Source organism: Nostoc sp. NMS2, from assembly GCF_017115105.1.
GTDB lineage: Bacteria > Cyanobacteriota > Cyanobacteriia > Cyanobacteriales > Nostocaceae > Nostoc.
Window position 1 is genome coordinate 1 of record NZ_JABXKH010000108.1, and the last position, 51,944, is coordinate 51,944.

Consider the following 51,944-nt stretch of genomic DNA (forward strand, 5'->3'; position numbering starts at 1 on the left):
CACCCGTCCCATATTCAGGGCGGGCAGGATGCCCACCCCACAAGATGGAATAATTTATTTCTTGTCAGTCCCTTAAACGTCCCTTGCGCGTCTAGTAGAGAGCATTATTACGAATTACGAATTACGAACTTGTACTGAGCGTAGCCGAAGTATTACGAATTACGAATTCCCTTAAACCGTTCTTGCGCCGCCTGAAACGCCTCTTGCATCACTAACTGAATTCTTTGGGGATCGGGTTTCTTACCTCCCATTAAATCACCAAAGTAAACGCAGGCTGCTTCCCCTAGCGCCCAGGTGTAGGCAGCTGCCCAAGACGCTGCGATCGCACTCCCAAAACCTGGTATAAATTTAATTAATTCCCGTGCAATTGCCTGTGCTAAAAAACCACCTGCGATCGCACTCACAACACCCCCTGCCTGTGATGGTGTAACTGTCTGTCCATATAATTTACCCAATATACCCACCATCGATACTTGCAAGGCAGTTAGTACAGGCATTGTGGCAAAAGGCAGAGGTACAGCCGCGAGGGTGGCAGACATAATCGCAAATGGCAAAATATAACGGCGGGCGGCATCTCGGTAAAGGTTGCCAAGTTGCTTTCCAGCTTCTTCTCGATCCAATAGCTGATAAATCGCCTGCGCTTCTGCTTGTGGGAGTAGTTCTGCCAAAGAATCTCGCAGTGCCTCTAAGCCATAAAATACCGGATCGTAGCCATCTTCTTCTAAGGTAAAGTCAATTAGTACAGAGCGGTCAGTTATCCCGGCAAAGGCTTGCTGCATTGCCACAAATGCGCGGTTGACTTCCTCATAATCTGGCGGATAGGCAGGATGATTGACGGTATCGGCAGGATAAACTTCATGCAAGCAGGTAACTACCAGCAGACAGGGAATATTTGGATACTGCTGGCGTAACTTTTGAGCAATTTGTCGGAGTGTATCAGTTGCAAAATCATTGATTTTGACCGTCAAAAGGAGGATTCTGGCGGAACCAGTTTCCTTTTCTAAATCGCCAACTAACTCCTGAATGATTGTTTGGGTATCTTGGTTGACATCACCTAGTCCCACCGTATCAGTAAAAACTAGTAACGGTAGGTCATTGGAAGGATAGGCATAGCGCTGCGTGTGTTGCGTGTGCGGACGAAAACCCTGACCGATAATCTCAGCCGAAACTCCTGTCAATCCCCGCACAATTGAACTTTTTCCGGCTTGTGGTTTCCCAATTAGCAATGCTTCTGTGGTTGGCAGTTCGGCTCGAATTTTCTCTAAAATCTCTGCAACCTGAGTTTCACTGACGCTAAACCATTCAACAACCGTTTGTGCCAGTTGTTCTACGGGTAGGAGTTTGGTTAAACGTGTTGTTGCTTTGTTCCAGACACCACCAATGCGGTTTGTCCAGGAATCATCAACCGACTTGGTGGTTGTTGCATCGGTCGGTTCACTCAATTGCTGAGAATCATCTTGCTCAGTCATTTTCATCAAAACGGTAGATACCTGTCTTTAATTCAGCACACTTTATGGTGTTTAAGATTGAAGTTGTTGATCTAGAAGAATATTTTAATAATCTTATAGCGATTCTCAAAGGGATAACCAGTACCGTTAGTAGTGGATAAATCTGAGCGATCGCGTTTTTTGATTACATTTACCGTTTTGGCTTGTCGCGATATTTTAAATTACACACTGACTTAAAAGTATTTTTTATCACATTCCATCAACTATGAGTAAGATGTTATCCTAATGTTCGGCTTGCTTTTCGTAATTAACATAGCGAGAGAATTGCAGAGAATGTGGCGATGTTGTTAAAACAAAGTTAATGCATCCATTTTTTAGCTGAGGTACAAGTTATGAATATCACACTCAAGTCAGAAATAGAGCAATTTATTCAAGCACAAATTGCAAGTGGTAGATTTGCTAATGCAGAGGATGTGATCAATGAAGCTTTTAAGTTGCTTCAAGAAAGAGAACGGCGAGTTGAAGAATTACGCCAAAAAATTGCGGTGGGAACTAAACAAATTGCTAACGGGCAATTAACTGATGGTGAAGTTGTTTTTGCTAGATTTCAAGAAAAAATTAGAATTTCGCCCACGAACGCGAGTGAGTCTTGTAGAGAGGTGCGAGGTTTTAAACTATTTAAACTACATCTGTCGTAGGGGCAATTCATGAATTGCCCCTACCGCGTGGTCTAATTACCTAAAAATGGCTGTAAACTCTCACGAATGGCTTGGCTCAATCAAATTGACGATCGCTTTCACCAATACATCTGGATCTACTGGTTTGGAAATATGCATTTGAAATCCGGCTGCTAGTGCTTGCTGCTGATTCATTTCGCCTGCATAAGCTGTGAGAGCGATCGCTGGTACACGTCCTCCTTCTTGAGGCGATCGCGATCGCACTTCCCGCATCAGCATATAACCGTCTGTCTTTGGCATTCCAATATCACTAATTAAAACATCTGGTATCGACTCAGACAACGCCTGTAACGCCTCCTGCGCTGAGGATACAGAGGTTACTTGTACACCATAGTCTTGCAAAATGAAGCTCACTAAGTCGCGGATATCGGGTTCATCGTCCACCACCAAAACTTGAGTGGCTGAAAGGAGTGATGATTCAGGCTGACAATCTAAAGACTCATTCTCTTCATGCCGAACCTGTTCACTTCTCACCAAAAGCGGTAACTCAACAGTGAAGGTTGCACCCGATCCTTCTCCAGGACTTTCAGCTTGAACTTTCCCCCCGTGCATTTCTACAACCTTACGCACGATCGCTAATCCTAAACCTAGTCCGCCAAATGTCCGTGTAGTTGTACCATCAGCTTGGCGAAAGTAGTCAAACACATAAGGCAAAAAGTTTCGGTTAATTCCCTTACCTGTATCGCTGACTTGAATTTTAATCTGATTACCAGCTTCCATGAGTCGAACTTCTACCCGTCCTCCTGCTGGGGTAAATTTTACCGCATTAGAAAGCAGGTTCCACACAACTTGCTGGAGCCGATTTGTATCGCCCATCACTTGTCCTAAACTGACATCAAACATGGTCTGAATTTTGATCGACTTAGCTTGTGCTGCTAATTCTACTGTCTCTAGTGCAGCTTCAACTACCATTACCAAGTTCACTGGACAGATATTTAAGTTTAATTTTCCTTGCAGGATGCGAGAGACATCCAACAAATCTTCAATTAGTTGGGTTTGTAACTTGGCGTTGCGTTCAATAGTTTCTAAGGCGCGGTTAGTAGTTTGTTCATCAAACTTACGATTCCGCAACATTTTTGACCATCCTAAGATGGGGTTGAGTGGGGTTCGCAGTTCATGAGAGAGAACCGCCAGAAACTCATCTTTAATTTGGTTGGCCATCTCTGCTTGTTGGCGTGCTGTCCTTTCGCATTCAAGGAGGCGATCGCATTCTTTTTCGGCTAATTTGCGATCGGTAATATCTAGTACAAAAGCAACACCATGTTCTTGGGAGTCATTCAGGAAGGCTACTCCCAAAACAATTGGGACTCGCTTTCCGTTGCGTTGAATGTACTCTTTCTCGTAAATTTTGGAAACTCCAGTCGTTTGCACCTCTAAAATGGCGCGATCGTCTAAATACTTATACTCAGTAGGAGTAAGTTCTCGCCAATTAATTCTACCTAAAATGGCAAATTCCTCACGAGTGTAGCCAGCTAGTTGAAGAAAGGCATCATTAGCATCAATAACAAAGCCATCCACATTCCAAAAAGCAACCCCGATCAGGTTAGACTCAAACAAACGCCGAAATCGAGCTTCACTTTCGCGTAATATTTTTTCTGCCCGTTTGTGTTCGGTAATATCACGAGAAACAGTAATTACGCCTTCAATACTTTGGTTTAAATTCCGTAATGGTGTCAGGATGTATTCATAATAATGCACCCCATCAGCAGTTACATATTTACACTCATCCTTGATGGGCTTCCCAGTTTTGATTACAGCTTTTAGTTGATTATCTACCTGTTCTACAAGGTCTGTGGGTAAATCCAGTTCTTGCAAAGTCTTTCCGACAAGATCCTGGGGTTTAAAACCTAATATAGTAGCTCCATCGCGACTAACATACTGATAGCAACCTCTGCGATTAAAGATATAAATGTGATCGACTGAGGCGGTGAGAATGGCATTTAAAATATTTGCCTGTTCTCTGACTTGTGTGGTTAGTTCACGAGTACTTTCTTGAGCCTGTTTGCACACAGTAGTTTCCATACAAACGCCGATCATTCGCACCGCTTGTCCCTGCTCGTCATAGATAAATTTTCCCTTGGCAGAAATCCAATGTACACTTTGGTCTGAGCGAACTATCCGAAATTCATCGTTGTATTCAGTCTTTTGTGCCAAAGCATGACCGATCCCTTGCATTACAGATTGCTTATCTTCGGGATAAACGCACTTCTGAAACGTTTCATAAGGGCCATCAAAACTACTTGGAAGTAGACCAAAAAGCAGTTCATAATTTTCAGACCAAATGACTTGATTGGTTAAAATATTCCAATCCCACAAGCCCATCTGAGAAACATCCAGAGCTAGCCTCAGCCGTTCTTCACTATCTCTCAGGGCTACTTCTAGCTGCTGTCGCTGTGCAATTTCTTGTTGAAGTTGCTGTAAAGTCACTGCTACATCTGTTGTCACATTAAAGCCTGTAAATTTTTCTTGTTCAACGTGGCACTCAATGTCATATTCAAAAACCGAAATATGCGAACTTTGTGCCGATATTGCCAGTTTAGTTAATTGCTCTTCTAGTGCTGCTTGCTTTTGCCGATAAAATATTTCTGATTGCTCTAACTCAGCTATACGCTGCCGTAAAACTGCTAATTCATCAGTAAGTTTATAATTAATTTTATCAACATTTTGCATTTTAATAAACCGCTTATGAATAAAAATAACACTGACTTGAAGAGTAGGCATACCCTAGTTTTAGCAGTATGAATTTTTAAGCTAAAAAATGCAATCCATCAAAAGGCACATAAAAGGTTGTTTGAAAAGTATTTGGCTGTATCTTTAGCACTTATTGATCCCCCCTAACCCCCCTTAAAAAGGGGGGAACCGGATCAAAGTCCCCCAATTTATCGGGGAGCCACTGCGGTCTTGGGGTCTCCCCAAATGAAGCAAGTGGCGTGGATTTAGGGGGATCTAAAAAGATTTGATACATTACTAAGAACTTTTCAAACATCCTTTAAGAGTTTTAGCCAAAAGACATCTTTTGATATTTAAGAGCTATATCTAAAGACAAGTCAAATCAATTATCTCTTCAATCGCATGAAAGCCGCACCAATACATAATCCCACAACCTGCCCCCAGAAGACAACACCCGATTGATTTACGCCAATGGGGGGAATATTTAAACTCCCGATACCATAAAATAATTGTTGCACAAACCACCAAAGTATATAGAGAAAGGCGGGAAGTTCGATAGGAATATACACAATAATTAACGGCAAAATGGTGTGAATTTTAGCTTTAGGAAATTTCATAATATATGCCCCTAAAATAGCTGCGATCGCGCCATTGCTCCCAATTAATGGTACTGTCAAACTCGGTGCAGCTAGAATTTGTACAACCCCTGTTAAAATGCCAGCCGCCAGATAAAATATAAGATAGCGTCTGTGTCCCAAAATATTTTCTACAGTCTTACCAAAAACCCACAGAAATAGCATATTTCCCAATATTTGACTAAAACTGCCGTGCAGAAATATGCCAAAAAGTAGTGAAAATATCCGCCAAATTACAATTATCCAAGCAGCAGAGTTGAAAAAGAGAGCATTTGTAATTGCCCCACTAATCTGAGCCGGAATCACACCCCAACTATTGACAAAATAGCCCAATGTATCACTAAATTCTAATTTGAGTTCCCATAAAAACACGGCAATATTAATGCCAATCAGCCAATAATTAATAATCGGCTTATTCCAATAACGAATGTTATCACTAATAGGAATCATACTAATTCGTAATTCGTAATACTTCGACTTCGCTCAGTACAAGTTCGTAATTCGTAATTCATAAACACAAAATATTCCTATCTGCTTCCCATTCCCCATTCCCCACTCCCTACTCCCTACTCCCCCTATACCCCTTAACGTGTGGCAAGATTGAAATCAGATCGCATCGCACTTAAGTAGGCAAACGAGATGCTAGGAAACACACTTGTTGGAAGATACCAAATTATTAGTAACTTGGGAGGAGGGGGTTTTGGTGAAACCTTTGTTGCTTATGATACTCAATTACCCGGTTCACCTCAATGTGTCGTCAAGAAACTCAAACCCCAGGCAAATGATCCGGTAACTTTAGAGACGGCTAGGCGTTTATTTGATACAGAAGCACAAGTTCTGTATAAATTGGGAACTCACGATCGCATTCCCCAACTTTTAGCTTATTTTGAGGAAAATGCCGAATTTTACTTGGTGCAGGAATTGATTGAAGGTCACGATCTGAGTCAAGAATTAATACCAGGTAAAACCCTTAGCCAAGAGCAAGTAATTTCACTTTTACAAGAACTTTTGACAATTCTAGAATTTGTCCATCAACAGAATGTAATTCATCGTGATGTCAACCCCCGAAATATCCTCAGACGACACCCGGATGGCAAATTAATCTTAATTGATTTTGGTGCGGTTAAACAAATTACTACCCAAGTAATTACTCCCGAAGGTTCAACTAAAGGTACTGTTGCCATAGGTACGCCTGGATATATCCCTGGAGAACAAGCTCATGGTACGCCAAAATTAAGCAGTGATATTTATGCTGCGGGAATCATTGCTATTCAAGCTCTCACTGGATTATCACCAGAGGAAATAGTAAAAGATGCTGAAACTAATGAGATTATCTGGCGCGATAAAGCCACAGTAACGCCAGAGTTTGCTCAATTTTTAGATAAAATGGTGTGCTACGACTTTCGACAGCGTTATCCTTCGGCTACAGTAGCATTACAAGCGCTGAAAGAGTTAACACTACCACCAGTTGAAACAATAGCGTTAACTCCTATTTCTCTACCCAAAAATATAACTAAACCACAACCGAAAAAAGGTGTTTTAGGTAAAGTTTTACTAACAATATTTTTAGTGGGGATAAGTGGAATTGCATCAATATTTATTTTAAATCACATTAATTCTAATAACGCTATAGAATTATCCAAGCAAGGAAATACACTTTTTGATTTGCAACGCTATCAAGACGCATTAGAAGTATATGAAAAAGCCGTTAATATTAGACCAGATTATGCTCAAGCCTGGAATGGTCAAGGCAAAACACTGTATAAGTTAAAAAAATCTAAACAAGCATTAGCTGCCTATGATAGAGCAATTCAAATTAAGCCAGATTATTTTGAAGCTTGGAGTGGACGCGGCTTTGTCTTGGCAAGTCTACAGCGATATCAAGAAGCGATCGCATCTTTTGACAAAGCCTTACAATTAAATAATGAAAGCTCAGAAGTCTGGAATGCTAAGGGTGAAGCTTTTAGTAACTTAAACCAATATGACCAAGCAATTAAAGCTTATGAAAAAGCGATTGAATTCAAATCAGATAATTACGAAGCTTGGTACAAAAAAGGATTAGCTTTAAAGAATTCTAACCGATATGAAGAAGCGATCGCAGCCTACCAAAAAGTCGTTGATTTAAAACCAGACTACGAGCAAGCTTGGTATAATTTAGGGAATGCATTAGTTAATTTGCAACGCTACCAAGATGCGTTTAACGCTTATGAGAAAGCTGTACAATACAAGTCAAATTATTATCAAGCCTGGTTTTCGAGAGGCAATACACTGCTCAACTTACGACGTTATCCAGAAGCAATTGAATCTTTTAATCAAGTAATTAAATACAATCCTAGTAACTATCAAGCATGGTATAACTTAGGCTGGTCGTTACATCAAAACCAACGCTATGAAGAAGCAATAAAATCTTATAATAAAGCCGCAACACTTAAGTCAAAAGACTATCAACTCTGGTATAATCTGGGAAATTCACAATACATTTTGCAAAAATACGAAGATGCAATCGCATCTTATAATAAAGCAGTTCGTTATAAACCAGACCATTCTGAAAGCTGGTATAGCAGAGGCAATGCTCTACTAAATTTGAAACGGTTTCAAGATGCGATCGCGTCTTACGATCGAGCAATAAAATACAAGCCTAATTACCAACAAGCAATAGACGGACGCAATCAAGCCCAAATTCAATTGCAAGGCGAGAAACCAAAGCCGATAATTGTGCCAGTTATCCCAGTTCCTAATCCTACTAATCCACCGCAAACAACGCCCTAATTCGTAATTCGTAATAGAGCCTCCGGCACGCTCCGCGTTAAGCGTTCGCGTAGCGTCTCGAAGAGAAGCTATGCCGCAGGCTTTACGTAATTCGTAATTATGAGTTACGAATTGTTAACAACATTTAATTAAAAGCAGTAATTATAACTATATTTAATTTTCAAGAATATTTTGAGATAAAAACTTATAATTCATGGCATTACTATAAATTCCTTGTTTATTTTACCAAAAGCTGTGAGCATCGGTAATTTTTTGGGCAATCTAAAGATAACCAAGAATTTCTTACCAAACTATGTGCTTAAGGAGCTAACCCTTGATACAAGCAAACTCCAGCCTATCAGCAACTAACAGAGAAAATCATCCTTCACGAAATTTACTAATTCGATTTATTCTTGGTGGCACTACCCTTATAGTCAGTATTTCTGCCTATTTCAGCTATCAAGCCACTAGAAATATGATGCTCAAAGATTTGAGACATAGCGCTTTTTTAGAGGTACAGAGAGGGGGTGGTGAAATTGAAGAGTGGTTACATCTTCGCCAAGCGGAGGTACAAACCCTAGCTAATACTTTAACTGTCCGCTCCTTAAACTGGTCTGTGGCAGAACCCTATTTAAAGTCAGAAGTCAAGCGGATCAATGAATTTTTCTTTTTCCAAATAGCTAACCCAGATGGTTCATTTTCCAATACAAAAGTTGGTCGAACAAATAAAAATATTCAGGATCGAGACTACTTTCAAAAAGCAATCGCGGGAAAGAGCAACATTTCCGATCCCTTCATTAGCCGTTCTACAGGAATTCCTTTAATCGCGATCGCCACTCCAATCTCCTCAAGTTCTGCTAGCAGCAGTTTACCAATCGGAGTCTTTCAAGGCAATGTGAGAGTCGATCACATTGCAGAGGTTGTCAACTCCCTGCAATACGGCACGAACAGCTATGCTTTTGCTCTCAATTCTCACGGACAAGCGATCGTGCATCCTAACTCGGCATTGATGTCAACCTTAGAAAAACCTGCACTCAGCCTGCTGAAAATGGGCGATCGCAATTTAAATGCGATCGCCCAGCGAATGGTAAACAAACAACAGGGAATTGAGTTAATGGAAATTGACGGCACTAAAAAGTATGTAGCTTATCTGCCGTTGCAAACCGCTAATTGGTCTGTAGCTTTGGTGATTCCCCGCCAAAATATCGAATCTCGATTGCAATTCCTCGATTTCATTGCCTTAATTGTCGGTGGATTGACACTGACCATGATTACCGTCTTGTGGCAAGTGCAAGCATTTGAACAACGTGAACTGAAAAAATCTAAAGCTGCGGCTGATACAGCCAACCATGCTAAAAGCGAATTTTTAGCCAACATGAGTCATGAACTACGAACACCTTTAAATGGCATTCTCGGTTGTGCCCAAATTTTGCTGCGTTCCCCAGCTTTACCTAATAAAGAGCAATACCACGTCAATATTATTGAACAATGCGGCTCTCATCTGCTGACTTTAATTAATGACATTTTGGATCTCTCCAAAATTGAAGCGAAAAAACTAGAATTGCATCTTTATGATGTGCATTTCCCCTCCTTTCTTCAAGGACTTGTCGAAATATCCCACATTCGGGCAAAACAAAAGGGTATTTCGTTTATCTATAAACCCCCAATCAACTTGCCTACAGGGGTTCATGTTGATGTCAAAAGATTACGTCAGGTGCTATTAAATCTGCTGGGAAATGCCATCAAATTTACAGATGAAGGTCAGGTTAATTTCAATATTGAAGTAATCGATCAACCTCCCAGTGATGGGCAGACAATGAAACATCGCCTTCGCTTTACTATAGAAGACACAGGAATTGGTATAACTCCCGCAGAATTGAGCCAAATTTTCTTACCATTTGAACAAGTAGGTGAGAAAAAGCGCCAAGCTGAAGGCACTGGACTAGGTTTAGCTATTACTCGGCAGTTAGTACAGATGATGGGTAGCGATATCCATGTTCATAGTCAGATCGGTAAGGGGAGTAGCTTTTCGTTTGAGTTAGAGATACCCGAAGCGACTGACTGGGTACAATCTGCGATGACTGCATCAGAGAAACAAATCATTGGCTTTGAGGGTAGTCCCTACACCATCCTGATAGTTGACGATCGCTGGGAGAATCGCACAGTGATCACAAACTTACTGCAACCACTGGGTTTTGATGTAGTTGAAGCCAACAACGGTAAAAAAGGTTTAGAAATAGCGATCGCCCTCAAGCCAGACTTAATCATCACAGATTTGCTGATGCCAGAAATGGATGGGTTTGAATTAATTAAACACCTGCGTCACACTCCAGAAATTCAGGATGTTAAGATTATCGTTTCTTCCGCTAGTGTCTTTGAAGCCGACCAAAATCGCAGTCTGCAAGCTGGAGGTAACGCCTTCTTGAGCAAACCCATACAAGTAGATGAATTATTGCATCAACTAGAACAATATTTAAATTTGTTATGGATTTATAAGCAATCTCAGCCTGAAGGAGAAAAAGCCAAAGAAGCAACTGCTCAATTAACCCCTCCTTCCCCCCAGGTGTTGCAGGAACTAGTCACCTTAGCCAGTAAAGGTAACTTCAATGCCATTCTCAAGTGGGCGGATCAACTGGAAGAAATAGACACAAACTTCGCACCATTTGCTAATGAACTACGGCAACTAGCAAGGCAATTTGATGAAGATTTAATTCTAACTTTTTTAACTAAATATGCGGTGTAAACAGTATGAAAACTATTATTGAAAACCAAAATAATTCTATCAATTATGCTCCTTGTAGGGGAATTATTTTAGTCGTTGACGATAACCCTGCCAATTTACAAGTTTTATCCAGCTTTCTGGATCAGTCTAGCTTTGAAGTTTGGGCAGCCCGTAGTGGAGAGAAAGCCCTTCAGCGATTAGAAAATGATGATTTACCTGATTTAATCTTGCTGGATGTAATGATGCCCGGTATAGATGGTTTTGAAACCTGTAAACAGCTAAAAAGCAATCCTCGTGTCCAAGATATTCCAGTCATTTTTATGACAGCCCTTTCAGAAACTGCTGATAAAGTCAAAGGTTTGCAATTGGGAGCCGTAGACTACATTACTAAACCTTTTCAGCAGGAAGAAGTCTTAGTGCGGATTGAAAATCACCTCAAGCTGAGAAATTTGACGAAAACCTTGATTGCTAAAAACGCCGAATTACAACAGACTCAAACTCAACTGATTCAAGCAGAAAAGGTAGCAGCTTTAGGTCAACTAACAGCAGGAATTGCTCATGAAGTTAATAATCCCATCAATTTTATAGCTGGCAACTTAAATTTTGTTGACAAGTATGTACAAGAGGTAGTTAGTTTATTGCATCTCTATCAAAAATATCTACCAGAACCACCAGATGAAATTAAAAGCGCAATTCAAAAAAGCGATCTCAACTTTTTGTTAGATGATTTATCTAAAATTATTCAATCCATGCAAGTTGGCACAAACCGCGTTACAGAAATTGTGTCATATTTAAACAACTTCTCGCGTCACAGAGAAGCTGGTAAAAAACTATCTAACTTGCATGAGGGGTTAGAAAGTACATTACTTATTCTGGGACATCGGTTTAAGCGAAATGCTCATCACCCAGCCATCAAATTAGTTAAAGAATATGGAGATTTGCCACTCATTGAGTGTTTTCCCGGCGAAATTAATCAGGTTTTTATGAATTTAATCTGTAATGCAATCGATGCAATTGAAGAAACAAATAAAAATCAAGATATTGATACAATTTATCGTAATCCTGGGGTGATTAAAATTAAAACTGAGGCAATTGGAGAGCAAGTTATTTTAAGAGTTGCCGACAATGGTTCAGGTATAAACAATGCAGATAAAACAAAAATATTTGATGCTTTTTACACAACAAAACCTGTCGGTAAAGGAACAGGTCTTGGTCTATCTATTGCTTACCAAATTGTGGTTAATAACCATCATGGCAAGCTCACATACGATTCCAAGCCAGGTGAAGGTATGGAATTTATAATTGAACTACCCATCCGATAAATGAGAATTATAAACTAAATAAAAGCAACCATCACTTCTTTATGTAAAAATCCAGTTCAGTTAAGGATTGTTGTTAATGATTTTAGACCTGTAGAGATGCGTTAGCGTAGCGGAGCGTTAGGATAGCCCAGTACAATTTCGCATCTCTACTTAAAATTTCTCTATGTAACAAATACATTTATCTAAAAATTGCTGTAACTATCGAATATTCACTTCTTGCAAATAATTTACTTCCTGAAGATATTCAATCTTATTGGCTGAATTTTTAGAGACAAATGAATTTGTTCTTTTTGCGTAAGCTATCTTTTGATTGCCAACCTGCACGCGCTGCTTTTGAGTATACTCATTCAATTTCACTTGAGCTTGAGCATAAACTAGAGCATCTTGGGGAATATTTCGGAGAAATTTCAGAGCCAGTTCAAAATCACCAATAGATGCTTTTTTGTAAGCGTTCTGTAAAAAGTAAGCTGCTCTGATTTGGCGCTTTCGATTGTACTCAGCCAGCTTTTCTTGAACTAAAGCCCCCGCACGACTTTCTTTAGGAATTTGTCGCAGATATTGTAATGCAGTAGAAAAATCTCTGATCTCGGCACTTTCGTAAGCTTTTGCTAATAAATCTTGTGTCTGTGCTTCAATGTTAACGTATGCTTGCTGAACTAGTTTATCTGTTTTAGATTGCCAATATGAAATATTTGGAATTTGAGAAACAGCATCAAGAACATCTGACCACCGGCTCTCATTAAAAGCTATTTGAGCTATTTGGTATTTCTGTGCAGCAACTTGCCATTGCTCTTGCCATTCTTCAATTGTGGCTTGTGCTTCTGGATAAACATTGCTGTGAGAGGGAATTGATTTAGCAAGTGCGATCGCTTCTTGTAAATCCCCAGCTTGATATTCTTGTGTGGCTTTAGATAAAGTTTCTGTTTCTGAGTATGCAGGGGCAGTATTAATTAAAGAATAGACACCAAATCCCATCAATAAAGAATTAGCTGCCAGTCCGACTTTCATTCCTGTGAATAACGGAGATAATTTGTCAGATGTAGAATTATCATCTTCAATCGCCGTTTCTAGAAGAAATTGATCGTCTGCTTCTAATATTTCTGATGGCTGATCCCATGTTATTTGTTTGAGTACCCGTAACACCTCACTCGCAGACTGGAAGCGATTTTGAGAATCGTAGCGGATCATTTGGCTGAGAACAGCAGCTAGATAATCGTTAACTGGCGTGTTTTGAGAACGCCAAAAAATCTCATTAGTATGAGGATCAATTTTTAATTGTAGTGGTTCTAATCCAGTTAAAGCCTGGATAGCAATCATCCCCAAAGCATAAATATCACTGTTGGGTTGTGTTTGACCAATAAATTGCTCTGGTGGTATATATCCCAATGAGGTGACGGGAATTCGATAAATCGGCAATTCCGCACCTATACCAAAATCGATAGACTGGATTGAGCCAAAGTCAATCAAAACTAATTTGCGTAGGGCATCGCTATTACGTCTAATCAAGTTTTCCGGTTTGATGTCACAATGGATCACGCCTTGAGAGTGAACAAATTCTAGAATACTTAAGACATCTATCAGGAATTCTACAACTTCCCTTTCACTCCACAGACACCCCCACTGTTGAGCAATGGGCAATTCCGCAGTCAGCGTATGTCCTTCAATTAGCTCTTGCACTAAATAAAACTGGTTGTTTTCTTCAAAGCAGGCGATAAATTCAGGAATTTGTTGATGGGTTCCCAGAAGCTTAAGGGTTTCAGTTTCAGTTAGAAACAGTAACCTCAGCATCTCCAAGTAGCCGCATTCGGAACTGCTAACTTTAATTTGCTTAACAACGCATTTGGGATTATGTGGAAAATCTACGTCTACAGCTATATATGTTTGTCCAAACACCCCTGCACCCAGGGTTTGGACAATTTGGTAACGCCCTTGTAGTAATTTACCGATTATGTGGTTGGTCATGACCTGGTTACTCAGTAAGTTCTTTTATTTAGTTTTTCTGACATTTCCTTCTGTTTCCGGAATACTTGAAAAATACATATTTTGAACCTTAATTACTGAAATGCAAAATGGATTTATTTCAGTACTTTTACTTAAATATTTTGAAAAAATAAGCAACAGTATTTCTAATTTATTTAAGAATAGAACTGACGCAAAAGATAGCTGAAACCATTATTTTTATCTAGTGGTAATTCATAAATTACCAGTAAGTTATAAAGATTATGTAAAACTTGCATAAATTTTATGTATTTATCATTGCAAAACTACAACTTTTTTAACTATTATATGGTCGTAACTACTGTTACATCTAATACAAAGCTAATAATGTCAATAGAATGCTAGCCCAGTACTTAGTTTTTCACTACTAGTCTGTAAACGAAAAAATGAAGAGTATGGGTTGTTGGTAGTTGGCGCTTTAGCGCTAAAACATCAACTATCAACCTATAAAATCAAATACCAACCTATCAAATCAAATCTGACAAAGTACTATAGCAACGACGTTTTTTACCAAGCAGTGATTGGATAAAGAATAGATTTGTGAGTTTCAGCTAAACAGGTTCTGACTTAAAGAGATATTCAATGAAAAGGTTTTATAAATTAGCAATTGTGTCTGCTATTGTTGGGTTAGAATTAGGAACGCTTAATACAGCCCAAGCAACAACTTTTACTGAGACTGCATCAGATCAAGGTTGGTGGGCTGCTGAAGGTGGAGTGAATGGCGGTAATTCTAACGATAATACCAACTACATAACTGGAAGTATACGCATAACAGATTTACGTAACTTTTTTAAATTCGATCTTGGTAATCTAGTAGGAGTCACTTCAGCAACCTTGCAAATTCAACGATTTTTGGGTTCAGGCAATCCAACAGAGACTCTAGGTTTTTTTGATGTTTCAACACCTGCTAATGTGTTGAGTCAGAAAAAGAATAGCCCTAATAACACTATTTATAATGATTTAGGCAGTGGTAAAAACTATGGAACTTTTAACGTTACTACTTCTGGCGATCCAAACGAAATCCTGAGTTTTGCTCTCAACTCCAACGCCATTGCAGATATTAACGCCAGAAGCGGGAATTTTTTCTCAATTGGAGGTGCGCTTCTAGGGGATCTTAATGAGGAATATCTTTTTTCTGAGAGTGGTAGTCAAGGGTTTGCTAAACTTGTGGTCGATACCAATTCAACCCCTGTTCCAGAACCTAGCGCCCTTGGCGGGATAGTGGTTGTTAGTGTTGGAGGCTGGTGGCTAAAGCGCAAGCGAAAAGCGTCTCTAAGGAACAAGAATTAAATGACAAATGTGCAATTACCTTAACCCCTCACTGATGAGTCGGCACTAATATTTTAAGGTAAAGAAATTTAAATGTAGAGGAGCTAGTACGTTGCGGAGGTTCCCGACGCTCGATGACTCGCTCATAGCGTTGCTATGCCGAAGGCTTTACGCTGCGCTATCCGTTGTAGCAACTGGCGTTGTGTTGTCGCCAAGCGCCGCCACCGTTAAGAATTCAAGGTGCGTTAGCTTACTACATTTAAATTTATTTATATACATTGAATTTTTCTCGCCCACTTACTTATAATTAGCGAGGTTCTTCTCTGCTCTCTTCTTCCTGCATCGCCTCACTTTTATCTGTCAACGGCTTCACCACCCGCGCGATCGCTTCTTGAATAAAAGCTTTAATAAATTCATCCCGGCGATTAATTTGAAACTGTTTCTGCACAACTTCCGTCATTCCACCATCACCCCAGTCTTGATCGTGACGAAAATATTCAATAAAACTTTTACCAGCAATTCGCGTTAAATAAGCTGCTGTCACACCTTGAATCGCTCTACCAATCAGAAAGGTAGCAACATTGAGTTGCAACGCTGTAGATAATAGTTGAATTGCTCCCTTGACAATGCCCAAACTAGCAATAGTTTTCGCTAAAGAAAGGGCTAACTCTCGTCCCCGTTCCATATTCAATTCACAGCCGTAGACTCTGCCAATTTCTACAACCATTTGAGCATTAACAGCTGCTGTCGCTAATAAATCTACTACTGGTATCGGCGTGACTGATACCACACCAGCACCAATCCACTGAAACCGTTCTACGATTTTGTCAGCTTGACGGCGACGCTGACTATCGATGAGTTTTCGCGCCTCGTCTCCCAATCGCAGAGATTGCAAAAGAATGTTATCCGCCACCAAATCTTCACCTTCGGCGCGTAAAACAGCAGCCGTGCGTCGCAGTAAAGGGACAATATCGGGTTCCGGCTGGTAGGTTTCGCCAGTTTCTAGTTGTGCAGATTGGGGATTAGCTGCGATCGCTACCACATCATTAGTAGCAATAAATCCCCGGACTCGTTGACGCAACCTAGCGAGGATGGATTCTTTATCTTCATCTGTATATAAATCAGTTTTGTTAAGCACTAAAAGCGATCGCTTACCAATTTCTGCTAATCCCCGCAACGGCTCATATTCTGAGCGTCGTAAGTCATTATCTACCACAAATAATAATAAATCTGCTTCTGTTGCCAGTTCTCGCGCCATTTGTTCGCGTTCTGTTCCCGCCACACCCGCTTCTAAAATCCCTGGCGTATCTGTAATTAAAATCTTCCGTTCTAATCCCTTCAACCGCAGACAATAGGTTTCTCCAACCTGGGTTGTACCCATCGGTGCATCCACTTGACCCACCATGCGTCCCATAATTGCATTCACTAGGGAAGTTTTGCCAGCACTCCCCGTACCAAATACCACTACTTGGAGTTCACCCCGTGCTAAGTTCGCTTCAATCTCCCGCGATCGACTTAATAAAGCTTGACGTGCTACTTCATCTTGAATTTGCCCTACCTGTTGGCGCACAGCTTGGAGAGTTGTAGAAGCAGCGTCAGATTTAGCAGCAGGAATTTGGGCCGCAGTTACTCGCTTAGGGTTGCGGCGCGATCGCTTTTCCCCAGCTTGAATTACCAATACATAATAGACAAAAGCCGCAACCAAGGCTCCTATGAGGACAATTAGCAGCAACAGCAGCAAATTGCCAAGCAACGGCGAATAGGACAATTGCCAATAGAGGCGCGATAGGGAATCAATTAGCCATAGGGCTAGCCCCAAAATGACGATCAGACCAACAATTAGCGTTACTATGCGCGACAGAGGCATGGTTGGGAAAGATTAGTGGGTATTTAGTAGGCAGATGCTTCTGATCTTAATAGTTTCAGTATTTTTTACCAGAGTAGTAAGCAAATCAAAAGTTAAAAGTCTCTCTAAATCCCGATCGCAGCCCCCTCATCTCTTTGTCAATTATCGCGCAGCTGGAACTTCTACCCCAACTGTATCAGCGATACAGATGTAGACTCCCACTATTTGTATTAAATATTTCTTTTAATGGAATGACTGGGTATTTAGGTAGATACTTCTAATCTTCATAGTTTCAGTATTTTTGACCAGGGTATAAAAAACAAATTTTGATAAACTAAGAGCGCAATTTGTATCAAATTTGCTTTCATTCTCCGCGTTCTCGCTTCCTAAGAAGGCTAGACTCGTTGTTTTTGAGGAAAACCCGCCTACAAAAAAATTCAACAGTGAGTTAAGTAGGTTGGCATAATAAAACCAAACTATGTAAAGAAAGATAAATTAGGGCTAAAACCCTGTTGCATCTTGCCTTTTGCCACTTGCTGGATTCCAAAAATTTTGACGGCGACCTACTTATACCATGACTGCTACACCTAAATTAAGATACTTTAACTGGCTTCAACAAAGATTCCATCGCCTTAGTATTCGGCAAAAAATTTTTTATGGATACGGTTTGGCTTTGGGAGTTGCAGTTTTAGGAACGACAACAGGGTTGATAATAGGCGATCGCTATTTCCAACAAGCTAGACAACAGATGAGCTTGGCAGATGAAAAAGGGAGCTTGTTAAGTAATTTACAAGGAGAACTGTTGAAAATACAGGTTCATCAGCAAGAAATAGTGCCTTTTTTACAGCAGCCGCAAACGTTGCAAAGAGGAATTTCTGATTTCAAAAGCGATATGGCAGAAGCTGAAACGTTGCTTTCTCAAGCGCAAGAATTTAGTCAAACCAATTCGCAAGGGGATTTACAAACTCTGCTCACAAAGCATAACAGCACAATAGCCAAATATTTTGAACAACTCAGGGCACTGATTCAGCAAATTTTGCCATTAAGTTCACAGCCAGAGGGAACATTAAAAGCACAGCAATTAATCTCCAAATTCAGCCAAAGTCAGGATGCTCTGAAGTTTTATCAATTTGCCCATGAGTTAAGCAGCTTTGCTACAACACTTCAAGAACGCCAACAGGAAGCTGATGTAGCCCAAGAAAAAGCTGCACTCATCCAAGCTAAAATTATTATTGCTAGTATGCTGGTGTCAGTGGCGATCGCTGCTATCCTGGCTTTCTACACCAGTACAATCATTGCCTATCCGATTAAAGCGGTGACAGATATCGCCCAAAGAGTTAGCCAAGAAGCCAATTTTGACTTGCAAGCGCCCGTAATTACCCAAGATGAAGTTGGGGCTTTAACTAATTCCCTTAACCAGCTAATCCAACAGGTTAAGCACCTTTTAGAAGAACAACAAGCCGAAGCCCAAATTCGACTAATTCAAAGTGAAAAAATGTCTAGTTTAGGACGGATGCTGGCTGGTGTCGCTCACGAAATTAATAATCCTGTAAATTTTATTTCTGGCAACCTCGTACACGCGAAAACCTATACTGACGATTTATTAGCATTACTGCAAGTATATAAAGCCGAAGTTCCTCAGCCTTCCACTGCCGTGCAAACTCTCGCAGAAGAAATTGATTTGGAGTTTCTAGAAGTAGATTTGCCAAAACTCTTTAATTCAATGAAAATTGGCGCTGAACGCACACGAGAAATCGTCCGAAGTTTAAAAGACTTCTCTCGTTTAGACGATGGTGAAGCGCAATTAGTCGAGCTACATGCTTGTCTAGATAGTACATTGTTAATTCTGAACAATCGCCTGAAAAATGGTATTAATCTTGTTCGCAGCTATGGAGAAATTCCAGCGATTCCAGGCTACACAGGTTTACTTTATCAAGTATTTATGAATCTTCTCAGCAATGCACTTGATGCTTTGGAAGAAAAATCGGCTGAGAATCCCGAATTTCTCCCTGAAATCACTATTAGCACCGAACGTTGGGAGAATGATTTGGTAATAGTGCGAATTGCTGATAACGGCCCTGGTATTTCACCAGAAAATCAGAAAAAGATATTTGAAACATTTTTTACCACCAAACCACGAGGCATTGGTACTGGTTTAGGGCTAGCGATCGCATATCAAATTGTGGTAGAAAAACATCAAGGTAAGATTACCTGCCAATCTGAGTTAGATAAAGGTACAGAATTTGCCTTGGCTCTGCCCACCGCAGGTATCACTTTACCGATTTCTCATCCTTGAGCTAGTGGCTTTCCAAAGTTAATTTTTTCATAATAATCCGCAGCAACTATAAGGTTACGTGTTTAAATCTTTTAGTGGACTGACGAAAGTTTGCCTACACCAAACACTTCAAGCCAGTTTTGGCAAGCTTTTTGAGAACAAAAGGGAGAAATAAATTTATGGGACTTTTCGATCAAATTCTTGGTGCAGTTGCTAATCCCAATCAACAGGGCAGCTTAGGGCAACTGGGAAGTATTGTTAACACTGTACAACAATTGAGCCAAAGTACTGGTGCAGACCCTTCTACCATTCAATCAGTCTTGTCAATTGTCGGTGGTCAAGTGCGTTCCGCTTTACAAGACAAGCAAGCCACAGATGGCAATGAAGCCGCACAAAGTTTAGTGAATCAATATGCTGGGACTTCACCTAACCCCCAAGCCGTCAATTCGCTGTTTTCTCCTCAAATACAGCAGCAAGTAGCTCAGGTTGCTGCCCAGCGCACTGGATTGGATGCTGGTATAGTTCAACAATTGCTACCTTTAGCAGTACCTTTAGTCCTGAATTTTTTGCAATCAGGTGCAAATGCTCAAAATCCCCAAGCTGGCGGGAATCCTGTACTGAATTCCTTCTTGGATGCTGATGGCGATGGTGATGTCGATATCGCTGATGCTATCCAAATGGCTAGTCGGTATATGAGAAAATAATACTTTTCCCCACTCCCCACTCCCACTTCCTTAGACATCGGCAATTGGGCCTTGCTAGATATTTAGCTAAGGCATAGGCTGAGAAGATAAGAAATTTGTAAATATAAATCAGACAGTCTATGTCTAAACTTTTTGACTGTATTACTGACGAACTGCAAGACTTTATTGCAGCCCAACACCTTTTCTTTGTTGGCTCTGCACCCTTGAGTCCTACGGGTCATGTTAATCTATCTCCTAAAGGTTTAGGATGCTTTCGCGTTCTCTCTCCCAAGCAAGTAGGTTACGTAGACCTTACAGGCAGTGGTAACGAAACCTCAGCCCATTTGCAAGAAAATGGGCGGATAACCTTCATGTTTTGCGCCTTTGAAGAACCCGCGTGTATCCTGCGTCTTTACGGTCAAGGAAACACGATTTTACCGAGTTCTCCAGACTGGGACTCTCTGTATTCTCTGTTTTTGCCAATGCCTGGAACTCGCCAAATTATCGTCGCTGATATCGAAAAAATACAGACTTCTTGTGGTTTTGGCGTACCACTTTATGAATATCGAGGTGAGCGCCAGACTTTAGTAAACTGGGCTAGTAAAAAAGGTGAAGAGGGAGTTCGAGAATATCAACAGAAGAAAAATCTTGTCAGCATTGACGGTTTACCAACACCACTGAGTAAATTATCCTAAATTTTACAAAAGCGGAGTTTGGGGCATGATTTATGGATTATTCTATTCGTCCATTGATACAGGAAGATGAGCCTTTTCTCTGGCTTATGCTTTATGAAGCAGCGCATCTGGAAAAAGAAGGTAATTTGACAGTACAGGATGCCATAAATAATCCTGATTTGGCAAAATATGTTAAAAATTGGGGACGTAAAGATGATAGCGGCTTCATCGCTATTCTGGAAACTACTAATCAGCCAGTAAGAGCTGCATGGCTGCGTCTATTGACAGGTGAAAATAAAGGATATGGCTATGTTGACAATCAAACTCCTGAACTAGCTATTGCCATTCTTCCCCAACATAGAAATAAGGGCATAGGAACGCAGTTACTCACACATTTGTTAGCAGCAGCCTAAACATCTTATTCATCAATATCACTTAGTATCAGAGCGACAAATCCAGCCTTGAGTTTATATAAAAGGTTTGGCTTTGAAGTCGTTATTGGTAGCGAAATAATCAACCGAGTTGGTAGCATCTCTTTTAAGATGAAAATTGATTTTTAAAATAGTTTTAAAATCCTCTCTTCATTTTGATTTTACTTTTATGATCCTTTGGGTTTGGTGTCACTAGCAATTATCGCTTGGAACAAGTTACCAAGTAAAGAGAAAAATGCCGAAACTAATATTACCAGCATCAAACTAGCAAGGGCAGCAAAGGGAGAAATGATGAATAGGAGTAACAGTGCAAGCATCAAAATCGTTAGTAATGTCTTATTCATCTTTTTTCATCTTTAATAGTTGCTATTCTCAAGTTAACCAACTAATTCATGAACTTACCACAGTCAATAGAAGGAATTAGTCTTAGTTCTCTGGTAAGAATTTGCAAACTAATTGAGTGCAAAAGTTTAATTTATCAATCAAAAATCAAACCGCTAGAGTTTTGCAGTCATAGCAATTTATGATTTTTTAGCACAGCAGTTACAAAAAACTTTCCTACACCTTCTCCTTTGCTGCTGGCACAATGCCCAATTTATTTAAACCTGCATCGATTTCTTGAAGTAGTTTAAAATCCTCCTCTGGTAAGGGATAGCTGCTACTGCTGAACAAACCCCCACTAACAGCAGGCTGCTTTTCCAAAAAAGAGAAAGCTTGGCGAAACTGATATGCTTGGGCTTTAATTGGTGCATCAAAGTGACAAGGAATAATCCACTCGAAATCCCAACTTGCAACTTTATCAGCCCAGTCGATGGTTTCTTGCGGTGCGCGGTTGAGAATCAGCGTTTGTAAAATTGGCGCGACAAACAACCGCCCATCACCTTGCAGGGCATTAAACGATCGCAGCCAATCTGGATGCCATTGAAAGGGGTACAATCCAAAATAAGCTTTCCTTGAGCGTTCTGGGGCTTTCAAGGCATCTTGCAACACCTGACTCCATTGGGGTATATCTAGTGCGCTTGGTTGAAAGTACAAAGCAAACAGACAGATGCGCCCCCAACCCTTACGACGATTTACCTGAATGTCTGCAACAATATCAGAAGCACGATCTTTGGCATGGAATAGTAAGGGATATGGATCTAATAAAACGATCGCAGGTGGATCGTTTGGGATAGAAAGTACAGAATCTGTTACTAAAAGAGTATGCGATCGCTTGTGGAAAAAAGCAACTTCCGCAAACCGACCAGGGCCAAGCTTGATGGGGCCCAGCATTGCATAATCAAACTCGTCAGCAAAAGGTGTTTTGCTACTATCTTCTGGAAGTACTTGAGTTCGTTTTGGAGGTAAACCAAGCCAGCTAAGGGGCAGATTTAACGGGAAACTCCACTGATGGGGAGCCACAAACACCTGTGCAGTTGGAAAATATCTGGCGAAGGGGCCGACGAAAACCTTGTGTTCTATACCGGAGATAGTCGGCAGGATGATGTACAAAACATTACCGTGTTCTGCCACCAACTCATTCACAAGCCGGATGCACTCTGGAGTTGGTGCAACAGGCGCATACACAAGAAGACCCCCACCTTGGAGCTTAACCACAGTCATGCGAATCGGCACAACTACGTAGAAAATGCCCTGAATATGGTCAAAATTCCAGATTGTGTCCTTAACCACTTCTTTGCGGATTGTCTGCCGCCTGCCATAAGGGTAGAGTGGCAGAACAGGCCATAATCTCCATGAAAAGTCTTTGGGATGTATCTGTTGTGCATTGAATATGCGTTCATCATCAGCCACTCTGCGACCCCCTCTCAATTCCCTGCTCAAATTGTTTTTATTTGCTATCCCCAAAGTTGGAGTTTAGCAAATTGTTGAGATAATAATACCAATTCGTAATTCGTAATTCGTAATTCGTAATATCTTTGATGTGGTTTATTCACGATAATAATCATGAGCAAATATAGAATTTTAAATAAGAATAAAGTATCAACGCTACACCGCTTTGACTAGCGCCGGAGCCATTACACGTTCTGACCTTGACGATGCAAGAGCCGAGTTTAGAAAGGCTTTAGCAACTCTCACCATGCAACTAAAAACAAAATAGCGATGACTCATTACATTTTAAAAGCTACTAAGGAAACTGTGCATTTGGGTGGTTTCTCCCATCTATTAAAACCAGCACTCACTATTGATTCTGGTGATACGGTTGATGTGGAAACTTATACTGGTTACTACGTTTACGACAAAGCACCACCTGAATTTGTCACACCAGAATTTCTCGATATCTGCCAAAATCTTCTACCAGAACGCAAGATTGCTGGAGGGCCGCATTTACTCACAGGGCCGATTTATGTGCGTGATGCCGAACCAGGGGATGTTTTAGAAGTACAATTAGATGCGATCGCACCTAGTTTACCTGTCGGCTTCAATGCCATTCGTACAGGTTGGGGAGCTTTACCACATCAGTTTCCTCAACCTGCGTTGAGATTCATTCCTCTAGATTTAGTAAACAATATCGCTGAATTTCCGGCGGGTGCTGGCATAAAAATTCCCCTCAAACCGTTTTTTGGAATTCTTGGTGTCGCTACTCCAGAAACCTCTCGAACTTCTGTCCCACCAGGTTCTTACGGCGGTAATATCGACAATCGGGAATTACAAGCTGGTTCTCGTTTATTTTTGCCAATTTTTGTACCAGGTGCATTATTTTCTATTGGTGATGGGCATTCTGCACAGGGAGATGGCGAAGTAAATGTCACCGCCATTGAAACTTCCATGAATGGTAGAATTACCCTCAAACTTCGTAAGGATTTACAGCTAACAACACCAATTGCTGAAACTCCAACTCATATCATTACAATGGGTTTTGCTCAAACCTTAGATGAAGCCTTAGAACTAGCTTTAAAAAACATGATTGATTTTCTGGAACGCTTCATAAATTTGTCACCAGAAGATGCTTATGTATTGTGTAGTTTAGCTGTGAATTTTTGCATCACTCAAGTTGTGAACAGTCCTCAAAAAGGTGTGCATGGAATGCTATCTAAATCATTTTTCTCTAAGAATATTAATTTATAAATTGTGAAAATTGAAATGTTCAGGCTCCCGAATTATCAAATAAGTCGGGAATATTGTTGCTAATAAATAATTTAGCGTTGCTATATTATTCACTGCTCTAACTACTTTATTCAAATGTAGATTTTCCTATTAAGGAAATGGGCATTAGTTAGTTTTGGAACTTTTGGAATTGTTTTCGGTGCTGTCAATGGAATTATTACAGGAATAGTACTTGTTTGATTATCGCAACGATCTATCTAAACCTCATCTAAGTTGAGAACCGTAGTTTTCGCCCTCACCCTAAATCCCTCTCCCAGATATGGGAGAGGGACTTTGAAATTCTAGCTCCCCGAATCCCATATCTGGGGGATAGGTTGGGGGATGAGGGCAAATCCTTATTCATTAGAGTTGAACTACAGGTTTTAAGATAGACGTGGTTTATTAAAGGAAGAGAGAACTATTTGCAGTATGGAACGATAATTATTTTGACGACATCTTTGTTTAGTTATAGGTGTTCGTTATGTACTGAACACCTGAAGAGTTTAATTTAGCTTCAGCAATATCTTTGTTAATCCATCACCTAACTTTTCAATAGATTGTTGCTGTTTAATATCTTTTAATGTGCCATCACTATTAAAAGCTTCATAAGCTTTGGGTACTGCTATTTGATCGGGAAGTACTAAAACTTTGATGTTTCCCAAAATAGACCGCAGGTGAACCAATCCCCGCAAACCACCAAGAGCGCCTGGGGAAGCGCTCATAATGCTAGCAACCTTACCAGCAAAAGCAGCCAATGGTGCTTCATTTGGGGCTGGACGGGATGCCCAGTCAATGGCGTTCTTCAAAACTGCTGTGAGTGAACTGTTATATTCCGGTGAAGCAATCAGCAATCCTTGATGAGAAATCATCAAGTCTTTAAAAGTGCGGGCGTTGGCAGGTAGTCCTTCTTGAGCCTCTAAATCTTCATCAAACAGAGGTAGGGGCAAATCGCGGAGGTCTATATAAGTCACTTCAGCGCCTGCTGCCTTAGCGCCAGCCGCCGCGATTTTTACCAGTTTTTTGTTGTAAGAATCAATCCGGGTGCTGCCTGCAAAGGCGAGGATTTTAGGTTTAGATGCCACAATTCTAGGTTGCATGGGAAGAATTAACCTGTTCAGCTGCATTATCCTGTTTTCAGGCGATCGCTATTTGCTACCTTTAGATTTTCTTTACAAACTTTCTTTTCCCTTTGAGTTCTGTGGGAGAACCCATTTGCTGAATTTGTCCGTTGTAAATTAATGCCACGCGATCGCCTCCGGCGGGCGGGTACGCCATCGCAGCGTTCGGCTTCATCTAGATCGGGAGTCGCAACCAGCACTGTAATACCTTGTGCAGTCAGTCCAGCCAGAATGTCCCAAAACTCACGACGGGCAATGGTATCCACTCCAGTTGTTGGCTCATCCAGCAACAGTACTTGGGGTTACGAGAACTCAATGCGATCGCTCAGTCAGGATTTTCAGGTATGGCTGAAGTCGTAGAATTTCTGGCAAGCCTACCCACTGCTGAAGCCATTATTGCCCTGCGTCCCTCTGAATCGATGTCCATTGTACTCGCCTATCAACCCCACTTTATAAATCAGCCTGCTGATGTACAAGTCTTCTGGGGATATGCTCTTTTTAGCGATCGCAGGAGCGGTTAATGGAGAAGGCGCTTTGACACTCAAGGTCACTCGCACCGGAGATAAAACAACCTTGAGCCAGATTATGCGGATGGTTGAGGAAGCGCAGACATCTAAAAGTTAATTTCAATCACTAGCCGATCGACTCGCTTATTGGCTCACCCTGATCGCGATTGGGGTCGCTACGCTAACATTCATCATTTGGCTATCTATCAAACCAGATGGTTTAACATTTGCAATCAATCGCGCGGTTACTGTATTGGTGATTGCTTGTCCTCATGCGTTAGGTTTAGCCATCCCCTTAGTACTGGTGAACGCTACTGTAATGTCCGCTAAAAATGGCATTGGCGCGACCTTCGGCATTTTATTAACACCAGCAATAGGCGCAATATTGATGAGCGTTTCGACGATCGTTGTTTCACTTAATGCAATGTCGTTACGTCGCATTCGTTTGAGCGATTAAGAACTCTATCCAAAATAAGGATTTGACATTATGAAACTCCAATTAAAAGTTCCCAAAATGAGCTGTGGTGGTTGTGTAAACACCATCACTAACGCGATTAAAACAGTCGATGCTAAAGCTACCGTTCAAGGTGATCCAACAACCAAGACTAACGAGCGTCACTATCAATTACGAATTATGTTGACCAACTCTGAGGGTTTAAGTTTCATAGCAACTAACAAGCAGAAAGTTTTGCAACGGGGATTTAGAACCCGCTACAAAACTTAATTACGAATTACGAATTATTTTAATTGAGAGGTAAATCATGAGAATTGCGATCGTTGGGGGGGGAGCCAGTGGCATGGTGACAGCTTACCTGCTCGATAAACAAGGGCATCATGTCACTGTGTTTGAACGGCAACCTACTTTAGGTGGACATATTCGGACACTAAACAAGAACGTTCAGCCGAACCAATCCGATTGTCAGGAAATTTTGGAAAATGGAGTACTGGAATTTCCGACTGTGTTTCACAACTTCATCGCCCTCATGGAAGAGCTAGCTGAAATTGATGAGCAAGTTGTTAGTTCTGGATGGACAACCGCGATCGCTATTCTGATGATCGTATTGGGCATCATTGCGATCGCATTTCCTTTCTTTGCCAGCATTGCTTCAACCTTGCTGTTTGGCTGGATATTCATCTTTGCCGGAATTGCTCAAATTGTTTATGCCTTTCAATCAAAAGGTGCAGGTCAAGTTGTCGGGAAGCTGATTCTAGGTCTTTTGTATCTCCTATCTGGAATTCTCGTGGTGGTAAATCCGTTTGCAGGGGTGCTTGCCCTCACATTAGTCTTGGGTATTACCATTTTTGTGCAAGGCATGATTCAAGTGGCGATCGCATTTCAAATGCGCCGGATTTCATCTAACTGGGGATTAATGCTGGTAAGCGGCATCATCGGCATTATTTTCGGTATTTTCATTTGGTCTAACTTTCCATTTAACGCAGTTTGGCTGATTGGCACTTTCATTGGAATCAATCTTTTGTTCGATGGAGTTTGGATGCTAACTCTGCATTCAGGACAGCGCCGCGCTTTACAGTAAGTCTGAGCAATGGAATTCGCGGCTACACAAACAAAGTCCACCTCCGTGGACTAAGAGAAAATTAAGGATTTTTAACCTGCGTAGGCAGGTTTTGCCTGTGTAGCCGCGACTTCTACTCGCCAGGGCTTATTTATAGCCTGGGCGAATGGAATTCGCGGCTATACAAACAAAGTCCACCTCCGTGGACTAAGAGAAAATTAAGGATTTTTAACCTGCGTAGGCAGGTTTTGCCTGTGTAGCCGCGACTTCTAGTCGCCAGGGCTTTTCTTAAATTTAGCTGAGTATCTAGCTTTACGTCGGCATGATCTCCGCTCCCTCCAAGCTGCACTAATGCCTTGGGGCTTATCCTCGTTAGGACGGATTGAAGCACGGGTGATGCCCAATCTCGATGCTGTCATTGCCACCTTGGAACTCATTTGTGGCTCTGAGTCAGCCCAGCACCTCAACCGTCCACCCATCGAGTTCTTTTTTGAGGGCGATCGCTTACTACAACAGCATACCGAAGAATTGTTTGGTCAGTCTCCACCCCAGCGTCGGGTCAGAATTATGGTAACACTACCCACCGAGGCCGCCAATGACTATGAGATGGTGCGAGAAATTATGCAACGCGGGGCAAGCTGTGTGCGAATTAACTGCGCCCACGATACGACCGAAGCTTGGGAGAGGATGATCGATCATATCCGTCGAGCGGAACAGGAAACAGCAACGCCTTGTAAAGTCATGATGGACTTAGCTGGGCTGAAAATCCGCACGGGACGGGTACTTGCACCACTTGATAAAAAACGGGTATTTAAAGGAGATCATATCCTGCTGTCGCGGTGTGAGCCGGAACTCGGAAGTAAAGCAGGTGCATGGCTACTCTTTTGTGCAACGATCTGCTGATATTGAGTTACTCCAACAAGAATTGGACAAGCGCTCTGAGGGACGACTAACCCGACCAGCGATTGTGGCAAAAGTTGAAACCGCGATCGCTATTTCCAATCTGCCAGAGTTAATCATCTATGCAGCAGGGAAGCAATCATTTGGTGTGATGATTGCCAGAGGCGATTTAGCTGTTGAAATTGGATACCAGCGTTTAACAGAGATCCAAGAAGAAATTCTTTGGCTTTGCGAAGCGGCTCATGTTCCTGTTATTTGGGCAACTCAAGTACTAGAGAGTTTGGTAAAAGATGGCACACCTTCGCGGGGAGAGATGACCGATGCTGCAATGGCTGAACGGGCTGAGTGTGTGATGTTAAATAAAGGGCCGTTTATTGCCGAAGCGATCGCCATTCTAGATGATGTTCTCACACGCATGGAAGCCCATCAATTGAAGAAAACGCCACAGTTGCGGGCGCTCCATTCCAGCCTTTGCGACTGAGCCTACCTACATTGATTTGATGGTGCGTCGGATTAAGGAAACTCTGAATCAGCTATTTGTTGATCGCTTCTTTGAGTCTCAGATTGGGATTGTATTAACGGTTCACGGTGGCCCAGAAAAAGCGAAAGGACTGTATTTCATCGCAGTCGTCATAAAGTTTTCGCAGGCGTGTGTTATGCCCTTTCTCAGCTATGGAATTTACCAATCCTGGGTGTTCGGATTGTGACCGTTATTTTAGCGATCGTCATCCCTGGATTTATTTTTCTGTACTTTTGGTGTTGGTTGGCATTCCCAATCGAGCCGCGATCTCAACAACAACCTGTAGGAAAACAATCATGAGTCTACGCAACGATCATCAAATATCTCACCACCCAAAAACCACCTTTGCGGGACAGTTAGTTTGCCCTCATTGCCAAACGGCTTTCCATCGCGAAAGATGGCAAGATGAATCCGACTATCGTCGTGCAGGTAAAAAGCTTAGAGAGCTTGAACACAGACGGGGTTGGCAATGTTGAGGCACAGGGTATCCAAGGCAAACGATTGGCAGTTGCGATGGATGGCGTGGGGGAAGTAACGATCGCAGGAAGCGCTGATGTACTAGACCTTAGCCTTTCTGGGGTCGGAAGCTTTAAGGGCGAGGAGTTCAAGACTAAACAGGCTACGGTTCGCAATAGCGGCGTTGGGAGTGCGGTGGTCAATGTGAGCGATCGGTTAGATGCGACTGTCTCTGCCGTGGGGTCAGTAGAGTATATTGGTTCTCCCCAAGTTCGGGAATCCGTGAAAGGTGTGGGGTCAATCAAGAAACGGTAGTTTTTGTCAAAAACCATAAAGTTTCACTCGTATATCGACCGTTACGTTTCATATCGTATTCAATCAATTCATTCAGGAAATAGAACAAACTCCCGTCACAGTAATGCCAGAAGTTAAAGTTGTTAACTCAAATATTAAAAGGGTTTTTACTGGACGTTGGGATTGGTTATGGATTTGTATTGATAGAAGGTATAACCCTACTAACGTTTAAATTACACTGCACATTAAATCTGCTTGCCCGAAAATATTCAAATTCCAAAAAGGACAATTTTGATATTTATCTTCCAAGTTGGTTAGCCAAATATACTAAGTCGATCTATACATCTATTTTCATAATCATTTTTATCATCACAATCTATCAAATTCTTAATTAAAAATACTGGCGGCAATGATGACTAAACAGATTTCTCTCAATACGCTATGGGATTCAGCAATATCTAAGGATCGTGTATTTCATTCAGATGAACTCTCTCATTTACCAGAAGCAGCAAGACGATATCTCGAACACGCGATCGCTCCTGGAACTGCGATCGCATCTGCGGTTCGATTGCAGATGCACGGCGAAATCAAATTGAAGAGTTGGATTCCATTCAAAGCAGAGCAAGTCATTTGCTGGGAGCATGGACTGATTTGGAGTGCTACGGCATGGATGAAGGGTTTGCCAATTGTGGGATCGGATCGGATTATAGACGGTGTAGGTGCAATGCAGTGGAAGCTTTTAGGAATTTTCCCGGTGATGATAGCTTCGGGTTCCGATATTACGCGGTCTGCGGTTGGTCGTCTTCAGTCTGAGTCAATCTGTTTGCCATCTGTGTTGTGTGGTGATGATGTTTTATGGACAACAACGGATTCATCGCATTCAGATTCTAATTTGCATTCTAGTTTTTTAGTGCAAGGTGAGAGAGCCGAACTAGATTTTAGCATCGATCAAACGGGTCGGCTGAAGACCTTCAAGCTACCGCGCTGGAATAACCTTGATGGCTCTGAGTTTCATTATATGGATTTTGGTGGAATTTTAGAGGAAGAGGGCACATTCTCCGGCTACACCATTCCGACCCGTCTACGAATTGGATGGTACTTTGGCACTGAGCGGTTTGAGTCAGAGGGCGAATTCTTCCGAGCCACAATCGATGATGCAATCTATCGGTAGACCGATCAAACATCAAAAAGTCTGTTACGACTAGCGGAGCCTGACCATGCAGGAATTTCTATTTGCTCTAACACTATCAGCTTTGCCCGTTGTCAGCAACTTCATGGGAGCAATGATTGCTGAAGCCTTACCATCATCAAAACAAACATTAGGACTTGCACTGCACGCTGCTGCTGGGGTGTTGTTGGCGATCGTTGAAGAAATTCTTCCTGAAGCGCATCAAACTCAAGATACAAACTTATCAACGTTGACGTTTATCGGGAGTTTTGCACTTTCAATGCTGTTCTCGTCTTATCTTGAATAACTCACCAACTCTGTATTGTTCACAAAACTCTAGTTTCTATCAACATAAACAATATGTCTACTGATAAATTTATCAAATTTTATATTTTGGATAAAATGAATTTAAATCTGGTTCCTTCAAGTAAAGCCAAGTTGATGATTGTCAACCCTGCTGTGACAAAACCGGATTTCACAAGACCGGAAGGAGCGATTACACCTGATGAACCATTGTTTTTCATTCCTTTATGCTCGATGATATGTTTGGTACGACCGACTTCGATCAGTACGGCGATTTTGATTCGTTTATCAACGATCTGCCAAAGGAATGCGAGTCTTGGGAGCCAGTATTGGGCGGCGAGGGTTTGGCTATGTGGTGGGATTAACCATAATTGTCACTCTAATTGGAGCGGCTGGAATTTATGCGTTTGAGCGTGAACTTCCTGATGGCACAATTACCGACTATGGCACTGCGCTGTGGTGGACGGCAATGGTAATGACTACGATCGGGTCTGATTACTTTCCAAAAACGGCAGAAGGGCGGGTACTATGTTTTTTCCTGGCACTGTATGCGTTTGCAGTCAGTGGTTATGTGACGGCAACCCTGGCAACATTCTTTGTTGGTTAGGATGCCGAGAATGATCAAGCAGAACTAGCGGGTGTAAAATCAATTAAAGCCTTGCAAGCAGAAATTACCGCACTGCGAACTGAGATTCAAGCTTTAGCACGACGAGATTTAGACCAATGACTTGCTAACTTGAACGGGAATCTCGATCTTAGTAATAAATAACTTTTGTGCTGTAGTTAATCAATTCACACATTAAATTAATCATGCTTCTGCAATCGTGAAAAAAATGCTCATTCCACGAGTGTCCTTGTTCTTTAATCAACTAAATCTTTAGGAGAATAATAATGTTAGATATTGATGAAATGAGTTCAAAAGAAATACACGAATTGCTACAACAAGCAGGATACGGTCATCTGGGCTGTATACACGAAGGCAAACCCTACGTTGTCCCAATGTTTTATTATTTCCAAGATTCAGACATCTACTTATTTACAACGGTCGGCATGAAGACTCATGACATAGATGCAAATCCAGAAATCTGCCTACAGGTAGAAGAAATTCACGATCCGCTTCATTGGCGCAGCGTGATTGTAATGGGTCGAGTGGAACGTCTTACTGTAAAGGAAGATATTGATCATGCAATGAAATTCATTAAAGAGCGAAATCCAACACTTTCTCCTGCAATGAATCGAACTTGGCTCGACTCCTGGGGACGTGCAGAGGCAATTGCGATCTACCGTATTTTTCAGAGCGAGATGACAGGACGTACTACTGATGGAGCTAGCAGCCTCAATAAAATTGAAAACTTAAAGCAATTATAGATAATTATATTTCTGTTCAACATTGCCAATTTCTTTTTGTGGAGTTCTCTATAGGAAAAAGCTGAATTATGGTTTCTCCAGTCGTTCATGCAGAACATGCACAGCATCTCAATACTGTCGCTGGCTTATCTGAGCAAGACGCTTACGGCTTGCCGTCTGCGACAGCAATCGCTCGGCTTAAAAACGAAGGCTACAATGAACTCCCCTCGGCTCGCTCTCGCAATATTTTATCGTTCGCTTGGGAAACCGTTCAAGATCCGATCTTCCTCTTGCTAGTCGGTGGTGGTATCATTTATTGGATTTTAGGCGATCTACAGGAAGCCCTCATTTTGCTAGGTTTCGTCTTCTTCATCACCGGGATTAGCCTTTACCAGGAAGGTAAGACTGAACACGCCCTAGAAGCCTTGCGCGATCTTTCCAGTCCTCGCGCCTTGGTGATTCGGGATGGTGAGCGAAAACGGATTGCGGGGCGAGAAGTTGTTCGGGGAGATGTCTTAGTTCTAGCAGAAGGCGATCGCGTTCCTGCCGATGCAATGGTACTATCTTGCACAAATCTTTCAACTGATGAGTCGTTACTCACTGGGGAATCCCTACCTGTTCGCAAAGTTGCTGCCGCCGGTACCGTGGATATGGCACGTCCAGGGGGAGATGAGTTGCCCTTTGTATATTCTGGAACCTTGGTAGTTCAGGGACAGGGAATTGCTCAAGTCCAAGCGGTGGGCGCTCAAACAGAGATGGGCAAGATTGGTAACGCCTTACAAAAAGTCAAGCCGGAACCGACTCCCCTACAACAAGAAATGACTCGGTTGGTAAGCCGTCTGTTTGGCATCGCTTTATTGTTGTGTGTAGCGATCGTTGTTATTTATGGAATCACGCGAGGAGATTGGCTCAAAGGATTTCTCGCAGGTATTACCCTAGCGATGGCAATTTTGCCGAATGAATTTCCGGTTGTCGTGACGATTTTCTTAGCCTTGGGTGCTTGGCGCATTTCTCAGAAACACGTTTTAGCTCGTCGCGCTTCTGCCGTGGAAACCTTGGGTTCCGCAACGGTTCTGTGTGTCGATAAAACCGGGACGCTGACGCTGAATCAGATGGCAGTACAACAGCTATTTGCATACAACCATGCAGAAAACTCTCACCCATATAATTTGGAATTACATTTACGAGAGTCTCTCCCCGAAACGGTTCATGAATTAGTCGAGTTTTGCATTCTGGCGAGCCAGAGAGATCCTTTTGATCCAATGGAGAAAGCATTTAAGGAATTGGGCGTTGGCGTAGCCTCTCCTTCGGAGAATCGCTATCTCGCACATACTGAACATCTGCATGACGATTGGATACTGTTACGAGAATATCCGCTCTCACCGCATCTATTGGCAATGTCTCACGTTTGGCAGTCCGCCGATGGTAAGCAGTATGAAATTGCAGCCAAAGGAGCGCCGGAAGCGATCGCGGATCTCTGTCATTTCACACCCGAACAGCAGACAATTATGGCAACCCAAATCAGTGAAATGGCCAATCAAGGATTGCGTGTGTTAGGCGTTGCCAAAGCCTCTCTTCTTGATGCACCGCCACCATTTTTACCGCCTCATCCGTCGCTTAATCCAAATCATTTACCCGATGAGCAACATGACTTTCCTTTTCAATTTATCGGCTTAGTTGGACTGTCCGATCCAGTGCGTCCAAACGTTGCGGCGGCAATTCAAGAATGTTATACCGCAGGTATTCGAGTAGTCATGATTACGGGTGATTATCCCGGAACGGCTCAAACTATTGCCCGTCAGATTGGATTGATGCAAATGGGAGCCATTCTGACGGGAGCGGAATTGGATCTTATGAGTGACGCTGAACTCGAACAACGCATTCAAAGTACAAATATCTTTGCACGAGCCGTTCCCGAACAAAAATTGCGCTTAGTTAATGCTTTGAAAGCCAAGGGAGAAGTCGTTGCCATGACTGGGGATGGTGTGAATGATGCCCCGGCTCTCAAATCTGCCCAAATCGGGATTGCGATGGGACAGCGAGGCACAGATGTTGCCCGTGAGTCGGCGGCGTTAGTGTTATTGGATGATGATTTTTCGTCCATCGTGCAAGCAGTTAAACTGGGACGGCGAATTTTTGATAATCTCCGTAAAGCAATGGCATATCTGCTAGCGATTCACATTCCAATCGCTGGCATGTCTTTAATTCCAGTTTTGTTTAAGTTGCCGTTAGTATTACTTCCCGTTCACGTTGCCTTTCTACATTTGATTATTGATCCAGCTTGCTCCATCGTTTTAGAAGCCGAACCCGCAGAAGCAACGGTGATGCAGCGTCCTCCCCGCAACCCCAAAGAACCCTTATTTGGCAGGAAAACTTTGAGTTTGGCAGTGCTGCAAGGGGTGGGGATTTTGGTAATTGTTCTCGTCGTCTTTGTGGTTGCACTATATCGCAGACAAGGCGAACTTGATGCCCGTGCGTTAACGTTTACGACATTAATTTTGGCAAATTTAGGACTCATTTTGAGTGAAAGTTCTTCATCTCGCCTCAGCCTAAAAATATTGAAATCTCCTAATGCTGCCCTTTGGTGGGTGATTGGTGGAGGACTGGTTTTTCTAGCGTTCGTGTTGTATGTTCCCTTCTTGCGTCAATTATTTAGCTTCTCCTTTTTACACCGAATAGATTTGGCAATTTGTTTAGGTGGTGGGGCGATCGCTCTGCTTTGGTTTGAACAGTTAAAGTTTCTCAATCAACCCCAACGAGTTATTCAATCTAAATTAGGAAAACCTATCTAAGAAAATCTTCCTCAAGAAGAATACCTTCGCCAATTTTAAAGAGTAAGCTAACAATTCGCGGCGAAGATTCGACAGCACTTTGCCGAGTCGCGTTAGGCAGCAAAAAGATTTACCGCAAACCAAACCGATGAATCCCCAACTCTCCACGTTTTGGAGCTTACCAACGGATCAGGTGCTTCAGCAGATGCACTCTACAACCTCCGGGTTAAGCCGTCAAGATGCCAAACAACGCCTAAGCGAGTTCGGCGCAAACAGCCTCAAACAAAAACACAAATCGAGCGCATGGATGCTGTTGCTCAATCAGTTCAAGAGTCCGATTATCTTGATTCTGATTTTTGCGGCGGTGTTATCGATTTTTCTGAAAGATGCGGCAGATGCCATAATCATTTTGACGATCGTCTTTATCAGTGGGCTATTAGGATTTTGGCAAGAGCAAGGAGCCTCGAACGCCGTCGAAAAACTATTGGCATTGGTGCAAGTTAAAGCAACTGTTTTGAGAGATGGTCAATCTCAGGAAATCCCTAATGAGGAAGTGGTCAGGGGTGATATTGTGTTGCTGAGTGCAGGTAAAAATATTCCGGGCGACTGTCTAGTTTTAGAGTCAAAAAACTTATCGGTGGATGAAGCAGCACTGACAGGAGAAACCTATCCAGTTGACAAGCTAAGTGGCATATTACCGGCTGAAACTGGACTAGCCCAACGTACCAATTCCTTGTATCTGGGAACTAATGTGATTAGTGGAACGGCAAAAGCAGTAGTCGTTCATACCGGAAAAGAAACTGAATTCGGCAAAGTATCGGAACGCCTGAAACTCAGACCGAGCGAAACCGAATTTGAAAGGGGACTGAGCAAGTTTGGCTACTTTCTGATGGAAGTAACGCTCATTTTGGTAGTTCTAATTTTTGTCGCTAACGTCTACCTCCATCGCCCAGTACTGGAATCCTTTCTATTCTCTCTGGCGCTAGCAGTCGGTTTGACTCCTCAACTACTACCTGCGATCGTCAGCGTTAACCTGGCTCGTGGTGCCAAGAAAATGGCGAAAAAACAGGTGATCGTGAAGCGCTTACCCGCGATCGAAAACTTTGGCAGTATGAATGTGTTTTGCACCGATAAGACGGGTACGCTGACGGAAGGAGAGGTGAAAATTCACTCTGCAGTTGATGTGGAAGGGAAAGAAAGTGTTGGCATAGACTCCCCGCAGGCGAATCGCGTTCTACTTTACGCTTATTTGAATGCTGCCTCTGAGTCGGGTTATGTTAATCCCATCGATGCAGCGATTCGTGAATACAAAACATTCGATATTTCTGGCTATCAAAAGCTAGATGAAGTGCCTTATGACTTTAACCGCAAACGTCTAAGCATCCTGTTCAAATATGAGAATACGCATTTAATTATTACTAAAGGCGCACTAAAAAATATTCTGGATGTTTGCTCAACTGTTGAGACTGGTGAGGGGAAAGCGAGTCCCCTTCGGGGAGGCTCCGCCAACGCTATTGCAGATCAGCGACAAAAACTCCACCAACAGGCTGAAGACTTGGGCAGTAAGGGATTTAGAGCCTTGGGTGTGGCCTATCGTGATTTTAATCAAGATTCTTATGGCTGCGCCACGCAAGCTATCAGCAAAGACGATGAAACGAATATGACATTTTTGGGCTACCTCGCTCTTTTCGATCCGCCTAAAGCTGGCATCGCTGACACCCTCAAAGAGTTGCAACTGCTAGGAATCACCCCGAAGATGATTACCGGAGACAGCAAAGCGGTTGCCATGAGTATCATTCAGCAGATAGGACTGCCCCAAGCAAAGGCGTTGACAGGCTCCGAACTAGAAAAGCTCAGTGATGAAGCCTTGATGCATCGAGTACAAGATACAAATGTCTTTGCCGAGGTAGAGCCAAACCAAAAAGAGCGCATCATTATCGCCCTCAAAAAAGCGGGGAATGTAGTTGGATATCTAGGAGACGGCATTAACGATGCCTCTGCCCTTCATGCTGCCGATGTCGGCATTTCAGTCGAGAGCGCAGTCGATGTCGCTAAGGAAGCTGCTGATATTGTGTTGATGGCAAAGGATTTGAATGTCCTCATCGAAGGCGTAAAGGAAGGGAGGGTGACATTTGCCAACACTTTAAAGTATGTATTTATGGCAACTAGCGCCAATTTTGGCAATATGTTTAGTATGGCGGGAATTTCTCTGTTTCTGCCCTTTTTGCCGCTCCTACCCAGTCAGATTTTGCTAACGAACCTACTCACCGATTTCCCAGAATTGACGATCGCAACAGATCGGGTAGACAAGGAATTAGTCAACAAACCTCGCCGGATGGATATCAAGTTTATCCGCAACTTCATGATCGTCTTTGGTTTGTTGAGTTCCATATTTGATTATCTCACCTTTGGGGCGCTGCTGTTGCTGCTGCACGCTCAACCACAACAGTTTAGAACAGGCTGGTTTTTGGAGTCTGTAATCTCTGCGTCGCTGGTTGTGCTGGTCGTTCGTACCCGCCAATCCATTTTCAACAGTAAGCCGGGAAAATACTTGTTAATGGCAACTCTGGCGACCATTGGAGTGACAATAATCATTCCCTGGATACCGTTGGCAACCCTACTCGGATTTCAACCGTTGCCGTTGAGTTTTGTGCTGGTTCTGGGAGCGATCGTGTTGTTCTACGTGACTGCGGCTGAGAATGTCAAACGAGTGTTTTACAGCCACGTAAAATTTTAGTCTCTCAGTTGATGGGGAAGTGTGACTTACACCATATCTTGTTCTTTGTGGACAAGATATGGTTGAAAAAGTAAGTGGCTATTTTATGGGTTCTCCGGGGAATTTACGGTTTGGGCAGGTGAGAACAAAGCTGTGTTGATCCCCTCAATAATTATGACGCTCAATTGGACGACCACTGAAAAGCCGCCAAATTGGTTGTTTAGTCTTGAGGTTGACTTCTGCTGCTAGATTGTCTTGTGTCCAACCCTTGCGAGCAAACGCTCTTTTTGCCTCTTGAATCCCAGTGAGTGATGCCTGGAGCGATCGCTTAACCGTAGGACGAAAACTTGATCCTAAAATCAAGAACTCAAACTTTTATTAACATCTTTCATCCTAGAGCTTTTTCTGTGGTGATCACTCTCTCCTTGGTTAAGGATATACACAATTAAGAAAAAATACTCTAGCTCTAGTGAGATCCTGTTACATATATTAATTTTTGTAATAAACTCAAACCCTATGGACTTATTTTATACATTTTAAACTCGAAGAAATACTTAACCTCAAGCACCCATCTGTCATGCTCTATGAAGTACAGATTCTTCTGCCCTCTGCCCTCTGCCTTTCTTTGTAATTAATTTTGTTTAGCTACTTACCTGTAATGCTTGTTGGGTAGACGATTTGAGAGTGGCAATCTCATTTATTCTCAGAGTAAGTGTCCTTTTGACGCGCTCAATTTGGGACAGTCTACACCCCCAATAACCCCATTTTTTCGTCAACACATACGCCACAGCCAATTTATTGCGAATATTTATCAATTGTTAAATACGTCCATCTTGGGCCAATGTCTAATTTGGGGTAATGGCTAATTAAAATTCTGCTGTTGGAAATCAAGGTTGAATTGCGTCTAGGTTGTATGAGTTGTACTGAAAGCCTTCAAATCGTTACAAAAATCTCAAATTTAGTTGCTTCAAATTAGGATTCAGAGAGTACTATGGATATCTGAAGGTAGCAGCTATTATGCTCTCCAACTCACTAATTAAAATGGAAAGCTTAAAAGCACTCTATCGCTACAATATCCTTGCTACTCTATTCTTATTCTGTTAGCTACCCAAACTCGAATTACTGAAAAAATTAGGGGAGTGCCAAACAGTATGGTAATCAAACACCAAGAAAAAATTATTACCCTTTGGATCGTTTTCTTGTTGGGACTTCTTTTTCACAGTCAGTTGGGATTAATGCCTATTTTTCACGGTCTTAGTGTGGCTGACTCCCACGCACACAGTATAGCAGAAGTTGCCCCGATTATGTGGTTAATGTTGGGCTTTTTTGTGTTCCCGATGGCTGCGATCGTTGCTACTGTGTTTACTGACTCGAGTCGCTACCGAAGCATTCACTTTGGTTTAACCGTATTATATACCGTACTAAATTTTTGCCATCTTGTTGCAGATTTGATGGTGCAACAGATCGCTTGGTATCAGGTTGTGCTTATGCTGATTTTGTTCATCATCGGTCTGTTACTCAACCTTGTTTCCTTCCAGTGGATGAAAGTTCGTCTGGTTAAGAGACCTCCAAAGAATAAATTATCCCAAAAAGAACAAGAGACAGAATTTATTCAAGAATAATGATATATGGGTAGAGGCATACAGATGTATACTTCTACTACAGCCAATTTATATGTTGTAAATATTTTTTTAAATGGAATTACACCACACGAGAGATAAACGCTCAAAAGTTATTAAATAAAGGTTAAAAATAAAATATCTTAGTAAAACTTGTACAACTTATACACCAATCAAACGCTTGGTTAAACATGATTTCTAATCAAAGCAATCAAAATATTATTGGTAGAAGATGTAGAAAGTGATTATCTTAATGATGATAAAATTGGAAGAGTCATGGATAATTTATATAAACATGGATTGAATAATCTCTTTATAGAAGTTGTATTATCAGTGATTAAAAAATTTAAAATAAGTACGAAATATTCACATTTGGATGCTACATCATTTCATCTACATGGAGAATATAACAGTGAAGATAATAAAGAAAAGATAGTGACTTAAGAAAACTAGATAAAAAACTAAAGAAAGAAAGAAAAAGATAAAGTTGAGAAACTGCTCAAAGAATTAAAAAAAGAAGATTTTGAAAGTCCAGAACAAGCGCGATATAAGTTAAAAGTCATCAACAAAAATCTGAAATTATGGGAAATTCAAGAAGTAAAAACTGCCGTTCCCCTGTGTTTCAAGTTTCCTTAACTTGGCAAAAGCATGGCTGGTACGATAATGCTCAAAAATCATCTCTAGTGATGTCGCCATACCTAATAGAAGGACATCAACGAGGCGCAGCATTTGACATAGATTTGGCGATTATTGAAGCTGGTAGTGAGTTTCATCTTTGCTGGCAATACAACACTGATTTGTTTGATGCTGCCACTGTAGAACGAATAGCAGGAAATTATCAAACTTTGCTCTTAAGCATCTTAATCAATCCAGAACAAAGTATCTCATCCTTAGCATTGTTGACCGAAGCAGAACGATACCAGTTGTTGGTGGAGTGGAACAATACTACAAAAGAATATTCACTCGATAAGTGTATCCATCAGTTGTTTGAAGAGCAGGTAGAAAAAACGCCCGATGCTGTAGCAGTGGTGTATGAAGATGAACAACTGACCTACCGAGAATTAAACACCAGGGCAAACCAACTGGCACACTACTTGCAAAAACTAGGTGTGGGGCCAGAAGTTTTGGTGGGGATTTGTGTAGAGCGATCGCCATTAATGATAATCGGATTGTGGGGAATTCTCAAAGCAGGTGGTGCATATCTGCCTCTAGATCCAGCCTATCCAAGCGATCGCTTGGCTTATATGTTGAATGATTCTCAAGCGCAGGTATTGTTAACTCAACGGCAGTTAGTAGACTCAATACCAAATACTGCAGTACAGGTGATCTGCTTAGATACTGACTGGGAGTTGATCGACACTCACAGCGAGAAAAACCCACAAACTGAGGTACAAACCAATAATTTGGCTTATGTGATTTATACCTCTGGATCTACGGGAAAGCCGAAAGGGGTGATGATTGAACATCGATCTTTGGTGAATTTCATTCAATCGCTAAAAGATGAGTATGGGATAAGGGAAAGCGATCGCGTCCTCCAATTTGTATCTATCAGTTTTGATGGCGCAGCCGAAGAAATCTATCCCTGTCTGATCTGTGGTGCAACGCTAGTGTTGCGTACTGCCGAGATGTTGAGTTCTGTCTCCACATTTTTGCAGAAATGCTGGGAATGGAAGCTAACAGTATTGCCCTTGGTAACAGCGTACTGGAACCAGTTAACGTCGGAATTAGCAACAACAAATCAGACTCTACCGACCTCAGTCCGACTGTTGTGTATTGGGGGAGAAACATGGCTGCCAGAAAAATTGAAGCTGTGGCAAAAATGTATGGACGAGCGATCGCGTGTCCATAATTTAAAAGAACTGCTGCTGTTGATGAATGGATACGGCCCTACGGAAGCAACGGGATTGGCAACGATTTATAACTTATCGAAGCTTGTAATAGACGATACACGACCGCAGCAACTGATTGGCAAAGTTCTTGGTAATGTGCAAATTTACATCCTCGATCGCTATCTGCAACCCGTCCCGATTGGTGTAGCAGGTGAATTGCACATCGGAGGTGTCGGTTTAGCCAGAGGTTATCTCAACCGTCCAGATTTAACAGCCGCGAAATTTATTACTCACCCCTTCAATAAATTAGAACGTCTCTCTTACGAAGTTCCTCATCTTGGGGAGACCCCAAGACCGGACTTCGCGCTCTATAAAACAGGAGATTTGGCTCGTTATTTACCTGACGGGAATATCGAGTTTTTGGGTCGAATTGACAATCAAGTGAAGGTGCGGGGTTTTCGGATCGAACTAGGGGAAATCGAAACTGTACTTATCACCCACCCGCAAGTATCAGAAGCAGTAGTGATCGACTCTGATGATATTCCGGGGTCTAAACGCCTAGTTGCTTATGTCGTGACTCGCTCACAGCCGGAAATTAAAAATCAATTGCGTTCTTTCCTCAAACAGAAGTTGCCAGACTACATGGTACCATCTGCTTTTGTGGTTTTGGATGCTCTGCCCCTCACCCCCAATGGCAAGGTCGATCGCCGTGGACTTCCTAAGCCTGACCAAACTAGACCTGACGTAGAAGCAAATTACGTCGCACCCCAAAGTGATGCAGAGCGAAGCATTGCTGCTGTTTGGCAAGAGGTACTTCACTTAGAGAGTATAGGTATCTACGACAACTTTTTTGAAATTGGTGGTCATTCCTTGCTTGCCACCCAAGTTATATCTCGGCTGCGTAAAGTCTTCCAGATGGATCTATCCTTACGCACCTTATTTGAAGCACCAACTATAGCTAGTCTTGCTGAGTATTTTCAGATGATTCATGAGACATTACCAGGACTCGAAGGTTCTTCTAATATTTCTGATGATGAGTACGAGGAGGTTGAAATATGAATATATATAACTTCCTGTATTATCTGCGTAGTTTAGATGTGAAACTCTTTCTTGAAGGTGAGCGGCTACGATGCAAAGCTCCTAAAGGAATCTTGACACCACAACTCCAGGCTCAAATAGCTGAACGCAAAGCAGAGATACTGGCATTTCTACACCAAAATACTCTTTCTGCAATTGAGCCAGTTAGCAGGACAGGAAACCTCCCGCTCTCCTTTGCACAAGCGAGATTGTGGTTTCTTGACAACTTACAGCCCAATAGTGCATTCTACAACATCCCAATCGTCTGGCGTTTTAACGGTCAACTCAACGTAGCTGCACTACAGTCAAGCCTGAACGAAATTATTTGTCGTCATGAAGCGTTACGCACAAACTTTGTAACACAAGAGGATCAACCCGTTCAGGTTATTGCTGCAACTCTTTCTTTGCAACTAGAAATCGTGGACTTGCTTCATCTGCCTCAAGGGGAGCGAGAAGACGACATGCAACGATTGGTTACAGCTGAAGCAGTGCGACCATTTGATCTAGAGCGAGAACCTTTAATACGTGCTACTCTCTTTCAGGTTGACTCAACAGAATATGTGTTTCTGCTAACAGTACACCACATTATTTTTGATGGTTGGTCAACGGGTGTATTCGTCCAAGAGTTAACAACACTCTACACTGCATTCTGTACTGACAAACCCCTCCAAAAAGTTTTGGAACTACCTGAATTACCCGTACAGTATGCCGACTTTGCTGTTTGGCAGCGACAGTGGTTGGAACAAGAGGCGTTTGTACAGTTATCTTATTGGAAGCAACAACTTGAAGGCGCTCCCACCTTACTAGAACTTCCCACTGACAGACCAAGACCTGCCGTACAAACAAACCGGGGAGGTCATCAACAATTTATACTTCCTCGGTCGTTAGGTGAGGCGATCGCCAATCTTGGCAAACGTGTGGGAGCGACCCCGTTTATGACGTTTTTTGCGGCATTTATTACCTTACTTTATCGCTATACAGGGGAAAAGGACATCGTAGTGGGTACGCCAGTTGCTGGTCGCAATCAACCGGAAATAGAAGGGATAATTGGTCTTTTTGTCAATACTTTAGTGCTGCGTACTGATTTGTCAGGCAACCCCAGTTTTGAACAGTTGCTGATTATGGTGCGGGAAGTAGCACTCGAAGCTTATGCTCATCAAGACCTGCCCTTTGAGAAATTGGTAGATGCTTTGCAACCTGCACGTTCTTTAAGTCACTTGCCTCTGTTTCAGGTGATGTTCGATCTCCAGAATGTTCCTATACCATCTTTGGATTTGCCTGAGATAACTGTAAGTTCATTTCCTATAGAAACGGGAACAGCAAAGTTCGATTTGGCTCTATCAATTGAGAATACTGCTTCTGAATTGATAACCGAATGGGAATACAATAGCGACCTGTTTGATGATTCAACGATCGCTCGGATGGCAGGAAATTTCCAAACGTTGGTGACAGGAATTATCACAAATCCCCAGCACCCCATTTCCCAATTACCACTGCTAACAGAAATTGAGCAACATCAATTGTTAGTTGAGTGGAATAATACACAGGTAGATTATCCATTAGATAAATGTATCCATCAGTTGTTTGAGAAGCAAGTGGAGCGCAACCCTGATGCTTTAGCTGTGGTGTATGAAGGGGAACATCTGACCTACGGAGAATTAAACACCAGGGCAAACCAACTGGCACACTACTTGCAAAAACTAGGTGTAGTACCAGAAGTTTTAGTGGGGATTTGTGTAGAGCGATCGCCTTTAATGATAGTAGGATTGTTGGGAATTCTCAAAGCAGGTGGTGCTTATGTGCCTCTAGATCCAACCTATCCAAGCGATCGCCTCGCTCATATGTTGAATGATTCTCAAGCTTTGGTACTGCTAACTCAACGGCAATTAGTGGACTCAATACCGCATCATGAAGCAAAGGTAATCTGCATAGATACCGACTGGGAGTTAATTAGCGACCAAAGTGAGAAAAATCCAGTCACTGAGGTTAAAGCCAGTAATTTGGCTTATGTGATTTACACTTCTGGGTCTACAGGAGCGCCAAAAGGGGTGATGATTGAACATCGGTCTTTGGTGAATTTCACTCAATCGGTAAGAGATAAGTATGGGATAAGCGATCGCGATCGTGTCCTCCAAGCTGCATCGATCAGTTTTGATGCCGCAGCAGAAGAAATCTATCCCTGTTTGACCTCTGGTGCGACGCTAGTGCTGCGTACTTCCTCCATGTTGAGTTCTGTCTCCACATTTGTGCAAAAGTGCTGGGAATGGAAGCTGACGGTATTGATGGTGGGAACAGCATACTGGAACTAGTTAACGTCTGAATTAGCTTCCACAAATCAGACCCTACCTCCATCAGTACGACTGTTGTCTACTGGGGGAGAAAAATGGCTGCCAGAAAAATTGAAGCTATGGCACTCCTGTATGGACGATCGCTCGCATTGCTATAATTTAGCGTCACCGCCGTTGTTAATTAACGGCTACGGTCCTACGGAAGCAACGGTATTAGCCACGATGTGCGACTTATCGAAGCTAGTACTAGAGGATACACAACCACAGCAACTGATTGGCAAAGCTCTTGGTAACGTGCAAACCTACATCCTAGATGGCGAAGTGCAACCCGTCCCCATTGGTGTCCCAGGCGAATTGCATATCGGAGGTGTCGGTTTAGCCAGAGGTTATCTCAACCGTCCAGATTTAACAGCCGCGAAATTTATTACTCACCCCTTCAATAAATTAGAACGTCTCTCTTACGAAGTTCCTCATCTTGGGGAGACCCCAAGACCGGACTTCGCGCTCTATAAAACAGGAGATTTGGCTCGTTATTTACCTGACGGGAATATCGAGTTTTTGGGTCGAATTGACAATCAAGTTAAGGTGCGAGGGTTTCGGATCGAACTAGGGGAAATCGAAACCGTACTGATCGCACATCCGCAAGTATCAGAAGCAGTAGTTATCGACTCTGACGATATTCCGGGGTACAAACGCTTAGTCGCTTATGTCGTTACTCGCTCTAAGCCAGAAATCAAAAATCAATTGCGCTCCTTCCTCAAACAGAAGTTGCCAGACTACATGGTACCATCTGCCTTTGTGATTTTGGATGCTCTGCCCCTTACCCCTAATGGCAAGATTGATCGTCGTGGACTTCCTAAGCCTGATACAGCACGTCATGAGCTAGAAAAAGATATAGTTGCACCGCGCACAGAGTCTGAAGAAATACTAGCCAAAATCTGGTGTGAGGTTCTGCACCTAGAACAAATTGGCATCCATGACAACTTCTTTGAACTGGGCGGAGATTCCATTCTCAGCATTCAGATTATTTTTAAAGCAAAACTTGCTGGACTGCAACTGAGTGCCAAGCAGATATTTCAACACCAGACGATCGCTGAATTGGCAGCAGTGACTAACGTCACCCAGACAGTGAGGGCAGAACAAGGTTTGGTAACTGGGTTATTACCTCTAACGCCCATTCAGCAATGGTTTTTTGCCCAAAATTTCCCAGAACCTCACCACTTTAACCAGTCATTGCTGCTGAAAGTACCGCAAACACTCGACCCCAATCTTTTGTCGCAGGTAGTGCAACAATTATTGTTACATCATGATGCACTGCGCTTACGTTTTGTGCAGTCTGACTCAGATTGGTAACAGATTAACACTAATCCTGATGATACTATTCCTTTTTCTCATGTAGATATGTCTGCAATACTAGAGGCAGAACAAAAAGCTGCGATCGCATCTGCTGCTGATTCCCTACAAACCAGTTTAAACCTTTCTTCTGGCCCAATAATGCGAGTAGCGTTTTTTAGTCTTGGTACTAAAAAAGCCAGCCGATTACTAATAGTCATCCACCACCTAGCAGTAGATGGCGTTTCTTGGCGGATTTTGTTAGAGGATTTGGAAACAGCTTACCAGCAAATCAGTCGCGGTGAAAAGATTCAGCTTCGCCCCAAGACAACATCTTTTAAACACTGGGCTGAGAAACTGAATTCTTATGCAAGCTCAGATATTGCAAACAAAGAACTGACTTATTGGCAAGGCATTTCACGTGCAGAGATAACCCATCTACCAGTGGATTATGCATTAGGTGCGAACACTTTAGCATCTGCCCGCATAGTATCAATGTCACTCTCAGCAGAAGAAACTCGCACTCTGTTGCAGGAAGTTCCCAAAGTTTATAAAACTCAGATTAATGATATCCTGCTGACTGCTCTGGTGCAGACTTTAAGTAAATGGACTGGCAGTAGCTCTGTGTTGCTTCACCTTGAAGGTCATGGACGGGAGGATCTTTTTGAAGATGTAGACTTATCCCGGACAGTCGGTTGGTTTACGACAATTTTCCCCGTACTTTTAGAGTTAAAAGCAACAAATAATCTAGGGGATGCAATTAAGTCTATCAAAAAACAACTCCGTGCCGTACCTAATCGAGGCATCGGCTATGGTGTGCTGCGCTATTTGAGTGGGGATGCAGAGATCACCTCTCAACTCTCTGCAATGCCACAACCTGAAGTAAGTTTCAACTACTTGGGGCAATTCGATTGGGGAATGCAAGAAGATTCTTTCTTAAAACTAGCCCCGGAATCAATGGGAGCAGAACATAGCCAGCAAGAAACTTGTAATCATCTACTAGATATTAACGGACTCGTAGTAGAGAGTCAGTTCAAACTGGATTAGACATACAGCGAAAATTTTCACTCCTCTGCCACAATTGAAAATCTTGCCCAAGATTTTGCAGCAAGCTTGCGATCGCTAATTGCTCATTGTTTATCTATTGATACTGATGAATCTGAAAAACCAGTAAATAATTTCCAGCTTCAGGAAAATAAAGTTTTAGTTCCCCTACATTTATTAGAACTTCCACAGGATATCTCTGATTTACTACCTGACGATACAGAATTGGCATATCCTCTTGCCAGAATGCAAGAGTTTATGTTGCATCATTACTCAAATGATCATCAGAAAATGGGGGTTTATCATGGACAGGAATCATTTGATATATATGATGACAATCTTTCGTTAAATGCCTTTAAAAAAGCATTAGAAATGCTAGTGCAAAAACATCCGACTTTGAGAACCGTATTTATCACTTCTAACGGAAAACCAGTATGTCAGGTGGTTAAAAAGAATCTAAAATTTTCCATCCATGAGCAAGACATTAGCAACATCAAATCGCATGAACAGGAAAATTACATTGATGAGGTTGTAAAGCAAGACAGGCAAAACTTGTTCAACGTTGAAAATCCCCAGGAGCCACTTTTTCGAGTATGGCTTTTTCGGAAAGCCAAGAATAGATTTGAATTCTTAATGTCAATACATCATGCAATTACAGATGGCTGGAGTAGTATTGAATTCCTTAACCAACTTTATGACTTATATTCTGCTCTCAAGAAAGGAGAAGAAATAACAGTATTACCTGCTGCCAATGTGTACAAAGAATTTGTCACTTTGGAGAAAGAGATAATTAGCTCATCAGACGCATCAAATTTCTGGAAGCTTCACTTAAGAAACTATATATATAAACCATTGAAGCCTTTAAGCGCTTCAGTAAATCAAGTAGAAACTGTTGCCGAAGAATACCATTTTGACTCAGAAATAATTGCTGACTTACGTGAATTCTGTCGAAAATTAAAAGTTTGACCAAAAGCAATTTTCTTGAGTGCCTACGTTGACCTAATTGCTACTGTAATGAAAGAAAATACAGTTTCTGTAGGAGTTATTTCTAATGGTAGGACAGAAAGATTATCTGATCCATTCGGAGCTTTGGGCTTGTTCTGGAATATTGTTCCCTTGTGTCAATCAATTATAGGAGATAAAAATGTCCAAATTAAAAATGTGCAAGAATCCCTAATTGATATCGAACCTTATGTTAGATATCCACTTCTACAAATTTTGTCAGACCAACAAGAAATAGAGTTGTTTCTCGCTACGTTTAATTTCGTGAATTTCCATAATGATAAAAATAATTCTGAACATCTTGGCTTAAAAATATACCGGAGAAGGTTACATGACAAGTTCAATTTTCCTTTAAATTATGCTGTGTCAATGGAATCAGTTTCAGGAAATGCAAGCATATATGTGGAATACGATCAGATGTATTTTAGTAGTCAAGATATTCGCTCAATGCTTCAAAATTATCTTGAAATATTAAAAAATACAATAAATAGTGGGTGACAGAAGCTCTATTTATAACTGAATACGGTTCAGTTCAGGCTAAAACTCTTTGTCAAACTCAATTTTTTTAACGAACCGCCAAGAACGCCAAGGACGCAGAGAGAAGAAGGAAATGCTTAACTGAACTGTATTGATTTATAACTGAATACTTGACAAATATCCTCTGAGATTCAAAATCTAAAATTCTATTCCTTATTCTTTCCCAAGATTTACAACACAGAGACTCACAAGATGAAAACCCTACTTATTGACAATTATGATTCTTATACCTTTAATCTTTACCAATTAATTGCAGCAGTCAATGGAGAGTATCCTACTGTAATTTACAACGATCAATTTGCATGGGATGAACTGCAACAGTGGGAATTTGACAACATTGTGATTTCACCAGGGCCAGGTCGTCCTGAGAATCTCAAAGATTTTGGAATCTGTCGTCAAGCTATTCAAAATACCCAAGTGCCGCTTCTAGGCGTTTGCCTTGGACATCAAGGACTTGGTAATGGGTATGGAGGAAAAGTTATTCATGCGCCGGAAGTTCGGCATGGCCGGCTCAGTGATGTTTATCACACTAGTACTGATTTGTTTGCAGGAATTCCTTCTCCTTTCTCTGTTGTGCGCTACCATTCCTTGCTGGTTTCAAATGATCTACCGGACTGTTTAGAAAAAGTAGCGTGGACACAGGACAATCTGGTGATGGGAATGCGCCATCGCTCTTTGCCGCTATGGGGTGTGCAGTTTCATCCAGAGTCAATCTGTACTGAGTATGGACAAACCCTGTTCGAGAATTTTAGACAGATTACCTTCAAATTTGCCCAAGAGCGCGGCAATAGTCAGAAAAAACAGTATTGGATCGGAAATAGCGGGACTGCTCCAATACCTTCAAGTTCTTATTGCCAAAAACAGCAACAGGAATTTGAACTTTGTACGCGCAAGCTGAGTCTGTGTCCCGATACTGAGCAGATGTTTGTGCATTTGTTTGGCAACTCACTAAATGCATTCTGGTTAGACAGCAGTCGTGTTGAAGCCGGTCTTTCCCGCTTTTCCTTCATGGGAGATAACAGTGGCGAAAACAGTCTCCTGATTCATTATCAAGCGCGATCTGCCGTAGGCGGCAGCGCTTCGCTAACGCAAGAACTCACCGTTACCAAGTCCGATACCATCAGCCGTAGAACAGAGGGGATTTTTGACTATCTCCAGCATGAAATTGAACGGCGACATTGCTCATCTGATGATTTACCCTTCGATTTCAACTGCGGGTTTGTGGGTTACTTTGGATATGAACTAAAGGCAGAGTGCGGAGCTAAATTAAACTACCCCTCTACCTTACCCGATGCCATGTTTCTGTTGGCCGATCGCATGATTGTAATCGATCACCAAGAGCAAGCCCTCTATCTACTCTGCCTAATTCAGCAGGGACAAACAGCCGCCTCTGAAGCCTGGTTTGAATGGATCAGACACCAGATTGAGAACCTTCCTCCCCTGTCACCTGTTGTTCCTGAGAAGAAAGAGACACCTGTTATCTTCCGATTAAACCGGTCTAAAAAGACTTATCTTGATGATATTGAGACATGTTTGCAGGAAATTCACGAAGGAGAAACTTATCAAGTTTGTTTAACAAATAAGATTCACACAGACACGACACCCGATCCACTGGCGTTCTATCGTTCATTACGCCGCATCAATCCTGCTCCTTACTCTGCATTTTTGCGTTTTGGCGATGTAGCGATCGCCTGCTCATCTCCAGAGCGATTTCTGCACATCGATCGCCAAGGTTGGGTAGAAACAAAGCCTATCAAGGGAACGCTACCACGAGGAAAAACGCCCAAAGAAGATTTTATTCTGCGTGAAAGATTGTGGAACAGTGAAAAAGATCGAGCGGAGAATCTAATGATTGTAGATTTGCTTCGCAACGATCTAGGACGGGTTTGTGCAGTCGGTACTGTTCATGTTCCCAAATTGATGGATGTAGAAACTTATGCCACAGTACATCAATTGGTAACGACCATTCGCGGTCATTTACGCGCCGATATGAGCGCCACAGACTGCATTCGTAATGCCTTCCCCGGCGGTTCTATGACGGGCGCTCCCAAGCTCAGAACCCTTGAGATTATTGATCGATTAGAGCAGTCAGCACGAGGAGTTTATTCAGGAGCGATCGGCTTTTTGGGATTGAATGGTTCAGCTGACTTGAATATTGTCATTCGCACTGCTGTGTTGACTCCAGAGCAAACCTCGATTGGCGTTGGCGGTGGCATTGTAGCGCTTTCTGATCCTGAGATGGAGTTTCAAGAAACAATGTTGAAAGCAAAGGCATTGATTCATGCCATGATGCTCACAACGCATGGAACCCTTGATCCTGACCAATATTACATCCAGGGAATAGAGACAGAGACTTTTGATAGCTCTAAAAAAGTGCGGGCATAGGTGTATAAACTGTTGAAATCTAATTCCAAAGGGCTTATGTCAATACAGAACGTTGGGATACCTTTACCTATGAGACAGCGAAGCCCGTGGTGGGACAAAACTTGCTGGTGGATAAGTATGATAGCGGGATCGCAGCTTTGCGCTTTGCTGAAGAAAATCCTGATGTATTAGTAGTTGATGAAGTTATTGGCTCTATCCAAACGGCTTGGCTTGTATATGGCCGCCAGCAAAATAGGCAGCAGGGAGTGATTGGGATCAAAAATCCCAAACTTTTCCAATCAGAACTTTTTCATGCATAGGTAATCATATTAAAAAATGTCAGTATTTTTCCCAGAACCTCAAACGATAAAGATTCGCCCAGACTTAGAATTGACTCTTTTCCAGTGTCAAGAAATAGTCATTCAATTAGCTAATATCTCGCCAGGAGCAATTTTTGAGCCTCATCAACATCCAGAAAGTCAAATGGGTATGATTTTTAATGGTTGTGTGGAAATCAATGTCGATGGTAAGAAAGCAATTTTAGAGCCATTTCAGCAAGTGTATGTAGCGGCAGCTAATTGTAGCGAACTGCAAACATAAACGCTTCAAACCGCAAACAAGGCGATTTTGAAACCACATTAAGGTTCTTGTCAGCTTTTGGTGATGATGAAAGGTTACGCGCTTTAAGGCAGAAGGC

The 51,944-nt window shown here is 42.0% G+C and carries 36 protein-coding genes and 8 pseudogenes; 34 read left to right on the forward strand and 10 right to left on the reverse strand.

Features of this window, described 5'->3' with window-relative positions:
* Nucleotides 1–152 precede the first annotated feature (152 nt).
* The gene (locus tag HWQ36_RS19445; RefSeq protein ID WP_292705359.1) at nucleotides 153–1,469 is read right to left on the reverse strand and encodes a 50S ribosome-binding GTPase; all 1,317 of its coding nucleotides are present in this window, start codon (nucleotides 1,467–1,469) and stop codon (nucleotides 153–155) included.
* Between the two features lie 371 nt (nucleotides 1,470–1,840).
* Here HWQ36_RS19445 and HWQ36_RS19450 point away from each other — a divergent pair, with 371 nt between their 5' ends.
* Complete coding sequence (locus HWQ36_RS19450) at nucleotides 1,841–2,146, forward strand: type II toxin-antitoxin system ParD family antitoxin (protein WP_292705361.1); 306 nt, start codon at nucleotides 1,841–1,843, stop codon at nucleotides 2,144–2,146.
* A gap of 60 nt (nucleotides 2,147–2,206) precedes the next feature.
* Here the strand turns inward: HWQ36_RS19450 and HWQ36_RS19455 are convergent, their stop codons facing one another.
* The gene (locus tag HWQ36_RS19455; protein WP_292705363.1) at nucleotides 2,207–4,855 is read right to left on the reverse strand and encodes a PAS domain S-box protein; all 2,649 of its coding nucleotides are present in this window, start codon (nucleotides 4,853–4,855) and stop codon (nucleotides 2,207–2,209) included.
* Nucleotides 4,856–5,241: 386 nt separating this feature from the next.
* Nucleotides 5,242–5,940: a rhomboid family intramembrane serine protease gene (locus HWQ36_RS19460; RefSeq protein WP_292705365.1), complete on the reverse strand. Its 699-nt coding sequence runs from the start codon at nucleotides 5,938–5,940 to the stop codon at nucleotides 5,242–5,244.
* Between the two features lie 189 nt (nucleotides 5,941–6,129).
* On the opposite strand from HWQ36_RS19460, the gene HWQ36_RS19465 reads away from it, so the two are divergent.
* The 3 genes from HWQ36_RS19465 to HWQ36_RS19475 all read left to right on the forward strand — a co-directional run bounded on the left by HWQ36_RS19465 (nucleotide 6,130) and on the right by HWQ36_RS19475 (nucleotide 12,282).
* Nucleotides 6,130–8,259, forward strand: a complete 2,130-nt coding sequence (locus HWQ36_RS19465; protein WP_292705366.1) for a serine/threonine-protein kinase — start codon at nucleotides 6,130–6,132, stop codon at nucleotides 8,257–8,259.
* Between the two features lie 313 nt (nucleotides 8,260–8,572).
* Entirely contained in the window at nucleotides 8,573–10,981 is a 2,409-nt protein-coding gene (locus HWQ36_RS19470) for a hybrid sensor histidine kinase/response regulator (RefSeq protein ID WP_292705368.1), read from the forward strand.
* Between the two features lie 5 nt (nucleotides 10,982–10,986).
* Nucleotides 10,987–12,282: a response regulator gene (locus tag HWQ36_RS19475; protein WP_292705370.1), complete on the forward strand. Its 1,296-nt coding sequence runs from the start codon at nucleotides 10,987–10,989 to the stop codon at nucleotides 12,280–12,282.
* Between the two features lie 198 nt (nucleotides 12,283–12,480).
* Here HWQ36_RS19475 and HWQ36_RS19480 read toward each other — a convergent pair whose 3' ends face one another.
* The gene (locus tag HWQ36_RS19480) at nucleotides 12,481–14,244 is read right to left on the reverse strand and encodes a serine/threonine-protein kinase (RefSeq protein WP_292705372.1); all 1,764 of its coding nucleotides are present in this window, start codon (nucleotides 14,242–14,244) and stop codon (nucleotides 12,481–12,483) included.
* Nucleotides 14,245–14,889: 645 nt separating this feature from the next.
* On the opposite strand from HWQ36_RS19480, the gene HWQ36_RS19485 reads away from it, so the two are divergent.
* Nucleotides 14,890–15,570, forward strand: a complete 681-nt coding sequence (locus HWQ36_RS19485) for a PEP-CTERM sorting domain-containing protein (RefSeq protein ID WP_292705374.1) — start codon at nucleotides 14,890–14,892, stop codon at nucleotides 15,568–15,570.
* Between the two features lie 286 nt (nucleotides 15,571–15,856).
* Here HWQ36_RS19485 and HWQ36_RS19490 read toward each other — a convergent pair whose 3' ends face one another.
* Complete coding sequence (locus HWQ36_RS19490; RefSeq protein WP_292705376.1) at nucleotides 15,857–17,416, reverse strand: YcjF family protein; 1,560 nt, start codon at nucleotides 17,414–17,416, stop codon at nucleotides 15,857–15,859.
* Between the two features lie 553 nt (nucleotides 17,417–17,969).
* On the opposite strand from HWQ36_RS19490, the gene HWQ36_RS19495 reads away from it, so the two are divergent.
* From HWQ36_RS19495 to HWQ36_RS19510, 4 genes are all read left to right on the forward strand, one after another.
* Nucleotides 17,970–19,691, forward strand: coding sequence for an ATP-binding protein (locus tag HWQ36_RS19495; RefSeq protein ID WP_292705378.1), 1,722 nt, complete (start codon nucleotides 17,970–17,972; stop codon nucleotides 19,689–19,691).
* Nucleotides 19,692–19,849: 158 nt separating this feature from the next.
* Nucleotides 19,850–20,374, forward strand: a complete 525-nt coding sequence (locus HWQ36_RS19500; RefSeq protein WP_292705379.1) for a DUF937 domain-containing protein — start codon at nucleotides 19,850–19,852, stop codon at nucleotides 20,372–20,374.
* A 119-nt stretch (nucleotides 20,375–20,493) separates the two neighbouring features.
* Nucleotides 20,494–21,048, forward strand: a complete 555-nt coding sequence (locus HWQ36_RS19505) for a pyridoxamine 5'-phosphate oxidase family protein (RefSeq protein WP_292705381.1) — start codon at nucleotides 20,494–20,496, stop codon at nucleotides 21,046–21,048.
* 32 nt (nucleotides 21,049–21,080) lie between these two features.
* Nucleotides 21,081–21,440 carry a GNAT family N-acetyltransferase gene (locus tag HWQ36_RS19510; protein WP_292705383.1) on the forward strand — a complete coding sequence of 120 codons (360 nt, stop codon included), beginning with the start codon at nucleotides 21,081–21,083 and terminating at the stop codon, nucleotides 21,438–21,440.
* A gap of 185 nt (nucleotides 21,441–21,625) precedes the next feature.
* On the opposite strand, the gene HWQ36_RS19515 is transcribed toward HWQ36_RS19510, so the two are convergent.
* The gene (locus HWQ36_RS19515) at nucleotides 21,626–21,802 is read right to left on the reverse strand and encodes a hypothetical protein (protein WP_292705384.1); all 177 of its coding nucleotides are present in this window, start codon (nucleotides 21,800–21,802) and stop codon (nucleotides 21,626–21,628) included.
* A gap of 214 nt (nucleotides 21,803–22,016) precedes the next feature.
* Nucleotides 22,017–23,249, reverse strand: a complete 1,233-nt coding sequence (locus HWQ36_RS19520) for a DUF4336 domain-containing protein (RefSeq protein WP_292705386.1) — start codon at nucleotides 23,247–23,249, stop codon at nucleotides 22,017–22,019.
* A 309-nt stretch (nucleotides 23,250–23,558) separates the two neighbouring features.
* Here HWQ36_RS19520 and HWQ36_RS19525 point away from each other — a divergent pair, with 309 nt between their 5' ends.
* Nucleotides 23,559–24,524, forward strand: a complete 966-nt coding sequence (locus HWQ36_RS19525; RefSeq protein WP_292705388.1) for an acetamidase/formamidase family protein — start codon at nucleotides 23,559–23,561, stop codon at nucleotides 24,522–24,524.
* A 521-nt stretch (nucleotides 24,525–25,045) separates the two neighbouring features.
* On the opposite strand, the gene HWQ36_RS19530 is transcribed toward HWQ36_RS19525, so the two are convergent.
* Complete coding sequence (locus HWQ36_RS19530) at nucleotides 25,046–25,639, reverse strand: NAD(P)H-dependent oxidoreductase (protein WP_292705391.1); 594 nt, start codon at nucleotides 25,637–25,639, stop codon at nucleotides 25,046–25,048.
* Nucleotides 25,640–25,730: 91 nt separating this feature from the next.
* A pseudogene (locus HWQ36_RS19535) lies at nucleotides 25,731–25,962 on the reverse strand (hypothetical protein); the annotation flags it as partial.
* Nucleotides 25,963–26,004: 42 nt separating this feature from the next.
* On the opposite strand from HWQ36_RS19535, the gene HWQ36_RS19540 reads away from it, so the two are divergent.
* From HWQ36_RS19540 to mgtA, 16 genes and pseudogenes are all read left to right on the forward strand, one after another.
* Entirely contained in the window at nucleotides 26,005–26,181 is a 177-nt protein-coding gene (locus tag HWQ36_RS19540) for an oleate hydratase (protein WP_292705421.1), read from the forward strand.
* Nucleotides 26,150–26,623, forward strand: a pseudogene (locus HWQ36_RS19545) (hypothetical protein). Before HWQ36_RS19540 ends, HWQ36_RS19545 begins: the two are co-directional and overlap by 32 nt.
* 30 nt (nucleotides 26,624–26,653) lie before the next feature.
* Complete coding sequence (locus HWQ36_RS19550; RefSeq protein ID WP_292705393.1) at nucleotides 26,654–26,890, forward strand: heavy-metal-associated domain-containing protein; 237 nt, start codon at nucleotides 26,654–26,656, stop codon at nucleotides 26,888–26,890.
* Nucleotides 26,891–26,927: 37 nt separating this feature from the next.
* Nucleotides 26,928–27,161 (forward strand): annotated as a pseudogene (locus HWQ36_RS19555) (FAD-dependent oxidoreductase); the annotation flags it as partial.
* The gene (locus HWQ36_RS19560; protein ID WP_366829319.1) at nucleotides 27,150–27,701 is read left to right on the forward strand and encodes a DUF308 domain-containing protein; all 552 of its coding nucleotides are present in this window, start codon (nucleotides 27,150–27,152) and stop codon (nucleotides 27,699–27,701) included. The pseudogene HWQ36_RS19555 and the gene HWQ36_RS19560, both read left to right, overlap by 12 nt.
* A gap of 330 nt (nucleotides 27,702–28,031) precedes the next feature.
* Nucleotides 28,032–28,583 (forward strand): pyruvate kinase, encoded by a 552-nt coding sequence (locus HWQ36_RS19565; RefSeq protein ID WP_292705395.1) that lies wholly within the window; start codon nucleotides 28,032–28,034, stop codon nucleotides 28,581–28,583.
* Nucleotides 28,567–29,061, forward strand: coding sequence for a pyruvate kinase (locus tag HWQ36_RS19570; RefSeq protein WP_292705397.1), 495 nt, complete (start codon nucleotides 28,567–28,569; stop codon nucleotides 29,059–29,061). Before HWQ36_RS19565 ends, HWQ36_RS19570 begins: the two co-directional genes overlap by 17 nt.
* Before the next feature lie 19 nt (nucleotides 29,062–29,080).
* Complete coding sequence (locus HWQ36_RS19575; RefSeq protein WP_292705398.1) at nucleotides 29,081–29,287, forward strand: hypothetical protein; 207 nt, start codon at nucleotides 29,081–29,083, stop codon at nucleotides 29,285–29,287.
* Nucleotides 29,230–29,400, forward strand: a complete 171-nt coding sequence (locus HWQ36_RS19580; protein WP_292705399.1) for a PspC domain-containing protein — start codon at nucleotides 29,230–29,232, stop codon at nucleotides 29,398–29,400. The genes HWQ36_RS19575 and HWQ36_RS19580 overlap by 58 nt, the downstream gene beginning before the upstream one ends.
* Before the next feature lie 87 nt (nucleotides 29,401–29,487).
* Nucleotides 29,488–29,871 (forward strand): DUF2807 domain-containing protein, encoded by a 384-nt coding sequence (locus tag HWQ36_RS19585; protein WP_292705423.1) that lies wholly within the window; start codon nucleotides 29,488–29,490, stop codon nucleotides 29,869–29,871.
* A 388-nt stretch (nucleotides 29,872–30,259) separates the two neighbouring features.
* Entirely contained in the window at nucleotides 30,260–31,021 is a 762-nt protein-coding gene (locus HWQ36_RS19590; RefSeq protein WP_292705401.1) for a DUF6544 family protein, read from the forward strand.
* A gap of 46 nt (nucleotides 31,022–31,067) precedes the next feature.
* Entirely contained in the window at nucleotides 31,068–31,325 is a 258-nt protein-coding gene (locus HWQ36_RS19595; protein WP_292705403.1) for a hypothetical protein, read from the forward strand.
* A gap of 288 nt (nucleotides 31,326–31,613) precedes the next feature.
* Nucleotides 31,614–32,048 (forward strand): annotated as a pseudogene (locus HWQ36_RS19600) (potassium channel family protein); the annotation flags it as partial.
* Between the two features lie 164 nt (nucleotides 32,049–32,212).
* Complete coding sequence (locus HWQ36_RS19605; protein WP_292705405.1) at nucleotides 32,213–32,689, forward strand: pyridoxamine 5'-phosphate oxidase family protein; 477 nt, start codon at nucleotides 32,213–32,215, stop codon at nucleotides 32,687–32,689.
* Between the two features lie 68 nt (nucleotides 32,690–32,757).
* Nucleotides 32,758–35,460: a cation-translocating P-type ATPase gene (locus HWQ36_RS19610; protein ID WP_292705407.1), complete on the forward strand. Its 2,703-nt coding sequence runs from the start codon at nucleotides 32,758–32,760 to the stop codon at nucleotides 35,458–35,460.
* Between the two features lie 79 nt (nucleotides 35,461–35,539).
* Nucleotides 35,540–38,176, forward strand: coding sequence for a magnesium-translocating P-type ATPase (mgtA, locus tag HWQ36_RS19615; protein ID WP_292705409.1), 2,637 nt, complete (start codon nucleotides 35,540–35,542; stop codon nucleotides 38,174–38,176).
* A gap of 156 nt (nucleotides 38,177–38,332) precedes the next feature.
* Here mgtA and HWQ36_RS19620 read toward each other — a convergent pair.
* A pseudogene (locus HWQ36_RS19620) lies at nucleotides 38,333–38,518 on the reverse strand (hypothetical protein); the annotation flags it as partial.
* 788 nt (nucleotides 38,519–39,306) lie between these two features.
* Between HWQ36_RS19620 and HWQ36_RS19625 the strand changes: the two are divergent.
* From HWQ36_RS19625 to HWQ36_RS19660, 8 genes and pseudogenes are all read left to right on the forward strand, one after another.
* Complete coding sequence (locus HWQ36_RS19625) at nucleotides 39,307–39,777, forward strand: hypothetical protein (protein WP_292705411.1); 471 nt, start codon at nucleotides 39,307–39,309, stop codon at nucleotides 39,775–39,777.
* Nucleotides 39,778–39,978: 201 nt separating this feature from the next.
* Nucleotides 39,979–40,203, forward strand: a pseudogene (locus HWQ36_RS19630) (DUF4277 domain-containing protein); the annotation flags it as partial.
* Between the two features lie 152 nt (nucleotides 40,204–40,355).
* On the forward strand, nucleotides 40,356–42,662 hold the full coding sequence (locus HWQ36_RS19635; RefSeq protein ID WP_292705413.1) for an amino acid adenylation domain-containing protein: 2,307 nt from the start codon (nucleotides 40,356–40,358) through the stop codon (nucleotides 42,660–42,662).
* A pseudogene (locus HWQ36_RS19640) lies at nucleotides 42,659–47,347 on the forward strand (amino acid adenylation domain-containing protein). Before HWQ36_RS19635 ends, HWQ36_RS19640 begins: the two are co-directional and overlap by 4 nt.
* A gap of 222 nt (nucleotides 47,348–47,569) precedes the next feature.
* A pseudogene (locus HWQ36_RS19645) lies at nucleotides 47,570–48,844 on the forward strand (condensation domain-containing protein).
* Nucleotides 48,845–49,075: 231 nt separating this feature from the next.
* Complete coding sequence (gene pabB / locus HWQ36_RS19650) at nucleotides 49,076–51,268, forward strand: aminodeoxychorismate synthase component I (RefSeq protein WP_292705415.1); 2,193 nt, start codon at nucleotides 49,076–49,078, stop codon at nucleotides 51,266–51,268.
* A gap of 86 nt (nucleotides 51,269–51,354) precedes the next feature.
* Nucleotides 51,355–51,567, forward strand: coding sequence for a hypothetical protein (locus tag HWQ36_RS19655; RefSeq protein WP_292705417.1), 213 nt, complete (start codon nucleotides 51,355–51,357; stop codon nucleotides 51,565–51,567).
* A 16-nt stretch (nucleotides 51,568–51,583) separates the two neighbouring features.
* On the forward strand, nucleotides 51,584–51,847 hold the full coding sequence (locus HWQ36_RS19660; protein ID WP_292705419.1) for a cupin domain-containing protein: 264 nt from the start codon (nucleotides 51,584–51,586) through the stop codon (nucleotides 51,845–51,847).
* The last annotated feature ends 97 nt before the right edge of the window (nucleotides 51,848–51,944 follow it).

Bases quoted from the DNA above. Each gene is read 5' to 3' on its own strand.
- HWQ36_RS19505 (WP_292705381.1), top strand. From the start codon at position 20,494: ATGTCTAAACTTTTTGACTGTATTACTGACGAACTGCAAGACTTTATT.
- HWQ36_RS19635 (WP_292705413.1), top strand. From the start codon at position 40,356: ATGGGAAATTCAAGAAGTAAAAACTGCCGTTCCCCTGTGTTTCAAGTT.
- HWQ36_RS19490 (WP_292705376.1), bottom strand. From the start codon at position 17,416: ATGCCTCTGTCGCGCATAGTAACGCTAATTGTTGGTCTGATCGTCATT.
- HWQ36_RS19525 (WP_292705388.1), top strand. From the start codon at position 23,559: ATGACTCATTACATTTTAAAAGCTACTAAGGAAACTGTGCATTTGGGT.
- HWQ36_RS19445 (WP_292705359.1), bottom strand. From the start codon at position 1,469: ATGACTGAGCAAGATGATTCTCAGCAATTGAGTGAACCGACCGATGCA.
- HWQ36_RS19540 (WP_292705421.1), top strand. From the start codon at position 26,005: ATGGCTGAAGTCGTAGAATTTCTGGCAAGCCTACCCACTGCTGAAGCC.
- HWQ36_RS19605 (WP_292705405.1), top strand. From the start codon at position 32,213: ATGTTAGATATTGATGAAATGAGTTCAAAAGAAATACACGAATTGCTA.
- HWQ36_RS19455 (WP_292705363.1), bottom strand. From the start codon at position 4,855: ATGCAAAATGTTGATAAAATTAATTATAAACTTACTGATGAATTAGCA.
- HWQ36_RS19610 (WP_292705407.1), top strand. From the start codon at position 32,758: ATGGTTTCTCCAGTCGTTCATGCAGAACATGCACAGCATCTCAATACT.
- HWQ36_RS19465 (WP_292705366.1), top strand. From the start codon at position 6,130: ATGCTAGGAAACACACTTGTTGGAAGATACCAAATTATTAGTAACTTG.
- HWQ36_RS19660 (WP_292705419.1), top strand. From the start codon at position 51,584: ATGTCAGTATTTTTCCCAGAACCTCAAACGATAAAGATTCGCCCAGAC.
- HWQ36_RS19460 (WP_292705365.1), bottom strand. From the start codon at position 5,940: ATGATTCCTATTAGTGATAACATTCGTTATTGGAATAAGCCGATTATT.
- HWQ36_RS19500 (WP_292705379.1), top strand. From the start codon at position 19,850: ATGGGACTTTTCGATCAAATTCTTGGTGCAGTTGCTAATCCCAATCAA.
- pabB (WP_292705415.1), top strand. From the start codon at position 49,076: ATGAAAACCCTACTTATTGACAATTATGATTCTTATACCTTTAATCTT.
- HWQ36_RS19595 (WP_292705403.1), top strand. From the start codon at position 31,068: ATGCAGGAATTTCTATTTGCTCTAACACTATCAGCTTTGCCCGTTGTC.
- HWQ36_RS19560 (WP_366829319.1), top strand. From the start codon at position 27,150: ATGGAAGAGCTAGCTGAAATTGATGAGCAAGTTGTTAGTTCTGGATGG.
- HWQ36_RS19590 (WP_292705401.1), top strand. From the start codon at position 30,260: ATGATGACTAAACAGATTTCTCTCAATACGCTATGGGATTCAGCAATA.
- HWQ36_RS19565 (WP_292705395.1), top strand. From the start codon at position 28,032: ATGCCTTGGGGCTTATCCTCGTTAGGACGGATTGAAGCACGGGTGATG.
- HWQ36_RS19550 (WP_292705393.1), top strand. From the start codon at position 26,654: ATGAAACTCCAATTAAAAGTTCCCAAAATGAGCTGTGGTGGTTGTGTA.
- HWQ36_RS19450 (WP_292705361.1), top strand. From the start codon at position 1,841: ATGAATATCACACTCAAGTCAGAAATAGAGCAATTTATTCAAGCACAA.
- HWQ36_RS19625 (WP_292705411.1), top strand. From the start codon at position 39,307: ATGGTAATCAAACACCAAGAAAAAATTATTACCCTTTGGATCGTTTTC.
- HWQ36_RS19495 (WP_292705378.1), top strand. From the start codon at position 17,970: ATGACTGCTACACCTAAATTAAGATACTTTAACTGGCTTCAACAAAGA.
- HWQ36_RS19475 (WP_292705370.1), top strand. From the start codon at position 10,987: ATGAAAACTATTATTGAAAACCAAAATAATTCTATCAATTATGCTCCT.
- HWQ36_RS19530 (WP_292705391.1), bottom strand. From the start codon at position 25,639: ATGCAACCTAGAATTGTGGCATCTAAACCTAAAATCCTCGCCTTTGCA.
- HWQ36_RS19510 (WP_292705383.1), top strand. From the start codon at position 21,081: ATGGATTATTCTATTCGTCCATTGATACAGGAAGATGAGCCTTTTCTC.
- HWQ36_RS19575 (WP_292705398.1), top strand. From the start codon at position 29,081: ATGGTGCGTCGGATTAAGGAAACTCTGAATCAGCTATTTGTTGATCGC.
- HWQ36_RS19515 (WP_292705384.1), bottom strand. From the start codon at position 21,802: ATGAATAAGACATTACTAACGATTTTGATGCTTGCACTGTTACTCCTA.
- HWQ36_RS19480 (WP_292705372.1), bottom strand. From the start codon at position 14,244: ATGACCAACCACATAATCGGTAAATTACTACAAGGGCGTTACCAAATT.